This window comes from Pseudomonadota bacterium (assembly GCA_039028935.1).
Classification (GTDB): Bacteria; Pseudomonadota; Gammaproteobacteria; order Steroidobacterales; family SZUA-146; genus SZUA-146.
Map to the genome: position 1 here is coordinate 173,014 of JBCCHD010000001.1, position 57,671 is coordinate 230,684.

Here is a 57,671-nt window from a genome sequence, read left to right on the forward strand (position 1 = left end):
ATGTCGATTTGCGACACTGCGTGCACACCCACACCTTTTGCGTAGGTGGTACCGCGAATGCTCAGTGTTGTGCCATCGCCTGCGGCCGTCTCGCCGTTGCTCATGTCGCGTTCGGCGGGGCCCCATCCGTTAACTTCGTTTTCCCACGCGAGATCCGAGATATAGATCTCATCACCGGTGGGCACATCGGGCGGGCGCTGTACCTGCAAAATGTGGCCGACGGAAGGCGCCCCATTGGCGCCGATCGCGAACATCCAGTAATAGCCCGGCACCACGACATTGGGATTGGGGTTAAGCGAAAGTTCATACGTGCCGGCGCCCGTTGCCGTGAAGTCGATCGGAATAAAACGCTGGTCCGTGTTGATGGCGTGCGTTGTTGCCGACAGGCGCACCATGGAAAATTTCGTGACCCCGTCGCTGGCCGAAACGTTCAATACGTCGCCGGCGCGTGCGGTGGACGCCGCCGCTGTGATTTGTGGTCGGGTCGCGTTCGAGCCGTCTGCGTTAAATAAGTACGGTGGCGAAAAAATTTGTCCGTCAAGATGATTGGCGCTACAGCCACCACAGGCGCCACCACCGGCGGCCAATACGCGACCGTCACGCAGCAGCAGACCAATCGAATGGTAGTTGCGTGGCACGGTCATGCTCGCGAGCACTTCCCATTCATCCAGATCGGGCTTGTAGAGCTCCGCCGCAAACACACTCGCGTCATCATTAAACAGTCGACCGTCGGTGTTGCCGCCCACCACCAATACGTCGCCCGTCGGCAGCATCACCGTGTTGGAGTTGGCGCGGCCCGTGTTGATCGGTGCTGCATTCGTCACGACCGGTGCAGGTCCATTCAAGTCGACCAGATAAACATCGTTTGTCACCGCCGGGTTGGTCGTGCGGTCATAGCCGCCCACTAAGATGACTTTACCGACATCGTACGTGGTGACATTACCGAACATGCGGGTGCGTGTGCCGGTTGGCTGACCCAAATCGGTCACCCCGCCTGAACCATACGGATCAAACTCATGCCATGTGGGCGTCGGGCCCCCATGAAACACATTGCCATTTGGGCCCACGGCCATCTGCGCCCACCATTGCATATTGGCGGCACTGTTGACGACCGGTTCGCCATTGGCGGCGTTTTGCTCGTTGAGTAAGTCGATCATGGTCGCGCCGGGTGTGAGCGTCCAGGTGTTTGAGGCGGGCGAGAACCGTTCCGACGAATCGCCGGCGGTATTGGCGAAGGTGGAGAAAATGGTGTTGTTGGGCAGCGTGAGATTTGTACCGTACCAGCGTGTGCGGTTCATTGTGGGTAAAGGTGTCCATTCGAGTGCCACCGGATCGAACGCGCTCGTGCGTACGTCATTGGGGTTACCGCCGGAGGCGACAAATCGGCCATCTTCCAACGTCGACACGCCTGCGCAAAACATGTCGTGGAAATCACTGTCGACATTGGTGAACGTTTCGGTGGTGGGGTCAAACAACGACGAGTGGGTAAACTCCCGGTTGGCCGGAAACGCGTTCACTTCGGTCGAGGAATAGGACACGATGCGACCGTCGGGCAGGGTGCCCGCGGTAATCGCGATATGCGGCCAGGCGATCGGGCTGCCCCAGGCACCATCGGTCGCATTGCGTAGTTGGGTTTCCTTGTCGCCATCATCAGCGAACGCGGTCATGGACAGAACGCACGCCGCAACGACGGCGCTGGCTAGCACACTTGGCTTGATCATTTTTTAACGCCCGTTTTGTCGCAGAGGCGACATCGCCCGCTGCGGTGATTCTTTTTATTACTGATTAATCAGCATGTTTCGTGCCAACGCGTGCCATCTCAAGGTAATCCATGTGCTTAAGGAGTGCGACCGCTACTCTTTTGAGTCGAGATGTAAAGTCGCTCGACGCAAAGTAGTCACGAGTCAGACACTTACGTTCGATGGCCGCTTGGATTACGTCTAATCGATGCAGTGGACAGGTGGCGGATATGGAACAGTCTCGGCGCGACACGGGGATGAAGTCCAAGGGGTCACGTGCCGGCTTTCTGCGTTCGAGTGTCAGGCCTCAGGCTTCAGGCTTGCTGTTTCGGATTATCGGTGCGCATTGCACGGATTCGGTCGTTTGCGTTCGACGTCAAAAGGCCGCTCGATTGTGGTTTGAGTCGAGACGGTTTTTGTCCCTGGGTATGTTGGTGTGATCGATGTCGGTCTCTAGCGGGCGAGCCGCGGGAAAGGCGTTGTGCGACAACTGCTTGCGCGGTGGCGATATACCGATCGTTAAGCCGGGCGAATTTAGCGTGCCGATGTGTCGTCGCTGAGCACATTGAGAAACGCAACGAGTTCTTTGATCGCGCGCTCGTCGAGCGACTCGATGGGCACGAGTTCGTGCCAGGTTGTGCGTTTGTCGGCGGGATCCGAGTAATACACCAGCACATCGGTCAGTGTGTCGAACCGGCCGTCGTGCATATACGGTGCAGTGGTGCGCAATCCACGCAGGCCTGGCGTTCGAAAGGCGCCGTCGAGTAAGCGCGGTACTTCCGCGGCACGCGCGTCGTCGAGATGTCGACAGACGGCGTCCGCCTCGCCGTATTCACTCGCGCAATTGAATGGGTCGTTCAGCAAGGCCTCGATACCCGCGAGTCGCCCGGTATCGTGCCGCCCGTTTGCGTTGGTGCCGGTACCGATATTATGAAACTGCCCGTTCGTGAATCGTGGACCGTTGTGACAGCTCACACACTGCGTGTCGGCCGAAATGAAGCGTTTGAGTCCGGCGATTTCGGTGTGGGTTAACAGATTGCTGTGCTGGGGCGCGTCGCTGAGTAAGTCGTCCACCCATACATCGAAGCGCGTAGGAGTGAACACAAATCGTCGTTGATGGGCGGCCAGCGCTTTGCCCAGACGCACAAACGTGCGATTCAGGCGGGATTCTTGAGATGGGCTCAACGCGTTGTCGTTGAGGGCGCGGACAAACGTCTCCGGCAGGGGTTCGAATGCGTTTGCATACAGTGTCGCCAGCGCCGAATCGTTGGCCACCAAACGCACCGCATCGTAGCGGTTACCCCCCATCTCGCCCGGCGCTTCGATGGGTTCAAGCGCTTGCGACCAAAGGCTGTCTTTGCGCCCATCCCAATAATAGTGCTGTCGCCAAGCAACCCCCACCAGCCCCGGCGTGTTTCGCGTTAATGGCGCGAGCCCCGTTGCGGTTGCTTGGCCATCAGCCAGTCCAAGAGGTGACTGATGACACGTGGCGCACGCGACCGTTTGGGTGGCGCTCAATCGCGCGTCGTGAAACAGCGCTTGGCCGAGCGCCGCGGCGGCGGCACTGTTAAACACGTCGTTGCCCGGATCGTTGGGTGCCTCGCCTAACGACGTGAGCGACAGTGTTGCTAACAGTGTTTTTTCGGACGCAGTAAACCTGGTTGACGTTGGCGTCGCTGACGGTTGAGCCTGAGGATTGCTGTAAGCGGGCGAACTCAGCGACTCGAGAAAGGCCACAAGGTCCGTGCGCTGGGCGGCCGACAAATTAAGGGTCACCAGCTCGTTGTCGTCAGGTGGCGCAGAGTAGTGGGCGAGCACCGCGTCGAGTGACTCCGCCCGACCATGATGAAAGTAGGGTGCGGTGTGCGCGACGTTTCGCAATGTAGGTGTTTTGAACGCGCCGGCCATGTCGCCGTGCTGGTCGCGTGAGAGAAAGCGCAGTGCCGAACATTCATTCGCATCGGCGTCGCTATGAGGGCCAAGGCAGTTGAACTGGTCAAGCAAGACCGCCTGAACGCCAAACAAACGACCAAAGTCGAGCACCTCACCACGCGCCGACGCCGCGTGTGCGGTGCCTTCAATGGCACCCGTGCCGATGTTGTGAAAGTCACCGTTTGTGAGGAGCGGTCCGCTGTGGCACTGCAGGCAACGCGATGCCTCAAAATCAATAAAGAGCTTGGCACCGCGCCGCGCCGCCTCGCTGAGTAACGGTGCGGCCGCGTCTTCGCCGTCTTGAATGAGCGTATCCACATAGCGGTCAAACGGCGCGGGTCGTGGGGTCAACGTGCGCTCATAGGCTGCGAGGGCTTTGCCCACATTGGCATAGGCTGAATTGACCGCTTGGCGTGTGCGTGCGGGCATGCGGAACCAGGCGTTCTGCCCGGCCTGATCGGCAAATTCGCCAGCGTGCGGGGGTAGCCTTCCCGCGCGCAGAACGGGTGGCAACGGACCAAAAACCGCCGCGTAGGTGTCGATATAGTCCGGATCTTGCGCAATGAGGTTCACAGCTGCGGTGCGACTTCCGCCCATCTCATCGGGTGCTTCGATTGGAATGAGCGCCTGCGACCAGAGCGAGTCGCGTCGGCCGTCCCAATAAAACCAATGCTGCCACGCGCCGCCGATCAACGTTGGTGTATTGCGCGACAAGGTTCTAATGCCCTGGCCGGTCGGTAAACCGTCGGTAAAATACTTTTGCGGTTGATGACAGCTGGCACACGACTGCGTACCGTCGCCGCTGAGGCGCGTATCGAAAAAAAGTGCTTCACCCAATCGAACCGCGTCGGGGTGGTTGGCGACGCGATTTGATGGTGCTTTCGGTGTCGGCAAACTCGCCAGACTCAGCGAGCGCAAGATGGACACTTCCTCTTCTGTCCAAAAGCGTGGTGTCGGCGAACAACTCACGAGCAACGCGAGCCAACCCACGCTGAGACTGATGCGCAGGGTCATTCTGATCGGCAGATTAATGCGGCTCACGTCGAAACGCCCAGTCGATAGCACGGCGCACCTCAGAAAGTCAGATCGATCTCAAAACGCACATCATCGGTGCCCAGTGCTGAACCGATGCGGTAGCTGAGGACCCAGGCACCGGCCATGTTGAAGCGCACGCCCTCAATTCGATAGCGGCCGTCGCCAAGATGGTCGGTGATTTGAGGCTGTGTGGGGAGTCCATGGCCGTGACCGGGCATACCGCCACCCATTTGTATACGCGCCGGGAACACCGCGTCGCCGTCGGTATCCGTCAGTGTTAACACCCACTCGTGATAGTCGCCGATGAGCACATCGCCATCGCGCGGTTCAATGCGCACGTGATAGAGGCCGTTACCGGAGGCCTGTTGCCAACCCATTGCGGCGGGCTCGGATGGCGCATCGGCCCGTTCGCACGCGGTGGTGACAAACAGCACCAACAGCACTGGCAGCAACCGGAACGCACGTCGGCGAGCGGACGGTGAATGGGCGGCATGTTGAAGTTCGATCATCACGCGCAAAATCGTGCCGAAGGAAGCCAAAGCGGTCAACCGATCACGCCACAGTTGACGCGTTCTGTTGGCGGAGTAGATAGAAAAAGGCCATTTTTGCGACGGCGTTACGGTGTCCGATGAGCATATCGGTGAATGTATTTGACTAAGGATTATTCTTAGATTGCAAACAATGATCGCGCCAATCTCCCTACCGTACGGGCGGATCAATTGCCAATACTCGTTAACTATCTGAATTATAGAGGATAAAATATCACTATTCGGATTTAGCACCGACTCGAATTGCGTGGCGGTTGTGCATCGCAACAGGACATTAATCCGGGTTTTGCGATAATGCCCGTCCGGTAACATTTATCAGAAGGAACGACATTAATGAGTCTGTTGAAATCCATCATCGAAGCGCAAAGCGGCAAAGTGTTGCAGCAGGTCGCTGGCAACTTCGGCCTTAACTCAGAGCAGGCAACCAAAGCCATTGGCAGCTTGTTGCCCGCCCTTACACAGAACATGAAAAAGAACGCGCAGAGTGACAACGGCCTCGAGGGTCTGTTGGGCGCGCTCAAAAAGGGGAATCACTCACGCTACCTGGAAGACCCATCTTTGTTTGGACAAGGCGGCAGCCTCAACGAATCCACCATTCGCGACGGGAATGGTATTTTGGGTCACATCTTAGGATCGAAGGAAGTCAGCCGTCAGGTCGCTGCGGATGCGGCACAAAAGACCGGCATTGACGCATCAATCTTGAAAAAACTGTTGCCGATGGTCGCTACCATGGCCATGGGCGGGCTGAGTAAACAGGCACAATCCAAAGACTCCGGTTTGGGCGGGCTGCTCGGCGGCTTGCTGTCAGGTGGCGTCGCGCAGCAGCGTCAATCGAGCGGCATCGACGGTATCTTGGGTAAGCTGCTGGATGCCGACAACGATGGTTCGATGCTCGATGACATGATGGGCATGGCGAAAAAGTTCTTCTGATTGCGTAGCGAAACGCGGCGATCACATCGCATCCACACCGGGCCGCAAACACGCGTTTGTCGGCCCGGTTTCTTTTGAGGGAGCCTGCATGGGGTATTCACGTTCACCGTTTGGCCGGCGACGCGGTTCGGGCCTTGGGAGTCTTCGGGTTGGACCTGGTCGAGGCATCAGTCTGCGCTTGGTTCCCGTCATTTTGTTTGCGCTGTATCTGGCCTATTACTGGATTGCCAATCAAGAACGCGTGCCCGTGACTAATCGCTCTCAGCTGGTCGACATTTCGCAGGAACAAGAGATGGCGCTGGGGCTGCAGTCCTATCGCGACATTCTTGGTAAGAGCGATGTGATCCTAAACGGTGAAGTGGTTGACCAGGTGCGCGAAATTGGCGAGCGGCTGGTCGATGCGGCGCGCGCGGAGGGCTTGGATCCCGGATTCAATTGGGAGTTTAATGTCATACGTTCCAATCAGGCGAATGCGTTTGCGTTGCCCGGGGGAAAAGTGGCGGTGTACACCGGTTTGTTGCCGGTCGCTGAAAACGCGGACGGTCTCAGTGCCATTATGGGGCACGAAATTGCCCACGCGATTGCGCGACACGGAGCGGAACGCATGGCCTATCAAAAGTTGGTGCGCCTTGGCAGTATGGTCGCCGCGGTCGTGGTTGGCGACATGGGGTATAACGCGCAGCGCGCGGTGCAGGGTGCCTTGGGCGTGGGTAGCCAGTACGGCGTGTTATTACCCTTTTCGCGCAAACACGAAACCGAGGCGGATTACATTGGGTTACGGCTGCTGGCGCGTGCGTGTTTTGATCCCACCGAAGCGCCAAGGCTTTGGCAACGCATGGGTGCTAATCGAGGTGGCAAAGGCACGCCGAACGAATTTATGTCGACCCATCCCTCACCGGCGACACGCATTGAACAGTTTAAGGAATGGATGGATGAGGCGGTCTCTATCCGACAGCAAAACTGCCCGGGTTAGTGGTCACTGAGAGCGGCAAGCCATAATAACGACGGCGGCGAGTTAAACCGCCGTCGTTGATTCTGAGTCATTGCGGTTTTTGGGCCGGTCAGTCGCGATGTGTTGCTCGCATTCCGTCGGTGTACGCGCTAAAAGACTTGGGTCCATGCCACGCATCCTCTACACTTTCGTTTTATTTGATGTCTATTCACTATGTCGACAGCGCGTCAGATCTATCATCATGAGACACCGTTTCGGCTTCGCCGTGGCGGCGAGCTGCCGTCGTTTGAACTGGCGTACGAAACGTGGGGGCCCATCGATGCCAAACGAGACCGGGCGATACTGATTTTTACCGGTTTGTCGCCGTCCGCACACGCCGCGTCGTCGGCCGCCGATCCCAATCCCGGCTGGTGGGAAGACATGGTGGGACCGGGCAAGCCGGTTGATACCAATCGCTACTTCGTCGTGTGTTTCAATTCACTTGGGAGCTGTTTTGGCAGCACGGGTGCCGCAAGTATCAATCCTCAGACCGGCGAACGCTATGGTCTCGACTTCCCGGTACTGTCGCTCGAAGACATCGCCCAAAGTGGTGCGCTGTTGCTCGATCACCTGGGCATTGATGCTGTGCACTGCGCGATCGGACCCTCAATGGGTGGTATGACAGCGCTCGCGTTTGGCCTAATGCATCCAACTCGCGTACGTCATCTCATCACCATTTCGTCGTCGTGTCGGGCGTTACCGTTCGCCATTGCGTTGCGCTCGCTACAGCGCGAAATGATCTGTGCTGATTCGAAATGGCAGCAAGGCGAGTACACCGATGATCAACTGCCGGCCACCGGCATGCGGCTGGCACGCAAACTCGGCATGATTACCTATCGTTCGGCGGGTGAATGGGCGCAGCGCTTCGGTCGCGAACGCATCGCGCAGTCCAAGCCCAACACCGATCTGTTCAGTGCGGAGTTTGAGATCGAGTCCTACTTGAGTGCACACGCGGCAAAGTTTGTCGGCAGTTTCGATCCAAACTGCTATCTGTATCTATCAAGAGCGATGGATGTCTACGATGCGGCGGATCATGCCGGTAGTTTGTCGTCCAGTTTTGCGTTGTTGAAACTCGAGTCCGCGCTCGTAATTGGTGTGCATAGCGATATTTTGTTTCCGTCGCATCAGCAGCAGCAGCTTGCCGAGCTCATGAACGACGCGAATATCGATGCGCAACTCACGTTCCTCGACTCGATTCAAGGGCATGATTCGTTTCTTGTTGATATGGATCGTTTTCGTCCGGTGATTGCTGAATTTCTAAGCGCCGCATCACAGGACTGAGCGCATGAAAGCCGATCCCTATGCCTACGCGCTACACACCGTCCAGCTCTTTACGCCCGTCGACGATGAGGTGGTGCCGCTGACCGCGGTTATTCGATATCCGTTTGAGAACTTAGACACCCATTGGCTGTGTGCGGCGAGCATCAGCGGTCTGTTTCATCGCAAGGCGGATTTGGAACGCGACACGCCCAGCGCCGCACTCAAGGCCGCACGCGCTTTTTTGATTGACGAACTTAGTGACTACGAAGCGCGTGGCGGGATGCTGCTCAACGTCAAACAAGAGCCGGTAACGGATCTACGCGCGCTCTTTCCGTCGCAGATGTTTGAGTCGGCCGAGGAGGCGCTGTCGGGGTTAACGCGGTTCGAGTAATAACAGCGGATCGACGAGCACGCCGTTTAGCAACACACCAAGATGCAGGTGGGGTCCTGTGACGCGTCCGGTTTCGCCAACCGTACCGAGGGTCTGGCCGATTTCCAATGTATCGCCGACCTCCACACCAATCTCGTTTAAGTGGCAATACAGGGTGACAAAACCGTGGCCGTGATCGACAAACACCGTGTTGCCATTAAAGAAATAGTTGCCTGTATCGATTACCGTGCCGCGAGCTGGCGCGACAATCGGCGTGCCGGTCGGTGCGGCGATATCGAGTCCACTGTGCGGATTGCGCGGTTGACCATTGTAAATTCGGCGTAAGCCAAAGGTGCTGCTGATGCGTCCTTCAAGCGGCCACGCCATCACAAGATCGGGGAGCGCGTTTCGATTGAACGTGGTTTTGGCTCGCTGAATACGTAGCCAGTCCTGCTCGATACGTTTTTGATCGCTGGGGTTGGGGTTCACTTTGCGCGTGTTTTTGATGGTCAGCGATTGGGTTTCATACTCGGTGCTTTGCACATCAAACACCTGTCGCGTGTCGGCCTTGCCGTGTACTTTCACCAATACGGTGTGCTCGCCGATGTCCGCGTTGAGCGGAATGCCGACGACCGCGTTCCAATAATCGCCTTTGCGCGTGACATAAACCGGCCGGTCGCCAAAATACACATCCGGTCGAGGTTCCGCCGCGCGGTCGAGGGTCAGCAGTGCGATGCCGCCCGGCACGGCGTGATGCGCCGGCACCTGGCGCTCTGGTTTGGCAACGTTAGGTGGTGCCATCGGCTGGCGCATCGCTTGGTCGGTGTTTGCGGGCTGCGAGCGAGGCCGTTGTAGGCGGCTGCGTTTGGCATCGCGTTGCGAGCGTATGCGCGGTGCTGAGTGTGCGCTGGCGGGCGGGACGGCCGTCTGAGTGGCGGCCGGTGCGGTCGGTGGCGCTGTCGACGCGGACGCGTGAGGTGAGGTCTTGTGTGTGGACGGGCGGGTGGTTTCAGATGGGTCGCTGGTCGATGTCGTCATGCACGACGCAGCGACCAGACACAGCACCAGCGTCATACCAATACGCGATGCGTCGATGTTCGATAAACGGTTCATGAAATCAGCCTGACTGTGTGATGAGAAGTCAATCATCCAAGTTGCGTCGTTACGGTGTGGTGGGTTGAACAACATCCGAGGCATTTCGCGTACCAGGGCCGGCGCGCTCGTCGGCGGCGCGCTGATAGAACGCGTCATTTCGATCGCTGTTGGCTTCGGCGATAAGGTAGGCGCGAATGGCTTCGGAGGTCGAATCATCGATGAAGCGTCGAAAACCAGCCATGCCAAGAGGCGCTTTGGCACCCTCAAGCACCACGCTGTCCCAGGCGGCCTGGACCGCGAGAAACGGTGAGTAGCGCAAGTTGGGTATCGACCCATAGGACTGACCGTGATCGCCATGACAGGCGGCACAATACTCGATATACGCTTTGCTGCCCGTCGCCACCACGTCGCGAGAGGCGGTGGCCGGCGGCGGCGCTGGGCGCTCGGATGCGACGACGGGCAATGGCGGTAGTTCGCCATTCGCACCGAGCTTGAACGCCATTACGCGGCCGACTTTTGGTTCGCCACCCGCCGCGGACACGCCGCCCATTACTAGGCCGAACGCGCCGCCCCAACCCGATGCCACGGCGATGTACTGCTCGCCCTCTAGCGCGTAACTTACCGGCGCCGCGACAATGCCCGTTTGACTAAAAAAGCGCCATAGTCGGTCGCCGGTGCGCGCATCAAACGCCGCAAAGTGGGCATCGGCGGTTCCCTGAAACACCAGGTTGCCCGCGGTAGACAAGACACCGCCATTCCAAGGACCCAGGTGTTCATGCGTCCACGCCGCTTTTTGATTGACCGGATCCCAGGCGATGAGCCGGCCTTTCAACAGCGTGCGCACGGCACGAAAAAACGCTTTGTTCGTTGGCAACGACCCCAGCATTTCGTTAACACCGGTATTCCAGGTGCCGTGCTCATACCGAAAATCGGGGTCGTCCGAGTAGGTAAACGGCACTTCTTGCGCGGGAATGTACACCAACTGCGTATCGGGATTGAACGCCATGGGTTGCCAGTTGTGCGCGCCGATGGGCCCGGGTGTTTGCAGGTAGGGACGGCTTCCGGGCCAACGCGCACCGGGCACTTCAACCGGTCGACCACTCTGCGGATCGATATGGGTGGCCCAGTTGACTGGAACAAAATTGTTCGCCGAAATCAGCGCGCCGGTGACGCGATCGATGACGTAGAAAAAGCCATTTTTGGGCGCTTGCATCAACACCTTGCGGGCGTCGCCTTCGATCATCAAATCGGCGAGGATCATGTGCTGCGTGGCGGTGTAGTCCCAGGTTTCACCCGGCGTAGTTTGATAGTGCCAAATGTACTCGCCGGAATCGGGATTGAGCGCCACAATCGAAGACAGAAACAGGTTGTCGCCACCGTCAGGACTGCGCAGACGTTGATTCCAGGGCGAGCCATTGCCGACCCCGATGTAGAGCTGGTTTAGCTCGGCGTCGTAGGCCATCGAGTCCCACACGGTGCCACCCCCGCCGCTGGTCCACCATTGGCCTGTCCAGGTGTCGGCCGCCATGGCCAGCACATCGTGCTCGAAGCCCTCCGTTGGGTTGCCAGGCACCGTATAAAATCGCCACACCATGTCGCCCGAGTCCAGATCGTAGGCCGACACATAGCCCCGCACACCGTACTCGGCGCCGCCGTTACCGATGATCACTTTGTCTTTTACGATGCGCGGTGCGCCGGTGATGGAGTAGGACTTGGACAAATCGATCGTAAGCACGTCCCAGTTGGGCTGACCGGTTCGCTTATCCAACGCGATGAGTCGCCCATCGATTGTGCCGGTGAATACCTGATCGCCATGAAGCGCGACCCCGCGATTAACCGCGTCACAACACAAGAAGGCGCCGCGCGACCGATCGACTTTGGGGTCGTATTGCCAGAGCTGTTCGCCCGTGCGCGCGTCGAGTGCGGTGACGATATTCCAGGTGGCGGTGACATACATGACGCCGTCTTTTACGATCGGTGTCGCCTCAATGCCGCGACTGACCCCCAGATCGAACGACCAGGCCAAACCCAACGCATCGATGTTGTCAGCATGAATCTGATTGAGCGGCGAATGTCGCTGCTCGGAGTAAGTGCGACCATGATGCGGCCAATCGGTGTCGGCGGCTTCGCGTCCATCCGGTTCTGAAGCGAGCGCGTTGGCTAGGCGCGCGGTGGGCCGCGACGAGCTCGATGCCGGTGAGTCAAGCCGCGGTGCCGCGGTGTCCTGGCCCTGTGTCGCCTGGGGCGGGCTGTCTCCACTGCAGGCAATAAGTGTCACAACGAGCCACGCCATAAGGCACGCATTCCACGTCATGCGATCGCGTCGGTTCGTTAAGCGCGTGCGCGCAAATGAGACGTGCGGTGGTAAATCGGTCATGCGGTCAGTCATGCGTTGTTTAGGCGGCGTTCGGTCAGTGATCGGGTGACGATACGATGATGGGTGGTCGCCCGTTGTGGTAACGCGCGTATTGTCACCACTCGTTGAACACGCGCGGTCATCCTCGGTGTCGTGCAATAGACAGAGTATAAAGAAAGGGTAGCCGAAGCGTCATGCAAAACGCGTCAATCGCGCGATTTGCTCGGCCGCACGTCCTCGACGCGCGCATCCAGTTCACCCTCGGCCAGGCGGATCGCGATGCGATCGTTGGCCCGGAGCGAGTCCGCATCACGGACGACACGCTGTTGGTGTCTCACGATGGCGTACCCCCGATCGAGCGTGGCCTGAGGGCCCACACTGGCGAGCGTGGCGGTCGCCAGTTTGAGGCGTGCCTCGGCCTCGGAAAGCTGTTGAGTGAGGGTGGTGCTGAGCCGCTGCGACAGGCGCGCAAGTTCGGCCTGTGACATCGCGAGTGCACGCTGTGGCGTACGGGTCTGAAGTCGCGCCGTCAAATGACCGAGTTGCTGTGCGCGCTCGGCAAGGGCAACGCGAATCAGGCCCTTGAGTCGACCATCGAGGTCGTCAAGTCGCAGCATGTGCTGGGCGATTTGGCGGTCTGGGCGGGCTTGATGATGACGTCCGCTCAGCCAGCGCAGCGTTGCCTGTGCATTGTCCAGGTGGCTATGCAGTCCGCGCTCAAGGCGGCGCCCCAGGCCCTGTAAGCCGACCAACCATTCATGGGCGTCGGGCACCACAAGCTCGGCGGCGGCGGATGGCGTGGGGGCACGCACGTCGGCCACAAAGTCGCTGATCGTGACATCCGTTTCATGGCCGACGCCGCTCACAATCGGCACTGGACAGGCGTGCAGGGCGCGGGCCACGGTTTCTTCATTAAGTGGCCATAAATCCTCAATCGATCCGCCGCCCCGCGCCACAATCAGTACATCGCAGTCGCGCCGTGCGCCGGCGAGCCGCAGGGCGTTGACGATTTGCCCCGCCGCCTGTTCACCCTGCACAGCGACTGGATACAGTCGCACGGGTATGCCCGGAAATCGGCGCTGAAGCACATTAAGTATGTCTTGTACCGCCGCGCCGGTGGGGGAGGTGATGAGCCCAATGCGCCGCGGCAGGCGTGGCAGACGTTGCTTGTGGGACTCGGCAAACAGACCTTCCTTCTCGAGCTGCTTTTTGAGCGCCTCAAACTGACGCTGAAGCGCGCCGACGCCGGCGTCCTGCATATTCTCGGCGATGAGCTGATAGTCGCCGCGCGCTTCGTACAGGCTGATGCGTCCGCGCACCACAACCGCCATCCCGTCGCGCGGTTCAATTTGCGCATATTGATTGCGGTTACGAAACATCGCGCAACGAATTTGCGCGTGCGGGTCTTTGAGCGTGAAATACCAGTGCCCGGAAGCCGGCCGCGCAATGTTGGACAGCTCTCCTTCTACCCAGGTCATAGGAAGGCCGGTTTCCAGTAATCGGCGCGCTTCGCGGTTGAGTTGGGAAACGCTCAGGACTTTGCGCTCGGCAGTGGATTTGAGGCCGTATTTGTCCATCATGGGCATGATACTCCGGCGCTCGGCAAAGGCCAATCGATGGTTTACCTGGCTAGGGGATGTCGGTATAGTCGCTGGCTAATTTTACCCGGCAGCGCGCCGCCTGGACGCCGCAATTTCGCCTATCGGACCGCGGCTTTCGCGCGGGGCCGCCTCTTTCGTCACCGAGCGATTAAACGCTTTGCCGCGATGGCATGGACGAATCCGGAGAGACCGATATGCGATTAAAGGAAGAAGCCTTAACGTTTGATGATGTGCTGCTGCAGCCCGCCTATTCCGATGTGCTGCCACGCGACGTCAATCTCACCACCCGCCTTACCACCGACATCACGCTCAACGTGCCGTTGTTGTCCGCGGCAATGGACACCGTCACCGAAGCTCGCCTTGCGATAGCGTTGGCGCAAGAAGGCGGCATCGGCATCGTGCACAAGAACATGTCGATCGATGGACAAGCTCAGGAAGTATCGCGCGTTAAGAAGTTCGAAAGCGGGGTAATCACCGATCCGATTACCGTTACGCCGGAACACACCGTGCGCGAAGTGCTCGAGCTGACCCGGCGTCACAATATCTCGGGCCTGCCGGTTGTGAGCGGCCGGGAAACGGTGGGCATTGTGACTCGTCGTGATCTACGGTTTGTCACCGAACTCGATGCACCGATCACCAGCGTCATGACCGGTAAGGCCGATCTGATTACCGTGGGTGAAAACGCGCCGAAGGAAGAAGTGCAGGCCTTGCTGCACAAGCACCGCATTGAGAAAGTGCTTGTGGTCAACGGCAACTTTGAACTGCGTGGCATGATCACCGTCAAGGATTTTGAAAAAGCATCGGAATTTCCCAATGCGTGCAAGGACGGTGACGGCAGCTTGCGGGTTGGTGCGGCGGTCGGCACGGGTGCGGATACGCCCGACCGAGTGGCTGCACTGGTCGCCGCGGGCGTCGATGTGGTGGTGGTCGATACAAGTCATGGTCACACGCGTGGTGTGCTGGATACGATTCGTGCCATTCGGAACACCTACACGGACTTGCAAGTTATCGGCGGCAATATTGTTACGGCCGAAGCGGCGCGTGCGCTGGTCGACGCCGGCGCCAACGCAGTGAAAGTGGGCATTGGCCCTGGCTCGATTTGCACGACGCGAATGGTCGCGGGCGTGGGGGTACCGCAAGTCTCTGCGGTGTCGAACGTGGCGGCCGAGCTCGCTGCCAGCGGCGTCCCGCTTATTGCTGACGGCGGCATTCGATACTCCGGCGACATTGCCAAGGCGATCGCCGCGGGTGCGCATTCGGTGATGATGGGGGGTCTGTTTGCCGGTACTGACGAATCGCCTGGACAGGTTGAGCTGTATCAAGGGCGATCCTATAAGTCGTATCGCGGCATGGGGTCGTTAGGCGCGATGGCTGAAACTCACGGTTCGTCAGATCGCTATTTCCAAGATAAAACCGATGAGGTGGAAAAGCTTGTGCCAGAGGGCATCGAGGGCCGCGTGCCGTACAAAGGCTCGCTGCTAGCGATTATTCACCAGTTGTTGGGAGGGGTGCGTTCGGCAATGGGCTACACCGGTAGCCATACGATTGAAGAGATGCGGACGAAGCCTGAGTTTGTGCGCATTACCAACGCGGGCGTGCAGGAAAGCCATGTGCATGACGTGACGATCACCAAAGAGGCCCCTAATTATCGGTCGAGCCGTTAGTCGTTCGCTAGCGCGTGGTGAGCGGCGGTGTGTAAGTAAAAGAGTGTGCGTGGTCGGGTCAATCGAGCACGCTCGCCGCATTGATGTTTAACTTCTTGTCCGGAGTCCGCATGAGCCAGCCTGATATTCACGCTTCCCGTATTCTTATACTGGATTTTGGGGGGCAGTACACGCAGCTAATCGCGCGTCGTGTCAGAGAGGCGGGCGTCTTCTGTGAGATCCATCCTTGGGATATCACGGACGCGGAGGTGGCGGCGTTTGGCGCGGATGGCATTATTTTATCAGGCGGCCCCGAGTCCGCGATTGGTGACGACGCGCCGGTGGCGCCGTCCAGCGTGTTTGAGTCAGGCGTACCGGTGCTCGGCATTTGTTATGGCATGCAGACCATGGAGGCACAGTTAGGCGGTGCGGTTGAAAGTGGCCATGATGCCGAATTCGGTTACGCGATGCTCGACGTGGTGGGCCCGTGCGCGATACTTGACGGCCTGAACGATGCCGACAGTATCGACATGCCGGCGCTGGATGTCTGGATGAGCCATGGTGACCGCGTCACCGCGATCCCTGAGGGATTTGCCACCGTCGGTCGCTCCGATAACGCGCCGATTGCCGCCATGTGTGACGCATCGCGCCGTTTCTTCGGGGTTCAGTTTCACCCGGAAGTCACACACACCAAACAGGGCCAGGTTATTTTGTCGCGCTTCATTCACGATGTGTGCGGGTGTGCGCCGTTGTGGACATCGGCCAATATTATTGACGACAGCATCGCCCAGGTGCGCGAGAGCGTCGGGGATGACCACGTGCTGCTGGGATTATCCGGTGGGGTCGATTCCTCCGTGGTTGCGGCGCTGTTGGCGCGAGCGATTGGCGATCAGCTGACCTGCGTGTTTGTCGATACCGGCTTGCTGCGCCATGAGGAAGGCGATCAAGTCATGGAGACGTTTGCTCGAAACATGGGCATCAACGTTATTCGCGTCAATGCCGGCGATCGCTTTTTCAACGCATTGGCGGGTGAAACGGATCCAGAGGCCAAGCGAAAAATTATTGGGCGACTTTTTATCGAAGTGTTTGATGAGGAGGCGCAAAAAATCCCTGGGGTTAAGTGGTTGGCGCAAGGCACGATTTACCCGGACGTAATCGAGTCAGCGGGGGCTAAAACCGGTAAGGCCAAAGTGATTAAGTCACACCACAACGTGGGCGGATTGCCGGAAAAAATGAATCTTAAGCTCGTCGAGCCGTTGCGTGAATTATTTAAGGATGAAGTGCGTCGCTTGGGAATCGAGTTAGGCTTGCCCGAAGAAATGGTGATGCGTCATCCCTTTCCAGGCCCAGGTCTTGGCGTACGGATTTTGGGCGAGGTCAAAAAAGAGTATGCCGACGTGTTGCGTTTAGCCGATCATATTCTGATCAGCGAGCTTCGCGCCCACGATCTTTACGATGATGTCAGCCAAGCCTTTGCGGTCTTTTTGCCGGTGCGCTCGGTGGGGGTGGTTGGTGATTACCGAAGTTATGATTGGGTCATTTCCCTTCGCAGCGTGAATACCATCGATTTTATGACGGCGCATTGGTCACGCCTGCCCTATGATTTTTTGGATGTAGTGTCGCGCCGAATCATTAATGAAGTCGATGGCGTAAGTCGCGTCACGTACGATATTTCCAGTAAACCACCCGCCACCATCGAATGGGAGTAGGCGCGGCGCGGTGTCACGGCTGTTGTCCCGATCCTCGAACGGCGGCCGGCAAGATAAATCGCTGCATGAATCGGTCTCGGAACTGATTGCGCGTGCGTCCGTCGCTGTAGTTGCCCGCATTGATCATAACGGTGAGTGCGTAGGCGGGGACCACAAAGAGCAGCTGTCCACCATTGCCGCTGGCATAAAACGTCTCGATCGGTTCCTCGTCCACGACAAACGTCTGTCGCCACCATGCGTAGCCATAATCATTGGTTCGGTTTAGCGATGCGTGTGGTTGAAACGATTTTTCCACCCATGCTTTGGACACAATCTGCTGATCGTTAAAGCGTCCCTGATTGAGATAGAGTTGACCGATTTTGAGGAAATCGCGCGGTCGTAGGCGCAGCCCTCCGCCCATGTAGGCGCGGTGATCGGGTGCGAGATTCATTTGGTAGTACGTAATGCCAAGTGGCTGCGCCAACGCGTCATGGAAAAAGCGCGGCAAACGTTGCTGGGTGGCCCGTTCGATGGCGCCACCGATCACGTTTAACGCGCCGGTACAGTAGACGCCCGCGGCGCCCGGATCGCGCACCATCGGTAGCGAGAGGGTGTAGCGTCGCCAATCGGGTTGCTCACGTTGGTTTTGCATCACGTTTTCGTTGCCGACGTTGCTTTCATCGTCATCGTCACAGTCAAAACCCGATGACATGGTGATCAAGTGATGAAGCGTCATGTTTGCTTTGCGTGGGTCGGCGTTCGCAAACTGATCGACGCCCCCAAACAGCGGGTAAACGCGCTCGTATTCGTTGGCAAGATAGCCCTGATGAATAGTCGCCCCCAATAAGACGGACGCAATGGTTTTACCCGCCGAGCGAGAATCATGGGGTGTTTCGCGGTCGTATCCATGGAAATACTCTTCCACCACGAGCTGTCCACGGTGGGCGATCAGCACAGAGTGGATGTAAGGCTGGCGGAGCCCGGTGGGCGTAAATGTGGCGATTTCGTTAATCAGCTCGCCAAGCAAGGTGGCATCGAGGCCTGAGTCGTTAGGCCGAGCGGTGAGCCAGCCATCGTTCAGCTGCGGCGGCTGCGGCAGCGTGTCGAGCGCGAGCGGCAAGCGTCGCGGGTAAAATCCCGGTGCAGTCGGCTGTTCACGCCGCGTAAATTCCAGTGTGTTTCCGGTGCGCCCAAACACGAGGGCAAAGCGCTGTCCGGGTTCGAGCACATCAGCCCGCGCGAGCGTATCGCCATCAGCGTTAAGGAATTCGATGTGTTGGTCGGTGATGGTCGCGGAAGCGATGCGGAAGAACACACCAAAATTGCGCTGTGGATTACGTAAGAAACTGCGGTAGGTCACGCGTTGTTGGGCATCAACACGCCCGTCACGCAACGGAATATTCAGCGACACATCGTGGCGGAACGGCCGGATGTGCCCGGCAAAGGCATAATCGCCAGCCGGTCGGAGCGTGACGGGTGTGGCGATCGGGTAGCTCTCTATCGCACCGGGTGGTTGAATCCAGTGCCCTTGAATGGGGGCCGTAGTGGACGACTGGTGACCGATAAATTGGCCTTGATCGGCAAACGAGAACGACCATTCGATGGGGCCGTCTTCGATGTGGGTTTGCGTCACACGAACAGAATCCCCTTGATGGCGCGCGAACCAGCCGGCGGCAGAACGAACCAACGTGAGCGGGCCTTGTCGGGTGGGGCCAAATTGGCGTTCTGAGACCCAGAGGCCTTCCCATGCGGTGTCGGGCTTAAAGTCGGTTTGCGCGGCGGCAGCTGGCGCTGCGAGCAGGGCAAACAGCAACAGAACGGCGCCGTGTTTTAGGGTCGGTGTGTGACGCTGTGGAGGGTGATTCATCAGTGGTTTCCTACCTGGGTTTGACGCAGCGTGAGCCAGTTGACAATGGCGGGGGCGCCGCCGCGCAGGTTGTTCTCGAGCAGCGTGCAGGCGCTGCCCAGATCGTTGTCACCGAGCGCATGTAAAATTCGCTCGTGTTCGTCGCCCGCCGTAAAGACATTCGTCGTTTCGCGGAATAAGGCGTACTCGTACCGTCGGGTTCGATCAATAAACTGATCGATAAGCGTGAGCAAAACCGTATTCGGGCACGTTTCGATAAGCGTCCGATGCCAGGTATTATCCAAATCAATGGCCTGTGAGGCCGTTGAGGCTCGCTGCATGTCGGTGTTGAGTTGATGCAATGTCGCCAGGCGTGTGGGCGACGGAATACCCGCCAATTTGAGGGCAGGCGGATCGAGCAGAGGCCGAATGTCGTACACGTGCTGAAATTCTGTCAGCGTTAAGGGGGCGACAAAGAAACCCCGTCGTGATTGAGTGGTGACGATGCCCTCCGCCACAAGGCGCCCAAGGCCTTCCCGTAGCGGGGTTCGGCTCACCCCCAGCGTTTGGGCAAGACGGACTTCGTTGATGCGTTCGCCATCGGCGAGTAGTCCCTCAACGATCATGTTCCGAACGGCACTCGCGGCTTGATCGCTAATATTCTGTGGGTTTAATTGCATACTGTATACAGTTTAGCAAAAAAACGTGTCATTGGCGATCCCGAGCGGTCGGGCAAGATCGCCTGTGGGCTGATCCTTTTTGAGTAGAAAACGACTCAATAGTTGCTTTTTCAAAATATAATGAGTAGTAATATGCGCAATAAGGTATTATCGTATAAATCGTTATTGAGACGAATTTAGCGCAATCAAGCAAATGCAACTACAATGAGAATGATATGGCTCAATATGAAGAATTGACTACTGCGTCCCCAGAGGCCGTGGAGCGCGTCTTAGGGCGGCGTCTCGAGCAGTTGCGGCTGGCGAAGAACATCAATCAAACCACCCTGGCAAACGAAGCCGGTGTGTCACGACGAACGATAACGCGCCTCGAGAACGGGCAGGGTACATCGTTGGACACATTGATACGCGTGATGAAAGCACTCGGCGTTGTGCATCGATTCGACACGCTTTTGCCCGACCCGTCGGTTCGCCCGATCGATCGCGTGCGACGAAAAGGTAAAGAACGTCAACGAGCACGTGAAGTGACGGCCTCGCGGTCAACCGCGTCGTGGCAGTGGCAGGATGAGGGTTCTGAGTCGTGACCGACGCGCGCGTGCGCCTATGGGGGCGCGATATCGGCGCGGTGTCGTGGCTGCCCGAGCGGGAGGTGGGCGTGTTTCAATACGCGCCGGAGTTCATTGGTAGCGGTATTGAAGTCGCGCCCGTTACGATGCCGCTGCGGGCCATGCCTTACGAATTCACGACGTTACCCCGAGAGACGTTTCGAGGTTTGCCAGGGCTGTTGGCCGACGCCCTGCCCGATAAATACGGTAATGCGATGATCGATGCATGGCTGGCCCGGCAGGGGCGCCTGCCCGAGAGCTTTAATCCCGTTGAGCGGCTGTGCTACATCGGTGTACGCGGTATGGGCGCATTGGAATTCGAACCCGCCTTGTCGGGTTCGAAGAGCAAGAGTCACACACTAGAAGTGGCCGCCTTAGTGGACCTTGCCAATGCGGTGCTCAGCGAGCGCGCAATGCTTGCCGGCGCGCTGTCTGGTGACGATGACGCGGCGGTGATCGAAGACATTATTCGAGTGGGCACCTCCGCGGGCGGCGCGCGCGCCAAGGCGGTATTGGCGTTTAATGAGCAGACCGGTGAATTTCGCTCGGGTCAGGTGCCGCAAGACGCGGGATTTGGCTATTGGCTCATGAAGTTTGATGGCGTAACCGGCAATCGTGACAAAGAGCTTGTCGACCCGCAGGGTTTTGGATTGATTGAATACGCGTATTCGTTGATGGCCAAGTCGGCGGGTATCGACATGACAGCGTGCCGCGTACACCGGGAGGGTGGACGCGCGCACTTTATGACTCGTCGATTCGATCGGTCCGATACGGGCGAAAAACGCCATATGCAGTCGCTGTGCGCGATACGCCATTTTGATTTTAATCAACCGGATGCGTGGTCGTACGAGCAAGCGATACAAACCATGTTGCTTCTCCATTTACCGATGGGGGATGTGGAACAACAGTTTCGCCGCGCCGTGTTTAACGTGCTCGCGCGCAATCACGACGATCACGTAAAAAACATTGCTTACTTGATGGATAAAGTCGGCGACTGGCGGCTTTCGCCAGCGTTTGATGTGACGTATTCATGGAATCCGTCTGGTGCGTGGACCAGTCGACATCAGATGAGCATTAACGGTAAGCGCGATCACTTTGTGAAGGACGACCTGATTGAACTTGCCCGTCTCGGTGGCATCAAAGCCGCACGCGCAAAACACATCATCGGGCAGGTAAACCAATCGGTTGCTGAGTGGCCCGCGTTTGCCGAAGCCGGTGGCGTTGCGCCCGACGACATTCGGCGTATTCAACAGGCACATCGGCAACTTAGCTCGACGGAGATTCGGCATGGACCGTAGCGATGATCAACGATTTATGCGGGAAGCCTTACGCCTGGCCGAACACGCGGCGCGCGAGGGTGAAATACCGGTTGGCGCGGTTCTGGTCATGGACAATACCATCGTGGGTCGCGGCGCGAATCAGACGATTGCGCTCAACGATTGCACGGCGCACGCCGAAATCATGGCGCTTCGAGATGCAGGCGCGCGGTTGAATCAACATCGGTTTGCCGATGCGACGCTGTACTGCACCCTCGAACCGTGTGCGATGTGTGCGGGCGCGATGTTGCATGCTCGAATTGCGCGATTGGTGATTGCCGCAGACGACCCCAAAGCCGGCGCGGCGGGTAGTGTGCTCGACGTGCTGGATTTACCCGCGCTCAATCACCGTGTGTTGTTGTCTTCCGGGCTTATGGAAGAGGAGGCCAGCGCGTTGCTCACGACCTTTTTCGCGCGGCGCCGCGACTGTTCGCGCGGCTAGGGCAGTGCGCTCACCTCACCCGCATCACCGTTTTCCTCTTGCTTAACCGGCTCGGGCGTTAAGAATCGTGCACTGGGGTTCAAATCCGACATCGCCCACTCGAGGATGCTGTAATAGCTCTTGATGTTGTCGACATAGATCACCGGCTCCCATCCGCGTGCATAGCCGCGCTTGGTCTGGGTGTACCACTTTTTTTGCGCCAGCAACGGTAGAAATTTGCGTACGTCCTCCCATAAGTCGGGGTTGAGCCCGCCCTTTTGGGTCAGAATGCGTGCGTCTTCCAGATGTAGGAAGCCCACGTTGTAGGCCGCCAGCGCGAAGTAGGTGCGATCCGGTTCGGTAATGCGCTCGGGGAACTTTTTCTTAAGCCGCACGAGATAGCGCGCGCCGCCCAGTATGGACTCGCGCGGATCTGTGCGATCCGCGACGCCCATTTGTTTAGCGGTGGCGCGGGTTAACATCATGAGTCCGCGCACGCCAGTGGGCGACACGGCGTCCGGGTTCCAGTGCGATTCTTGATAACTTTGTGCCGCGAGTAACTGCCAGTCTACTTCGTTGTTCACGCCTGCCTCTTCGAACACCGATCTGTATTTGAGGAGGCGGCCGCGAATGTCGCGAATAAATTTGCGCGTGCCCACATAGTCGAGTGAATGATCGCGGTCGAAATAGCGCGCTTTGAGTTCATCGAGTCGACCCGACTCAGACAGGGTCGCGAGGTAGTCATTCGCCGCATCGCGTAGGCCGGTATCGGGCAGTGTGCGGAAGGCCCAGCCCAGTGGCTCTTCGCTCGACAGGGCGAATCCGGTGCGTAACGAGGGGAAATAGTTGAGATTGATGTCCAGGTCGGTGCTGTCGACAACGGTATATTGCAGTTCTTTATTCGCGACCTGCTGCAGAAGTTCCTCGACCGACGAGGCCTCGGGCATTTCGGTCCACTGCAAAGTCGGATGAAGCAGCTGTAGAGCCAAGAGTGTTTCGACAAAACTGCTGCCGCCGGTAACGGCAATCTGCCCGGTGAGAATGTCGTCGACTGTGCGTGGTTTCCGCTGGCCCATGCGGTAAACCAACACCTGATCCACCGTTTGATAGGGATCGCTGAACGCGAACTGGGCGGCGCGTGACGGTGTGATCGTTAACCCCGCAGCGGCCATATCGGCGTCCCATGACGCGACATCACCCAAAATGTCCGTAAACTCTTGCGCGTTGTAGAGCGCCAGGTCGACACCGAGGTAGTCGGCAAACCCTTGAGCCAGATCGAATTCGAGCCCGGTTGGGCCGGCCGTGCCGAAATAGTGTGTCGTGGCCGCGTTTCGCGTGACGACGGTGAGGACCCCGGCTTGCTGAACTCGCTCGAGTGAAGACGGCACATCGCTGCACGTGCTCAAAAAGGCACAGGCGTTCATCATCAGCAATGTGAGCGCAAATCGCACGATGGCTTAGCCTCGTTGACGCCATGTGAAAAAAACAGCAAATAGAGTCGTGTCCGGCCTTTCCTATCCACCCCTCATTGCATATCATACCCGCTTCGGGCGGCAAGGACTCCCGACACGGTCACGGAGAGGTACCGAAGCGGTCATAACGGCACCGATTCGAAATCGGTTGGGGGCATAACCGCCCCACGTGGGTTCGAATCCCACCCTCTCCGCCATTGACCTCCGATTAGGACAATGTCAGGCAAATCAAAAAAATAGGCAGTCTATTTCCATGCGGACACGCGACAGCAGCCCCGAAGAAAGGCCTGGAGCAGCAGGGTCCGGCGATTCGTCGCTCCCTCGCGCTCTGGCCGCCGCTCGGTCCGCGCCGGCCACCCGGTCCATCGGGTTCCGCGTATGATCGTTGAGTCCTTTGAATGGCGTTCCGCGGCCATGACCAATCCTGGGTTAGTGCGCAAAGTAAACGAAGACGCGTTTCTCGATGCGCCGCATAAGGGGCTTTGGGTTGTGGCGGATGGTATGGGCGGTCACCAAGCCGGGGACTATGCCAGCCGTCTCATCGTCGAACAGTTGGGTGAAGTCGAAAACAATGCCGAACCCGATGTGTTTCTGGCGACGGTTGAAGAACGACTTCAGCACGTCAACACGGCGCTTTACGAGAAAGCGCAAAACGCGGCAAGCACCATCGGTAGCACAGTCGTGGCCCTATTGGCGTTTAATCGCTACTGCTTGTGCCTATGGGCGGGCGACAGTCGTGTCTATCGTTTGCGCGACGGGCAAGTCGAGCAGATCACTCGCGACCACAGTCAAGTTGAGGAGCTCATTGCGCTTGGCGAAATTGCGCGTGAGGACGCTGAGAAACACCCGATGTCCAATGTGATTACCCGCGCCGTGGGAGGCTCCAGCACGCTCAATCTCGATGCAAATTTGCAGCCGCTTCGCAATCGCGACCGCATCATGTTGTGCAGCGATGGCCTGTACAAGGACATTAGCCGAGAAGAAATTCTGGATGGCCTCAATCAAAGCGATCCTGAGCGCGCCTGCAAACGACTTGTGGAATTGGCGCTGCGCGGCGGTGGCGGCGACAACATTTCGGTTGCCGTGATCGATTTCTTGTCGACGCATTCAGGCTGACGGATGGCAGACAAACACCTGTATCGAGTGACCTTCGCTTCGCAGGGCAAAACATACGAGGTGTATGCCCGCAATGTCGAGCACGGCACATTATTTGGGTTTGTCATGATCGAGGAGCTTGTGTTTGGCGAGCGCACCCAGCTTGTCGTTGATCCCGCCGAAGAAAAAATCAAAGCCGAGTTTGAAAACGTCAAGCGCAGCTATATCCCGATGCATGCGGTGGTGCGCATCGACGAAGTGAATAAGCGCGGCGTCAGTAAAATCACTAATAATGGCGGTGACAATGTGTCGCAGCTACCCGTTCCACTTTACACGCCGGGCGACAAAAGCGAGTGATGCACTACAACGAAACGGGCCGATGCGTTTCGCCTACCTAGGAAGCGGCAGCAAGGGTAACGCGTGTGTTATCGAGGCCGGGCGCACACGAGTATTGCTCGACTGTGGTTTTTCGATTAAAGAAACCGTACGACGCTTGGCCCGCCTTGCGCTTGAGCCGCGCGATCTCACTGCGATTATGGTGACGCACGAACACTCCGACCATATCGCCGGCGTGGGAGGACTTGCGCGACGCTACGATCTGCCGGTTTATATGACGCCGGGCACGCATGCCTCAAATAAAGCCGGTGAGCTACCTGTGCTCCATCTGGTGAACAGTCATAGCCGTTTCGAACTCGGCGAGTTGGCGGTGCAGCCGGTGCCAGTGCCACATGATGCGAAGGAGCCGTGTCAGTACGTGTTCTCACATCAAGGACTAAGACTCGGCATACTCACTGATGTGGGTCACATTACACCGTTCATTGAGCGCCATTATGCGCGTTGCGACGCGCTTGTCGTGGAATGCAATCACGATCGCGAGATGCTGCACACCGGCCCGTACCCGCCGCGACTCAAGCAGCGCGTAGGTGGACAGTATGGGCATCTCAATAATGAACAGGCCGCCACGCTGTTGCGGACCGTGGATTTTCGCCGACTTAAAATGGTGATGGCCGTTCACATCAGCGAAAAGAACAACTGTGTCCACCGCGTGCGCCGCGCGCTTGAGTCCGTTTTGCCCCAGCCGGCGCCGCATGTCGAGCTGGCGGATCAAAACGACGGCACTCCCTGGTGGTGTCTGCGCACGCTTGCACAATCGCCGCCTAATTCTATTGAACTCGCGTCACCACAGGTAGAGCACTCATGCTGACCATCCACGGAGCGCCAGGTGTATCTGGCTTTCGTCTACAGAAACTGAATCAAACGCTGACACACTTGGCGCCCGATGCACGTATCGAGTCGTCTCGCTTTGTGCATTTTGTCGATATCGACGAGGCGCTTACGACCTCCGAAACTGCCCTGCTAACGCGATTGCTGACCTATGGCGATGCGTCGTCGAACGCGGATGCGACCGCCACACTCACCGTCTTGCCTCGCCTTGGAACCGTATCGCCATGGTCGAGTAAAGCCACTGATATCGCCAACAATTGTGGTCTAAGTAAGGTCAAGCGCATGGAGCGCGGTGTCGAGTACGTGATTCACGGCTTGACGCCCGAAGCCCCTTCGTTCGAAGCGATTACCGCCGTGCTCCACGATCGCATGACGGAGACGGTGATCGTGGGTGATGTGGTCGCTGAACAGCTCTTTGCGCACAGCGATCCGGCGCCGTTGGTGACGGTGCCTTTGGTCACAGAAGGTGTGGACGCTCTGGTCAGAGCCAATCGTGATATGGGTTTGGCGCTGTCTGATGACGAGATCGACTATCTTGATCATCACTATCAGCGTATGCAGCGCGATCCGACCGATGTTGAGCTCATGATGTTTGCGCAAGCCAACTCCGAGCATTGCCGGCACAAAATTTTTAACGCGGATTGGACCATCGACGGGGTCGCGCAGGACAAGACGCTATTTCAAATGATTCGCAACACTCATGAGCAATCGCCTGATCGCGTGTTATCGGCGTATTCAGACAATGCCGCAGTGATGAAGGGTAGCGTGGGTAAGCGTTTTTTTGCGCAGGCAACCACGGGGCAATACGCGGCGATCAACGAAAACATCGATATCCTCATGAAGGTTGAGACACACAACCATCCAACCGCCATTTCGCCGCACCCGGGCGCGGCAACCGGCAATGGCGGAGAAATTCGTGATGAGGGTGCGACCGGGCGTGGCGCCAAACCCAAAGCCGGACTCACCGGGTTTTCGGTGTCCCATCTGCGCATTCCGGGCCTTGAGCAGCCCTGGGAGGGACCGGAAAACAAATCGTCGCGAATCGCCTCGCCTTTGCAAATCATGCTGGAGGGGCCGATCGGCGGTGCGGCGTTCAACAATGAATTTGGTCGGCCTAATTTAACGGGCTACTTTCGTACGCAAGAACAGGTCGATGGCCAAAATACGGTGCGTGGTTATCACAAACCCATCATGATCGCCGGCGGCTTGGGGAACATTCGTCGTGATCATGTGCACAAGTGCGATATTCCAGCGGGTTCGCATGTGGTCATTATCGGCGGCCCGGCCATGCTGATCGGCTTGGGTGGCGGCGCCGCGTCATCAATGAGTTCGGGCCAGAGCGAGGAGGACCTCGATTTTGCTTCCGTTCAGCGTGATAACCCGGAAATGGAACGTCGAGCCCAAGAGGTGATCGATCGCTGCTGGGCGATGGGCGAGGACAATCCCATCCTGCTGATCCACGATGTGGGTGCGGGTGGATTGTCTAACGCGGTGCCTGAAAGCATCGACCATAGCGGTTTGGGTGGCACGCTCGACCTGCGTGAGGTGCCGAACCTTGATCCGGGTATGTCCCCGATGGAAATCTGGTGCAACGAAGCGCAAGAGCGTTACGTACTGATCATTGCACCAGACAGTCAGTCACGCTTTGATCAACTGTGCCATCGTGAGCGTTGCCCAGCCGTGCGACTTGGCATTACGACCGAGGCGCGCCAGCTCGTGCTCAACGACTCAGAGTTTGATGCAACGCCCGTCGACATGCCGATGGACGTGTTACTCGGCAAGACCCCGCGCATGTCGCGTGTCGCGACCCATCACGCAAAACACAGCGATGAGCTTGATCTGTCTGGTCTGGATTTGTCGGATGCCATTGAACGGGTGTTGTCACTGCCTGCCGTGGCCGATAAGTCGTTTCTCATCACGATTGGCGACCGATCGGTCGGCGGACTGTGCAGTCGCGACCAAATGGTCGGGCCTTGGCAGGTGCCGGTGGCTGATGTTGCCGTGACGCTGGCCGATTTCGAGGGGTACGCCGGCGAGGCCATGGCAATGGGAGAGCGCACACCGATTGCGGCGATCAACGCGGCCGCATCGGGGCGGATGGCGGTGCTCGAGACCATAACCAACTTAATGGCTGCCGACATCGACACGCTGGGCGATATTTGTCTGTCCGCGAATTGGATGGCGGCGGCAGGACATGCGCACGACGATGCGGATCTTTACGCCACCGTGCGCGCGGTGGGCGAGGAGTTATGCCCTCAGCTGGGCATTGCCATTCCGGTGGGCAAAGACTCCCTGTCGATGAAAAGCACCTGGACGGATACGCGCGCGCAGTCACACGAAGTGGTCGCGCCAATTTCACTCATTGTGTCCGGATTTGCGCGGGTAGACGATGTACGCAATACCCTGACGCCCCAGCTTGTTGATCGTGCCGATACGGAGATTGTCATGCTCGATTTCGGTGCTGGCCGTCAACGCCTTGGTGGCTCGGCGCTGGCGCAGGTGTACGGTGGTCTGGGTGGTGAGACGCCCGATGCGCCCCAGCCGGATCTGATCAAAGCGATCTTCGCAACCCTACGCGAATTGCGGGCGCAACGTCTTATTCTCGCCTATCACGATCGCTCGGATGGCGGACTGCTGGCGGCGCTCGCCGAGATGTCGTTCGCCTCGCGTCTCGGTTTGGATGTTCCAGTGCCGGATGATCACGACGCGATGCTGCGCCATCTTTTCAATGAAGAAGCGGGTTGTCTTATCCAGATCGATACGGCTTTGATCGACCGGGTGGTTGGCGTGTGCGCCAAACACGATGTGGCACACGTGCTGCACCGGGTTGCGGTGTGCCGTCAGGACCATATGGTGCGGTTGGTAACGAAGCAACAAGTCGCTTTGTTTGAGCGTTCGTTGCTTGATTTGCAGCGCACCTGGTCAGCGACCAGCTATCATCTTCAGGCGCTTCGCGACAACCCCGATTGTGCTGCGCAGGAGCACGCCCGTTTTGATCATTATGATCCTGGACTTCAAGCTGCGTTGACGTTCGATCCCGATGAAGATGTGGCGGCACCGTTGATTGCCACTGGCGCACGCCCAAGGCTCGCCGTGCTGCGAGAGCAGGGTGTCAATGGCCAGGTTGAGATGGCCGCCGCCTTTAGCCGTGCTGGTTTCGACTGTGTCGACGTGCATATGAGCGATTTGGCTGACGGCGCGACGCTGGACGGGTTTTCGGGTTTGGCCGCTTGCGGCGGTTTTTCCTACGGTGATGTGCTGGGCGCCGGGGAAGGCTGGGCCAAGACCGTGTTGTATAACGCCACGGTTCGCGACGCATTCGAACGATTTTTTGCGGCCCCCAACACCTTTGCGCTCGGCGTTTGTAATGGGTGTCAGATGATGGCGACTCTACGCGATATTGTGCCCGGCGCTGCACATTGGCCGCGATTTTTGCGCAATCGCTCCGAACAATACGAAGCGCGCGTCGTGAATCTTAAAGTGACCTCCAGTCCGTCTATCCTCCTCCATGGCATGGAAGGGTCGGTGATCCCCGTCGTGGTGTCACACGGGGAAGGGCGTGCGGCGTTTATTGATGCCGATCAGCGTGCGAAGGCACAGGGACATATCGTGGCGCAATACGTCGACAATGCCCGGCAAACGACATCGCGCTTTCCCGCTAATCCGAATGGATCGGAATTAGCGGCCGCCGGTTTTTGCAGCGAGGACGGTCGAGTCACGATCATGATGCCCCATCCCGAGCGCGTGTTTCGCACCGTGCAAAACTCCTGGCATCCGGCTGCTTGGAATGAAGACGGGCCCTGGACTCGGCTATTTCGTAACGCGCGCCATTGGCTCGGCTAATGCGTCTCGATCGCGCTCGATGTTTCGGCGCGCAGAGACGGCTGTGGTGGGTGCGATCTGTGCGTTGAAGGGTCGTTTGGCGCGTGGTTTAGTCGCCGAATACTTGACGCCGCAACCATTCGAAAAAATTCATGGGTCGCTCTTCCTCAACGTCCAGATCCAGTTGCACCAGCTCCTCGGCGTCGTATAACAGCGACGCGGACTGCATGGCCACTTCGGGGGAAGCATTGGGTGCAGCGACATGATAAAACTCGCCGCGGCTTACCGACGTTTTACCGGAATTGTTATTGAGGGCGATCACGCCGTTGAGCACCCCCACATAAAGCCCGGGATCGAGCGGGCGACCGTCGCGTATAACGCGACAGGACTGGCGAGCGCAAACACGCGCGGAAAATGAGGCGTCCTCCAGGGCAAGCGTGGCAACCGCCGTATTCACCGACAGACGTCGAGTCACTGGATCGCCTGGATCGGCGCCCACATAACGAAACCCACCCTTGATGAGCGTGAGAATAAAGTGCCGGTCTGACCCACCCGCATCCGGTGCCTGTTCAATGTGCAATCGACTGTTCGGTATAAGCGTGAGTAGTGCGCCATCGGTGAGAGCGAACACTGCCGTGGCGTCGGCATCGGTTGCAATCGCGTCCCCTTCGAATACCGGTTCATCCACCGCAAGCGGGCGGCTGGTCTCGTGTGAGTCGGCGGCCACGACCCGCTGTGTGACTTGGCGCACCGTGCCAGCCACCGCATTGGGTGCGTTTTGGGGCGCCGGCTCGGTTGATTGCGTATCCGACGTCGGCGCCGTTGCGTCGCGCGATGGGGTGGCCGCGGAGACCGGGTTAGACGCGGCGTTCTGAGGTGCTGGGTTGGTCGCTGTCGCCGTCGCGCCGTCGCGCCCGGTTGGGTTGGACGCGGGCTCAGAGGCGGTCGCCGGGGCGGACGCCGGCGGCGCCACGGACACGGGTGCTGGCGCGTCGGGATAAACCACCAGCGACAGCTCATCGCCTAACCGCATGACGGTGTCCAGGCCGCGTGGAAAGGCATCGGGATTCAATGCGACGATATCCGCCGCGACATCCGTCCAGCGTGCCATTTTGTCTGGGTAGTAGATGGCCACCACGCCATAGAGCGTGTCGCCAGCGCCCACCACGTGGGTGGGTGCTGCCGCGCTGCTCTCGTTGGTCTCGCCTTCGCGTGGGGGCGTAGGGTCAACAGCTTGGGCGCTGGCCAACGTTGCCACGAGCGCCAATGCGACGGCGAGCACAGCGGTTCGTTGCGTCGCCGATGCACGCGGAAGGAGCCGGGCAGGGTGAACCAATGGCGAGCGCATGGGCGAGGTCTAACTCAGGCGTTTGTACTTGATGCGCGTGGGGCCTTCAGCCTCTTTGCCCTTACGCCGTTTGAGGTCATCGGTGTAGTCGGCATAGTTGCCTTCAAACCACTCCACGTGACTGTCTCCTTCAAACGCGAGTATGTGCGTCGCAATACGATCAAGAAACCAGCGATCGTGAGAAATCACCACTGCACACCCGGGGAAGACCAGCAACGCCTCTTCCAGTGCGCGTAGTGTTTCGACGTCGAGGTCGTTAGTCGGCTCATCGAGCAGCAAGACGTTGCCCCCTGATTTGAGTAGCTTGGCCAAGTGAACGCGGTTGCGTTCCCCGCCGGATAACGTGCTGATCTTCTGCTGCTGACCAGTGCCCTTAAAATTGAAACGACCACAGTACGCGCGCGACGGTGTCTGATAATTGCCGACCGTAATGATGTCTTGACCGTCGGAGATCTCTTCGAACACGGTCTTGTTGTCATCCAGTGCATCGCGACTTTGATCGACATAGGCAAGCTGAACACTGTCGCCGATGCGAATGCTGCCCGACGAGGGTGCCTCGACTCCCATCATCATTTTGAACAGCGTACTTTTACCTGCCCCGTTTGGACCAATGACACCAACAATGCCGCCGGGGGGTAACGTAAAATTCATGTCCTCGACAAGCACGCGGTCGTCGAAGGCCTTGCTCACGCCTTCGGCGACAACCACCATGTCGCCCAAACGTGGGCCCGGTGGGATGTAAATTTCTTGCGTCTCGTTGCGTTCTTGAAATTCTCGAGACGACATTTCGGCAAACTGTTTGAGGCGCGCTTTGGACTTGGACTGTCGACCGCGCGCATTTGATCGCACCCACTCGAGTTCAGCCTGCATGGCTTTGCGTCGTGCGTCCTGCTGTTTCTCTTCATTTTTGAGCCGATTTTCTTTCTGCTCAAGCCATGACGAGTAGTTGCCTTCCCAGGGGATTCCGTGGCCGCGATCGAGCTCAAGGATCCAGCCCGCCACATTGTCCAAAAAGTAGCGGTCGTGCGTGACCGCAATCACCGTGCCTGGGTACTCTTCTAAAAAGCGCTCAAGCCACGCGACCGATTGCGCATCGAGGTGGTTGGTAGGCTCGTCCAGCAAGAGCATGTCGGGTTCGGACAAGAGCAAACGACATAACGCGACACGGCGTTTTTCGCCGCCCGACAGGCGGCTCACGTCCGCGTCCCAGGGTGGCAAACGCAGCGCGTCGGCGGCCACGTCCAATTTGCGCTCGAGTTCCCAGCCGTTGCACGCATCGATGGCGTCCTGAAGTTTTCCCTGCTCCGCCATCAGGTCGTCCATTTCGCTGTCGGTCAGAGATTCGCCGAATCGCATGCTTACTTCTTCAAACTTTTTCAACAAGTTAGCGGTCTCTGCCACGCCTTCTTCGACATTGCCACGGACGTCCTTGTTTTCGTCGAGACCGGGTTCTTGCTGCAAAAAACCGATTTTAATCCCCGGTTGCGGGCGCGCTTCGCCGTCGAACTCCTTGTCGAGGCCCGCCATGATTTTGAGTAGTGAAGACTTGCCGGCCCCATTGAGGCCCAGCACGCCAATTTTGGCGCCCGGGAAAAAACTCAGTGAGATGTCGCGAAGAATCGTGCGTTTGGGCGGCACGATCTTCGAAACACGGTTCATGGTATAGATAAATTGCGCCATTATGTTGCCTGTTGAAGAGATGGATGTGTGGCATTATTCGCTTTCTTGCGGGCGATGCCAATAGCCTTGCCTACAACAGATACACAGCGGCTCAATTGATATGCCCGTTTGGGAAGTTTAGGGCCGAAAACACGAGGTGCAACACACGCCATGCTGAGCAAAACAAACAACGTACGCGACTTCGATCCGGAACTCATCGTCGCGATTGATGCCGAACGGGCACGCCAGGAAGCCCATATCGAACTCATTGCTTCTGAAAACTACGCAAGCCCTCGAGTCATGGAACTGCAAGGTTCGGTGCTAACCAACAAATATGCCGAAGGGTACCCCGCTAAACGCTACTATGGCGGATGCGAGCATGTCGATGTGGCGGAGCGTCTGGCCATTGAGCGCGCATGCGCCCTGTTCGGTGCACGCTATGCAAATGTACAGCCGCACAGTGGCTCGCAGGCGAATGCCGCGGTGTTTTTTGCCTTACTCGAACCCGGTGACACCGTGCTGGGCATGAGCCTGGCGCATGGCGGTCACTTAACGCATGGCGCGAGCGTGAACTTTTCGGGAAAATTATTTAATGCGGTTCAGTACGGCGTGCGAGATGAAGACGGATTGATCGATTATGACCAAATCGAAGCACTCGCCAAGGAGCATCAACCCAAGCTCATTGTCGCCGGATTTTCCGCGTACTCCCGAACCATGGACTGGGCGCGCTTTCGCGCCATCGCCGATGAAGTCGGGGCCTATCTTCTGGTTGACATGGCGCATGTCGCCGGCCTGATTGCCGCCGGGCTTTACCCCAATCCGTTGCCGCACGCCCATGTTTGCACGACGACTACGCATAAGACTCTGCGTGGTCCACGTGGTGGCCTGATTTTGTCCAACGCCGATGAGTCCATAACCAAGAAGTTTAACTCGCTGGTGTTTCCAGGCACGCAAGGTGGCCCGCTAATGCATGTGATTGCGGCCAAAGCGGTCGCATTCAAAGAAGCGCAAGATCCGCTGTTTGTAGACTATCAAAAACAGGTGGTGGCCAATGCCAGCGCCATGGCGTCTCGATTGCAGTCTCGGGGCTATAAAATCGTATCGGGCGGCACCGACAACCATCTATTTTTGGTCGACCTGATTGGCATGGAAGTGACCGGTAAAGATGCGAGTAACGCTTTGGGTGAGGCGAACATTACGGTGAACATGAACACCGTTCCGAATGATCCGCGCTCACCGTTCGTGACCAGTGGATTGCGCATCGGCACGCCGGCCATCACCACGCGCGGTTTCAAGGTTCCAGAAGCCGAACAAATCGGTGACTGGATTGCCGATGTGGTTGATGCGCTTAATAGCGGCGATGCGTCGAACGAAATTTCGCGCGTGAAATCGGAAGTGGGTGAGCTGTGCGGTCGCTATCCGGTCTATGCGTCGGGTTAGACGCATTGCTGGATCGGCTGTACTGGTGCATCAGCCGGTGAGGGTGGGTCATGCCCGCTGCGCTAACTCGGCCAGTCACAGGTACTAAACCATGCACTGTCCTTTTTGCGGGAACCTCGAAACGAAAGTGAACGATTCGCGGCTTGCTGCCGAAGGCAATCAAGTGCGCCGGCGGCGTGAGTGTTTAGCGTGCGCAGAACGGTTTACTACGTTTGAGTCGGCTGAACTGGTGATGCCCTATCTGGTCAAAAGCGATGGTCGACGTGAGCCGTTTAATGAACAAAAGTTGCGTTCGGGTATTGTCAAAGCGTTGGAGAAACGACCCGTTGCCGCGTCGGATATCGAAGTGGCTGTCAACCACATCACACATCAGTTGCGCACGGCAGGCGAGCGTGAGCTGCCGTCGCGACGTGTGGGCGAGCTGGTGATGCAGGAGCTGCGCCAACTTGATGATGTGGCCTATGTTCGATTTGCGTCGGTGTACCGACGCTTTCAAGATGCCGCGGAATTTGCTGAAGAAGTCGAGCGACTGCAAGAGAGCAGTAGCGCGACAGATGAACAGCTTCCGCTGTTACCCAACAAGTAGTCTGTCATGACCCTACGACGCTTTCCGGTTCGCCCTACGCGCGTTCATTCAGCCACGCCGCGCTTGCCGTCTGTTTATAAGACGCGCGTTTCCCGGTCCTCATCGCCGCGTAAACGGTCATGACAACCGGATCCACAGAGATTGATCGTAAGCGCGATGCGTTCAGCCCGACGGACGAGGCTTTTATGCGCCGCGCCCTCGCGCTGGCGAGATTGGCGGCGTACTCGGTGTCGCCCAATCCCAGCGTTGGGTGCGTGCTGACTCGAGCTGACGCGATTGTCGGCGAAGGTTGGACCCAGCCGCCTGGTGGCGCACATGCCGAAATCAAAGCGCTTTCGACATGCACCGATCCGCGAGGCACTACCGCGTATGTCACGCTGGAGCCGTGCGCCCATACGGGCCGAACGGGACCTTGCTGCGAGGCGCTTATCGAAGCGGGCGTCGCGCGCGTGGTGGCCGCCATTGAAGATCCATTTGAGGCGGTACGTGGCCGAGGGCTGGCGCGACTGCGGGAAGCGGGTGTGGATGTTCAGCTTGGCTTATTGGCCGATGAGGCTCGTCGACATCACGCTGGGTTTCTAACCCGTGTCGCGACCGGGCGACCATTTGTGCGAGTGAAAATCGCGGCGAGTCTGGACGGCGCCACCGCGCTGTCTAACGGTGAGAGCAAATGGATAACCGGGGAAGCCGCTCGGCGTGATGTGCACTGGCTGCGCGCTGCGAGCGATGCAGTGGTGACCGGAGTGGGGACGGTGATAGCCGATAACCCGATGCTGACCGCGCGACTCGATCAGTCGCACACCGAGCCGTTGCGGGTAACTCAACCTCGCGCCGTGCTGTTGGATAGCGACTTTAGTTCACCACCGCAGTCGAATCTCCTCCAGCGCGATTCGTTGGTGTTCACGGCACCCGACACTGACGTGCCGGCGGGCGCGTTCGAACAGGCCGCATTACCACGCGCTGGTCGTGGCCTGGATCTTGGTGCATTGCTGGATGAGTTGGGACGTCGACAGCACAACGAGGTGTTAGTCGAAGCGGGACCGAGGTTAACCGGTGCGTTTATCGAGGCGCGCTTGTTGGATGAACTCATTGTGTACCAGGCACCGCGTCTGATGGGCGCGGGTGCGCGTACTATGGCGAATATTGGACCGTTTAGTTCGATGGACGACGTGATTCAATTGACGCCGGTGGCGTCGGAGCGGGTCGGGGACTGCACTAAGATGACGTTTACTCGATCGGACTGAAGATAAACAAAGAGGCGCTATGTTTACCGGCATTATTCAAGATTGTGGAAAAATCTCGGGGCTTGTGGAGCGCGGCGGTGACGTGCGTCTCACGATCGCTACGGACCAGCTCGATATGCGTCGCGTGGGTGTGGGCGACAGTGTGGCGGTGAATGGTGCATGCCTGACCGCGCTGGATCCTGACGACAATGGGTTTAGCGCTGACGTATCGCGCGAAACGTTGGCCGTCACGTCACTGCGTCAGGCGCGTGTGGGCATGTCGGTAAATTTGGAAGCCTCTTTACGTCTCGGCGATGGCTTGGACGGGCACCTGGTGTCGGGTCACGTCGACGCGGTGGCCAAAGTCAAAGGCTTGCGCAACGATGGGCGTTCTTGGCGTGTCCGTATCGAGTTGCCCAAGGCACTCGCACGATTTGTGGCGCCCAAAGGCAGTATTACGGTCGATGGCGTGAGTCTTACGGTGAATGACGTGACCGCGTCGGATTTTGGTGTCAATATCATCCCCCACACGTTTACCCGCACATTGTTTCAGCACTATCGCGTGGGCACTCTGGTGAACTTAGAGGTTGATCTAGTCGCTCGCTACACTGCGCGTTTGCTCGGAAAATAAGGTTCGCCAGCCACTCGGCGAGCCGCCATTGATACGCACTGTTCCTATGACAATACAATTTGATTCCATTGACGCCATTCTCGACGATCTGAAGCAAGGTCGGATGGTCATTATCCTTGATGACGAAGATCGCGAGAATGAAGGCGATCTCATTATGGCCGCGGACCACGTTGAGGCCGAGGACATTAATTTCATGGCGCGCTTCGGTCGTGGTCTGATTTGCCTCACGCTCACACGCGAGCGGTGCCAGCAGCTGCGTCTACCGCTTATGGTCACCGCCACCGATGTGGATGGTTCGACGAACTTCACCGTTTCCATTGAAGCCTCGCAAGGTGTCACCACCGGCATATCAGCGCACGATCGGGCGCAAACGGTAAAGATGGCTGTGGCGCCGGATGCTGTACCCGAAGATCTTTGTCAGCCGGGGCATGTCTTTCCCATCATGGCTCAGCCAGGGGGTGTGCTAACCCGAGCGGGCCACACGGAAGCTGGATGCGATCTGGCGCGATTGGCCGGCTGTGAGCCGGCCGCAGTTATTGTGGAGATACTCAATGATGACGGCACAATGGCGCGCCGCGAGCAGCTGTTCGAATTTGCCAAAACCCACAACCTGCGCATCGGCACTATCGCCGATCTCATCAGCTATCGACTGTCGAAAGAGGAGTCGGTCGAGCGCATCGATGACACGACGATACCGACTGAGTTCGGTGACTTTCGCCTGTTGAGCTATGAAGATCACGTCAATAAATCGGTGCATCTGGCGCTCATCAAAGGCCAGGTGAATGCAGACTTACCCGTTTTGGTGCGCGTGCACGTGCAAGATACGTTGAGTGACGTGCTCGGCGTAACCTGGTCCAGTTTGGGGTGGCCGCTGCGTGATGCGATGAAGCGGATACACGATGAAGGCAGCGGTATCATCATCGTATTACGCGGTCATGAGGGGCCGCGGGACCTTCTCGCGTCGATCCATGCCGGCGAGGCGGGCGTAGGCGGACCCACCAAGGCCAGTGAAGAAGAGATTGCCGATTTGCGCACGTACGGCATCGGCGCTCAAATTTTGCGTGATCTTGATGTGCGTCAAATGCGTGTGCTGAGTGCACCCAAAAATATGGCGGCAATTTCAGGCTTTGGTCTCGAAGTGGTCGAGTATGTGGGATAATCGAATTTTTAGAGGCGCTGCGAGGACAACACAGTGAAAGTGATTGAAGGAGATTTGGTCGCACGAGACGTACCGATTGTGATAATTGCGGGACGCTTCAACGAAGTTATTGTCAATGCGCTTGTCGATGGCGCCAAAGACGCGTTCTTGCGTCACGGCATGAGTATTAGCAACATCGATTTAATCAAAGTGCCAGGCGCTTTTGAAATTCCGTTGGCCGCCAAAGCGGCACTCAGCGATGACCGATATGCTGCTGCGGTGTGTCTTGGTGCGGTGATTCGCGGCGCGACGCCGCATTTTGACTATGTGGCAGGGCAATGCGCTAACGGTCTTCAAAAAGTGCAGCTCGATACCGGCAAGCCCGCCGTGATGGGTGTGTTGACAACCGACACAGTCGATCAAGCGGTTGAGCGGGCGGGCGGTAAAGCGGGCAACAAGGGCGCCGAAGCGGCGCTAGTCGCGCTTGAAATGCTCAACATGCTGGATCAACTCAAAGACTGATGAGTGCCCGCCACGCACAGCAGACGGCGATTCGCCGCCGCAGCCGCGCGCGTCGTCTGGCAATGCAGGCGCTTTACCAGTGGCACATTAACCCGTCGAGCGTCACCGACCTAAAACGTCAGTACACGGAAAAAAAAGAGTATGCCGATGCCGATGCGGACTACTTTGACGAGCTATTGCGGCAAGCGTTGCACGATGTAGAAACCAATTCCGACGCCATTGCGTCCCATGCCGATCGGGAATTAAGTGCGCTTGATCCGCTTGAAATGGCGATCATGATGGTGGCGCTGACCGAGCTGCGACATCATATCGACGTGCCGTATAAAGTGGTGATCAACGAAGCAATCGAGCTGTCACGGCGGTTTGGTGCAACCGACGGTCATAAGTATGTCAATGCGATTCTCGATCGCGCGGCGGCCCAATTACGCGCGGTCGAAAAACGTTAGCAACGACGCGATCAATGATCGTTGCGTGGGTGTTGCTCGAACACGCGATGTGTTCGCACTCGCGCACTTGATCCATACGCGTGCCGCAGTAAACGTGTGCGAGACACGCCCTGTCGAGTCGTTTTCGTCAGACCGCACAGTGTAGGCAGCGATCAGAACAGCGGCATTGGGATTTAGATTACTACGATGAGGTGTTGGCAGCATGGGTGAATTCGATTTGATCCGTGATTTTTTTAGCGACTTAGGCGTCGCGCGCGACGATGTCCTCATCGGTGTTGGTGATGACGGCGCGCTGCTTGAGCCACCGACGGGCAAACAGCTCGTGAGCGTCATGGACACGCTCGTAGAGTCCATTCACTTTCCTCGTAATGCCCCGGCTCGTTCTGTTGGTCATCGTTGTCTGGCAGTCAACTTGAGCGATCTTGCCGCCATGGGCGCCGAGCCGGCTTGGGCGAGCCTGAGTTTGTCCGTGCCGAGCATTGATAGCGATTGGTTGGCCGATTTCACCGCGGGTTTCGCTGAGTGCGCCAAACAACACTCGGTCTCGTTGGTCGGTGGGGATACGGTCAGCGGGCCGCTGGTGGTCACGGTGCAGGTCACCGGTCACGTCGCGCGCGAACGCTGTGTATTGCGCTCCGGCGCTAAACCCGGCGACCAGCTGTATGTTACCGGCACACTCGGGGACGCGGCGGCCGGACTGCGCGCCATGACGCGTGGCAAAGGACACAGCTTTTTAATGGACCGCTTTTTGTATCCCAATGCGCGCGTTGCGTTGGGCAAACGCCTGGGTAGTGTGGCGTCGGCGGCGATCGATATTTCCGATGGATTCGGTCAAGATTTGGGTCATCTGCTCAACGCGTCGGGTGTTGGGGCGGAGGTAGCCTTAGAAGAACTGCCGCTGTCCACTGTGATGAAGAGCGAGTTCTCTGTCGAAGAGGCGCGATATCTAGCGATCAGTGGCGGCGACGATTACGAGTTGTGTATTGCTGTACCGCTTGAACGCATGTCCGAATTTGAAGAGCACTGTGTGTCCGCATTGGTGCCCAGTCAGCGCGTGGGTGAAGTGGTGGCCACGCCAGGACTTCGTTTCACGCTCAACGGTCAACCGCACGCTGTGAATGTCGAAGGACACGAGCACTTTCAGGCGGAGCGCTAGGGTGAGCGGCTCCGACCGCGCCGTGTCGCCGCGCGATGTATTGACCGATCCGGTGATGCTACTGGCTTTCGGATTCGGTTCAGGGCTTTCCCCTAAAGCGCCCGGTACGGTCGGTACCGTGGTCGGCATTCCGTTTGCACTTATGTTAAGCCAGTTGCCACTTTGGGCGGAATGGGCTGCCATTTTACTTATGTCAATTGTCGGCGTGTTTATCTGCGGGTACGCCACAAAAAAGCTGGGTGTACACGATCATGGCGGCATTGTGTGGGACGAAATTGTGGGCTACGTCATCGCCGTTGCGTTCGTTCCAGACGGCGCTTTTTGGTTGGTTGCAGGCTTCGGGTTTTTCCGGGTGTTCGACATCATCAAGCCGTGGCCAATCCGCGAATTGGATCACAGTATCCACGGCGGCCTCGGCATTATGCTTGACGACATTGTCGCGGCTGCTTTTGCCGCGCTGTGTTTGGCGGCCCTCGCGTGGGGGTTACCCCTGATGTAAACCTGCACACCGAGAGCGCTATGTTAGACAAAATTGGCAAGTACATGATCATCAAAGAAGTGGGTCGTGGAAGCACCGGAAATGTCTATCTGTCACACGATCCGTTCTACGGTCGTGATGTCGCCATCAAGGTGTACAACAATACCGCGCAAAGCGAAGAAGACGCCGCTGTGTCGCGCAAAATGTTTTTCAACGAAGCCAATATCGTTGGCATGTTGCAGCACCCCAACATTCTCCCGATTTACGACGCCGGTGAAGAGAACGGCAACTACTACGTGGTTATGGAGCATATCCATGGCGCGCGTACGCTCTCCGCCTATTGCAAACCGGATAATCTTCTGCGCATCAATGATGTGGTACAGATCATTTTTAAATGCGCCAAGGCGCTTCACTATTCGGCCAACCGCGGCGTCGTGCACCGAGACATTAAGCCCAGCAATATCATGCTCACCACCAACAGTGATGTGCGCATTATCGACTTTGGTATTGCCATTGTGAAAAACGCTGAGCATTCACAGATTCGCGGTATCGCCGGGTCTCCCAGCTACATGTCACCCGAGCAAGTGCAGTCTGCCGAGATCACGCAGGTGTCTGACGTCTATTCACTCGGCGCAGTGATGTACGAGCTGCTTACGGGTGTGCGGCCCTTCCGGGCCTCGAATCTGACGAAGTTGCTTCACCAGATTGTCTACGCCAGTGCGCAACCTATGCACACGATTCGCCCTGAGATTCCGGAGATTCTTGAGGAGATCGTGGCAAAAGCGATGTACAAAGACCCGGCCAAACGTTTTCAAAGTGGCAAGGAATTTGCCGCGGCACTGACCCGGGCGTTTCAAGAGCTGAAGGACGACGAAGACCACATTGACAAGCAAGAGCGGTTTGAGCAGCTTCGTCAACTGTCGTTCTTCCATGATTTCTCACACGCTGAAATATGGGAAGTACTGCGCGCCAGCGATTGGCGTACCTATGGTCGAAGCCAGGAAATCGTGCGAGAGGGAGAGCTCGACGACCGCTTTTACATCATCGTTGACGGCCAGGTGGATGTGAAGCAAGCCGGCAACGTGGTCGGTTCGCTGCACAAAGGCGATTGCTTTGGTGAAACCAGTTACGTGACGGCGGCACGTCGAACGGCGACGATCAGTGCGCACAACAAAGTAACGCTTTTGAGAGTCAGCTCAACGTTGCTTGAGCAGGTGTCGACGGCCTGCCAGCTGCATTTTACGAAGACGTTTTTGCGTGCGCTGATCGAACGATTGCAACGTGCGGCCCAGCAGGAAGCGACTCAAACGCGGCTTGAGCGGGAGCGCGCGGCGTTGGCTAAAGAAGCGGCGTCCGCCACAAACTAAATCACGTTCAGCCGGTCGTCTCCGGTTGAGCCTGTTTCACCCCATCAAGCACTCGTGTCGGTGATGACGCCCGCTCGGGCGATGCCGTTAGGCGTTATCGCTAGTCACTCTGAATCAGCGCGTAGGCGGAATGGTTGTGAATAGACTCGAAATTCTCTGCTTCGATGCGGTAAGCCGTAATGCGTGAGTCGTTTTGTAGTTCAACGGCGACGTCTCGTACGAGGTCTTCAACGAACTTGGGGTTGTCGTAGGCTCTCTCGGTGACGAATTTCTCGTCCGGGCGTTTGAGCACGCCGTACACTTCACTGGACGCTTGACGCTCGGCTACGTCGATGAGTTCCTCAAGCCACACAGGCGCGTTGGTGCGGGCGGCGATGGTTAAATGCGTGCGCTGATTGTGCGCGCCGTATTCGGAAATGTCTTTGGAACAGGGGCAGAGGCTGGTGACCGGCACTTGCACTTCCAATGTGATATCGGTGTTGTCTTCGTCGCATTCGCCAGACAGTGTGACACGGTAGTTCATTAGACTTTCGACGCCGGATGCGGGTGCGGTTTTTTTCACAAAATAAGAAAAGCGCGCCTCGATGAATCCACGTGGCGCGTTGAGGCGCTCGCGCATGGCGTGCAGCAGTTCGCCAAACGAATCGGCCGATACGGTGCCGTGTTGTTCCAGCAGCTCAATAAATCGCGACATGTGTGTGCCTTTGACGTCGGGCGGCAGCGACACGTACATGTTGAAGCGTGCGGTCGTTGTCTGATCACCGCTGCGGTCAGCGACACGAACCGGGTACTCAATGTCTTTGATACCGACTTTGTTGATCGGCACGTTGCGAGAGTCCGCGCGGTTTTGCACGTCCTCAATATCGTTCGAATGGGCACTCATCGTGTTTTCGTATCAATCAGAATCGAAGGGTCGGGTGTCGCCGCTTTCATTGAGCAGCACATCCACTTTGGCCTGGGTTTTGGCCAGTATTTTTTCGCATGAATCCCGAAGTTTCATGCCTTCTTCCCACTGTTTCACCGCTTTTTCCAGCGACAAATCGCCGCTTTCCAATTGCTCGACAATGCTCTCTAACTTCTTAAGCGATTGTTCAAAATCGGGTTTTTTGCTGGTTTTTTTGGTGGCCACGCATGCAACTCCGGGTCGGTGGGCGACTAAAGTACACACCCGCGAAACGGGGGTCAATGTGGCGCCGTGAGCGGGCCCATAGCCCCGACGCGGCCAAGACGCCACCCACGGTCCGATGGCAGCGGAAAACAGTGTCTTAGCATTGACTGTACCCGGCAAGAGTGTGACCCATTTGGCGTCGTTTAGTGCCTCGTAAATCGCCAGTGAGTTCGCTACACTTCCGGCGGTATTTCTTTGACCATAAGAGCTCATGGCAAAAACCTACGACGCGTCTAAGATTGAGGTCCTACAAGGCCTTGACCCCGTGCGCCACCGCCCGGGCATGTACACCGACACCGCCCGGCCCAACCACCTCGCACAGGAAGTGATCGATAACAGCGTTGATGAGGCGCTCGAAGGCCACTGCAATAAGATTGCGGTGACGCTGCTCAAAGACGGCGGACTCGAAGTGGCGGATAACGGTCGCGGCATGCCGGTCGATAAGCACCCTAAAATGAAAATACCGGGCGTTGAGTTGATTCTCACGCGTCTGCACGCGGGCGGTAAATTTACAGGGGATAACTACCAATACTCTGGCGGCCTACATGGCGTGGGGGTGTCGGTAGTCAATGCGCTATCCAAACACCTGGAAGTCTGGGTCAGGCGTTCAGGCAAAGAACACAACATGGCGTTTAAAAATGGCAATAAGGCGTCGCCGCTTGAGGTTGTGGGTAAGGTTGGGCAGCGCAACACCGGCACCACTTTGCGCTTTTGGCCCGATCCCAAGTATTTCGATTCGGCCAAGTTTTCGGTAGCCCGACTTAAGCACCTGTTGCGGGCCAAAGCGGTGCTGTGTCCAGGGCTGGAAGTGTCATTCAAGGATGAAAAAAGCGGTGATGCCGAGACGTGGAAGTATGCGCACGGTCTCGACGATTACCTGGATAAGGCGCTCGACACCAAAAAGCGCGTGCCCGTCGATCTGTATTCTGGCGATGTCAGTAAAGAGGGTGAACAGGCCGAGTGGGTGCTTTGTTGGCTGGAAGATCAGGGCGATGCCGTGATGGAGAGTTACGTGAATCTCATCCCCACCAATCAGGGTGGCACGCACGTCAACGGCATGCGGACCGGCCTCACCGAAGCCATTCGCGATTACGCTGAACTGCGTTCGTTGGTACCACGGGGTGTGCGCATTTCGCCCGAAGACGTATGGGATCGGCTGAGCTTTGTGTTGTCGGTGAAAGTTCGAGAGCCGCAATTTACCGGGCAAACCAAAGACCGACTTTCGTCGCGAGAGGTAGCCCCGTTTGTCGCCAACGTGATCAAAGACGATTTCGCTACTTGGCTCAATCAACACGTCGAAACCGGCGACGCGTTGGCGACGATGGTCATTACCAAGGCGCAGCGACGCATCCAAGCCAGCAAGAAAGTTGTGCGCAAAAAAGTTACGACCGGACCGGCGCTACCTGGCAAGCTCGCCGACTGCACGAGTCAGGCGCCTGAGTTATCGGAGCTGTTTTTGGTGGAAGGCGATTCGGCTGGCGGCTCCGCCAAGCAGGCCCGTGACCGTGAAACACAAGCGATCATGCCGCTGCGCGGAAAGATTCTGAATACGTGGGAAGTGTCGCCCAACCAGGTACTCGGTTCGCAGGAAGTTCATGACATCAGCGTGGCGATTGGCGTTGAGCCAGGATCGACCGATATGAGTGGCCTGCGCTACCACAAAATCTGCATTCTCGCCGATGCTGATTCGGATGGGCTGCATATTGCCGCCTTATTGTGTGCGCTGTTTCTGAGGCATTTCAGACCGCTCGTTGAAAACGGGCACATCTTTGTTGCGATGCCCCCGCTGTTTCGCGTCGATGTGGGTAAGCAAGTTTTCTATGCCCTCGACGATGCCGAACGCGAGCACATTTTGGCGCGTGTTGAGCAGGAAAAAATGAAGGGTAAAGTGTCGGTAACGCGCTTTAAAGGCCTCGGCGAGATGAATCCAAAACAACTGCGCGAAACCGCGATGCATGCCGATACCCGACGTTTAGTAAGACTCACGCTCGACTCCCGTGACGGCGCGGACAAAACTTTCGACATGCTGCTGTCTAAAAAACGGGCGGCCGACAGGAAGAAATGGCTGCAGAAAAAAGGCGACCTTGCCGACATCTTTTAATCCTTTCAGGCTGCTGACATGAAAAACCAGGAATTCGATTTTCAGGCGCTCGAGAACCGCCCGATCAAGGAGTTCACCGAACAGGCGTATTTGGACTACTCCATGTACGTTGTGCTCGATCGCGCATTACCGCATGTGTGCGATGGACTGAAGCCGGTACAGCGGCGCATCGTTTATGCAATGAGCGAACTGGGGCTGTCAGCGAGCTCCAAACACAAAAAATCGGCGCGTACCGTGGGCGACGTGATTGGTAAGTTTCACCCGCATGGTGATTCGGCCTGCTACGAGGCCATGGTGCATATGGCCCAGCCATTCTCCTACCGCTATCCGATCGTTGATGGGCAGGGGAACTGGGGGTCACCAGACGATCCCAAATCGTTTGCCGCTATGCGTTATACCGAATCAAAGCTCACGCCCTATGCGGCCACGCTGCTCAGCGAACTGGGGCAAGGCACGACGGACTGGCAGCCCAACTTTGACGGTACGCTGAAAGAGCCGCTGTTGTTACCGGCCCGATTACCAAACGTATTGCTCAATGGTGCGACGGGTATCGCCGTAGGCATGTCGACAGACATTGCGCCTCACAATATGCGTGAAGTCGTCAGCGCGTGCATCAAGCTGCTTGATGCGCCACGCACGCCGGTCGAAGCGTTGAGTAAGCTGGTACTCGCTCCGGATTATCCAAGCGGCGGCGAAATCGTTAATACCGCCGAGGAGCTACTGGAGCTGTACGCTACCGGTACCGGTACTGTGCGTATGCGTGGTACTTACAAAATCGAAGATGGCAATATCGTAATCGAAGAGCTGCCCTATCAAGTGTCACCAGGGAAAATCCAAGAGCAGATCGCTGCGCAAATGAGAGCGAAGAAGCTGCCGATGGTGGACGATTTGCGCGACGAATCCGATCACGAGAGCGCGATTCGCATTGTGATTATTCCGCGTTCTAATCGTGTCAACAAAGACGATCTGATGTCGCACCTTTTTGCGACGACGGATCTTGAGAAAACCGCGCGCGTCAACTTCAACGTGATCGGGCTGGACGGTAAGCCTCGCGTGATGGACCTCAAATCGCTGCTCACCGCCTGGCTCAAGTTCCGCACAGATACTGTTACCCGGCGCCTGCAGTTCCGTCTGGATAAAGTGGAACAACGCTTACATCAACTGGAAGGTTTGCTCATCGCGTTTTTAAATATCGATGAGGTCATCGCGATTATTCGCGAAAACGACGAGCCTAAGCCGGTGCTCATGAAGCGATTTTCGCTCAGCGACCGTCAGGCCGAGGCAATTCTTGAGCTCAAGTTGCGGCATCTGGCGCGACTTGAAGAAATGAAGATCAAGAGCGAACAAAAAGAGCTCGCCAAGGAACAAAAGTCGCTATCCGCCACACTCAATAGCAAAGCCAAACTGCGCAAGCTCATTCGCGAGGAACTCACAGCGGACGCCGAGAAATACGGTGACGAACGACGAACGCAAATTGTTGATCGGCCCGTTGCCAAAGCGATCGACGAGACTCAGCTGGTGCCGAGCGAACCGGTTACCGTCGTGCTCAGTGAGCGCGGCTTTGCTCGTGCGGCCAAAGGTCACGAAGTGGATGCAGCGCAATTGTCGTACAAATCGGGCGATCGCTTCTTGGCCGCCGCTCAAGGCAAGAGCAATCAAAACGCGGTGTTTTTGGATAGTCGCGGTAAAGCCTATTCGTCCATGGCGCACACTTTGCCCTCGGCGCGCGGTCAGGGTGAGCCACTGGCCGGGCGATTCAAGCCGGCTGATGGTGCTCAATTTCGGTCCGTGATGACAGGCGATGCCACGCAACGTTATGTGCTAGCAAGCAGCGCCGGTTACGGCTTTGTTGGACGACTCGACGATTTTTACTCGCGCAATCGTGCGGGTAAGTCGGTACTGACGGTGCCAAAAGGCGCGACTGTGGTGCCGGCTTGCGCGGTGGAAGAAGGCGAGGAGTGCTGGTTGGCGGCGGTAAGTAACGAGGGGCGGTTGTTGATTTTCCCACTCGACGAATTACCGGCGTTGGCGCGCGGTAAAGGGAATAAAATTTTATCGATCCCGCCAAAACGTGTGGCGGCCGGTGAAGAGTTCATGGTGAGCATGGTTATTCTTGTCGGTGAAGACGTGCTGCGCGTGCACTGTGGCGAACGGGTCATGTCGTTGAAGCCCGCCGATCAGGAGAAGTACATGGGTCAACGGGGGCGTCGTGGCGCGTTGTTGTCTAAAAACTATCGCAAAGTGACGCGTTTGAGTGTGCTCGTAAAAGAGTGAGTGCGTAGCGGTTTATGCGCCTACCGCGACGCGCGCGTGGCGGCCTCTGCTCGATCTCTTCGGTGTGGTTAAGCGTATAAGCGCGCGGTAATCTGGCGTCGCGCGAAGATGGCCCCCAGCGCGACACAGTGTCTCACCGTTTTGTCGTGTTACCGAACTTACTCTTCGCCGGAGTTATCGTCGGTTCCAGTGCGGATATTGCGTTGTCGAAAGCGCAGGATATTGGTTTCGTCGTCGGCGTCTTTTTCGAAGTTGAGCTCCCCAACATTCATGATGCTGGACGCTTCGAGGTGATAGAACTCTTCCCCATCCAACTGCGAGGTATGGGTGAGCTCTTCGTTATCCACCAGGTTCTCGATAATTAGCTCATCGAGCTCTGCCTCCAGTGCGGCCGCGTCTTTCAGGGCGGTGGTGGCCTCGGGGTCAAAATCAGAATGCTCACGCTCTTTGTCTTCTTCGCGCAGTTTTTGAAGATGTGCGTCGATCGTCGCACCGGCTTCCTCAAGGTCCAGGCCCAAGGGTTCGGTTGGGCTCGTGTCTTCGTCTACGTCGCTACTGCCGATGTCAAAGTCGACTTTGGAGTCAGACTGAGCGGTAAATTCGATGGTCTCCTGGCCGATGGGTTCACCGTCTTTCGCCACTAAACCCTCGACCGGCGGTGCACCGCGACCGGCATTGGCAATGTCTTCGAGATTGGTATTGGTTTCGGTTTGAGCAGCGTAGTCGCGCTCCAGCAGCTCCAGATCGATATCAGCCAGTTCGTGCTCGCTCGTCGTGTCGAGGCCCAGAGCGTCAGGATCGATAAGCGGTCCGTCGCTGATGAGGAACTGATCGGTAGGGTAGGTTTCTTGGACGAGCGTGTTGCGCTCTTCTTCCTTAACCACCGACCCGATGACTTCATCGATGTCTTCTTCAGTGATTTTAATGACCGGTGCAGCCGGAGTTGGGTTGGTCACTTCGGCGGCGGGTTCAACTTCATCGACGGTCTCGTCTTGCGGCGCCTCGGATACGTGAATCGTGGGTCCGCTGATCGATTCGCGGATCGCGGCCTGACGGTTGGTGCGCACGCGGGCGCGATACCGCTCATGATTCAGGCGAGCCTCAATTTCGTCCGCCATGGTGGCGTCGGCTCGTCGTCGGGACAGCCACCACCCGGCGAAAAACGCGCTGAGCAGCATCAATAGGCCACCGGCTACGCCCAAGATCGAAAAGCGACGTTCGCTGCTCGCAACCACCACAGCGGATTCATTGGCGGCGGCGGGAACCTGACGTTCTTCAGGCTCTGGTGCCGGTTCGGGCACGTCGGTATTGGCAACTTGCGCACGACGATCGTCGTCCACGAAACTCGGAAGATTGGCGGGCGCTTGTTCGACGCGGCCCACTTTGCGCAACAGAATGCGTTCGCGCGAGACACTCGAAAACGACGTCGCCATAACCATCACTGGCTTGATCGCACCAATATTGCCGGTCGCCCCGCTCTGGATGGGCGCAGAGGATGTGTCGAACGCTAGCGGTTCTAGTGGTGTGTCCATTACAGAGTCTGACTTGGGCGAGTTTGAGCTGCCTTCGTCGGATGGCGTCGAGCGGGTTTCATCATATTGAGATAAGCGCTCGGCATAGCGCGTTGAGGGGGTCGCGTCGTCTGACGTTGCCGCAGACGAGTCGCTCGGCACCGGCGACGCCGGCACGGTCAGTCCGGCAGTACCTGGCGCGAGGCGCTCGGGGATATACAGTTCGCTACCAGCGATGAGTTCGTTCGGATTACCGTTGATGAACGCATGAGGATTGGCCGCCTCGATCGTGGCTGACCAACTCCACACCGTGCCGTACTCGCGTCCTTCAATGCGCGCGGCGATGGTGGACAGTGCATCCCCGTTTACGACCACATAACGTTCGCCGGGGCGAATGTTTTCGCCACGGTACACCACGACTTGCCGACTGCGAACGGACACACGCGCGTTTTCAGAGCGGATGACCGGCGCCACGGCAGGCACGGTTGTCGCGGTGTCAATGACCGCGGGTGTGGCGCGTGATTCAATCACATTGCGCGGGTCGAGCATAATTAGGAAGCTGCGTTTGACCGCTGGTGCGCCTGGGCACTCGACGTGCACCACCAATTCGCTCATCGGTTCGTTAATCGGGCGCGATGTCGTCAGGCGCAGCGTGCCCGGCGAAATCTGGCGGCTCAACGACAACCGTACGCCACGGATGGCCGGCATGGCGGAACCGACCTCCGCACCGGTGCGGATGCACGAGGCGGCGAGCGTTTCACCTGGCGCCGCGTTGATCTGTACGACGGCGTCAAGCGGCTCGCCCAGCGCGCTATTGACACGAATCTCATCAATCGACAGCGCGTAGCTTTGCGAAAACACCAGTATCGAGCCAAAAGCGAGCGTCCAGGCGGCCGAACGCAGCGCTCCCTGCCAGCCTTTCTGCAGGCGCACAAGACGGGTAACTCCCCGTAAATCTTGCGTTTTATTGTGAGACTCGACCTTGGTTGTCGGGTGCATGTCCATGCTCCGTAATTTTAAAACGTGCGGACCGCAGCACTTAACTAGGTCCAGGAGCATGCTGAAATTTTATTATATTCAGACACTTGGCCGAAATTGTGAGTCGTTTGGTTACTCGATCACAATCTCTTCGGGTCCCTGGACATAGAAGCCTTGGATGTACTGCAGGCCTATTTGCCATAGTACAGCCATAGTATTCGCATCCTCGACACGCTCCGCGACGGTGCTCACATTTTTCGAAATTGCTCCCTCAACAAAATCCTTCACTTTTCGCTGTAAATTCTTGTCGGTTGTGATGCCTTCCATGAGCGAGCCGTCAATTTTGATGAAATGGATGGGCAGATGCTCAAGTAGCTGCATGGGTTGGCTACCGAGTCCGAAATGCTCTACTGCAAAGCAACATTGGATCTGAGAGAGGTTGGTCGCGAGTGCCTTGATCGGCTTGATGTTATTTTCGGCGTCCGCCTCGGTGACCTCGAAGATCAAGGACGAGGGGTCGATACCAGCGCCTTGGACTTGCTGTTTGATCCATTCGAACAGGGTGTCATCCAGCAGAGATTCGACCGACAGTCTGACGAAGATGCGGCAGGTGTTTTGTTGCTTAAGAAAATGGATGGCCGAGGCAATGACCCAGCGATCGACGTTTTTCATCAGACCGTGCCGTGAGGCCACGGGCAAAAATACGTTGGGCATGATCTCCCGGCCATCCTCATCCAACATACGCACGAGCGCGTCGAAAATATGCTCGGTTTGGTCGTTGAGGCTCGCCACAGGCTGATACACAAGACGAAAATTATTGCGCATCAAGGCGGCTTTGATCTGCTGCACTTGAGCGGTATCCCCGCTTTTGTCCTCTGACTCTTCCTTAGGCGCATTGACCCTGTTGCCACCGGCTTTGACGCCGGCCTGGTAGGCCTTCTGCGCGCTCAAAACAAGATCCGCAACGTCCTCGGTCGATCGGTCATGTTTGGCCAGACCCACGGTGCAGCTTACCGAAATCGATTTGTCGCCCACCTCAAAGAGACGGGCATTGACGGCGGCATTGAGATTCTCGGCCCACGCGATCGCGTCGCGCATGGTTCCGCGCGGCATAAGCACCATAAATAGATCGCCGCCGAACTGTCCGTAGAGGTCATCCTTGCGGGCATGTTCTTGAATAATTTTGGCGAATTCCAATAGCAAGTCATCGCTCGAGATCGGACCAATTTGTTCACGCACCTTGTGAATATTGTCCGGCTTCAGATACGCCAACACCCGCAGTCCTCCTTTGGACGGCTGCGCGAGACGCTCCTCGATTTCGGTCAAAAAACGCTGGCGGCGATAAAACCCGGTGAGCGGATGATGTTCACTGCCGCTTACAATCTGCTGCGGCGTCTCGGGCGCTTTGGACTGATCGATTTCGACGTGGATACGAACGCACGGTTCATCGTCAAATACACCACGCTCAAGATTGATGTTTGTTGCCACACGTTCGCCGTGCGCATCACGCATTTTCAGATCGAGTGTGTGACCGTTCCAGTTGCCGAGTGCGCAGGCGGCGAGCGCGCCCTTTACGGTGAGGTGCTCGGCGTCGTCAAATACATCCAGTGCGGGTGTACCGACCATGTCCGTCGCGTCCGTGTAGCCCATCAGTTCCAGCCAAGCGGGGTTCGCGTCGGTAATGATGCCCTCCTGCACATGCAGCAAGGCGTCGGGCGAGTCCTTGACGAGCGACTCGAGTTGACGCTCGAGCGCTTCGGCTGACTCTTGCATCTCCCGCAATTCTCGCGCCTGTCGACAGCGTTCGATTTCGCGCAGCGCTACGGATTGTAGACGCAACGGATTGCTCAGCGACACCAGGTCGCTCGCCCCGCATTCCATTGCGGCTGCAATGCTCTCCTCGGTGACGCGCGGCTGAACAACGACAACGGGTAAGTCGGGTTGGTGCTCGGAGCGGGCCTGCATAGACTGCGTAAAGCGGTCGGCGGCCAGATCATTGGAAAAGATAAACAGCAAGACCGGTGCCAGTTCTTCCATGGCGATCACCAGCTCTTTGGTGTCGGTCATGCTGTGACACTGTGCCATGGACCCGGCATTTCGCAATGCTTGTTTGATGGCCTCGGCGTCGTCCGGGCGGCTACTGACTACGATGATCGGATCGGCTTGATGGTCGGCCACGGTCTAACCTCTGTTTGGGGCGCCCAGTGTACCTATTGTCAGTCCCAATTTCATACTTTATGTCATAGCCTTACAGACGAAACTTGGCGCGCGGGATTACCCGGAGATACGCTGGTGTCGCAGCGTCTGCGTTGCATGTATCATGTCCGCTCCTTCTAGGCATCACCCGAGCAAACACCATGGCCACGTTTAGTACGAACGAATTCAAATCCGGACTCAAGATTATCCAGGATGGCGATCCCTGCACCATCGTTGAGAATGAGTTTGTGAAACCTGGCAAAGGCCAGGCGTTCAATCGCGTCAAAATTCGTAATCTCAAAACGGGACGTGTGGTGGACAAGACCTTTAAATCCGGCGAATCGGTGGAGGCGGCCGACGTCATGGAAACCGAGATGCAGTATCTGTACACCGACGGTGAGTTCTACCATTTCATGGAGCCCAACACGTTTGAGCAGCACGCCGCTGACCAAACGGCGATCGGCGATGCGGCCAAATGGCTCAAAGAAGAAGATCTTTGTGTGGTCACCCTTTGGAACAATTCCCCCCTGCTGGTGGCGCCACCGAACTTTGTCGAACTGACCATCACGCAAACCGACCCCGGGCTCAAAGGGGACACAGCACAGGGCGGTGTGAAACCCGCTACGCTTGAAACGGGCGCGGTGGTGCGAGTGCCACTGTTTGTCGAAGAGGGCGAAGTCATCAAAGTGGATACGCGTTCAGCCGAGTACGTGTCTCGAGTCAAAGACTAGTCTGGCCTGGTGGCACCGCGAGGTGGCCGCGCTCTGGATATGAAAAATCGCCTGCTTCGGCGCGCACGATTAGCGACGCGAATCCGTGAGTTTATGGCCGCTAACGGCGTGCTGGAGGTGGTCACGCCCGTGCTCAGCGCCGCGGCCGTAACCGATCCGCAAATCGAGAGTTTCGCTTCGCAGTCGCCATGGGGTACGCGCTATTTGCGGACGTCCCCCGAGTTCGCGCACAAACGGTTGTTAAGCCAGGGCGCGCCGGATCTGTTTGAAATGGGCCCTGTCTTCCGACAGGCGGAGTGTGGAAACCGACACAACCCCGAGTTTACGCTGCTGGAATGGTATCGGTTGGGTTATTCCATGCAGCAACTCATCGACGAAGTGATCGAGCTGCTCCGCCGAGTTGACTGTGTGTCGGAACAAGCGCCGGTTGAGCAGCTGCGCTATTTCGATGCCTTTGAGCGTGTCCTGGGTTTCTCGGTGACCAGTCTGTCTACGCAGGAGCTGAGCGATGTGGCTCGGCAAGTGGATGGGCCGGTCGGTGAACTCGATCGGGATCAATGGTTAGACTTTCTGTTTGCGACACGCGTGCAGCCGACGCTTACCGATCGAACCGTTGTGATCACGCATTATCCGGCGAGCCAAGCGGCGCTCGCGAAGCTGGACGCGATGGCGCCAGACACCGCGCTACGCTTTGAGGTGTTCGTGCGCGGTTTGGAGCTCGCTAATGGGTTTGAAGAACTCACTTGCGCAGTCGAGCAGCGGGCCAGGTTTGACAACGACAATGCGCTCCGCGTCAAGCGCGGCCAATCGGCGCTACCGATCGACGAGCGTTTTTTGACGAGTCTCGATACACTGCCGCCGTGTGCCGGCGTGGCGCTGGGCATTGACCGACTGCTTATGCTGTTGGACGACTGCACCACGATCGATGAGGTGCTGACCTTTGGCTGGCATCACATCTGAGTTGAAAAGGGCGGCATGGATCCTCTGCGCAGACTCAAACCGCTCGCCGCCGCGATGGTGTGTGACTGAATGGGCAAAAACCATAGCGATTTCAATCTCGGCGATGTGTCTCGACATGGCGCTTGAACGACACGAAGGAACTGGACGATGAGTGAAACGGCACAACAATACGACGTGCTCCTGCAACAGGCGACCGCGCTGTTCGATGGCGAACGTCATTTTGTGGCGAATTGCGCGAATCTGTGTGCGCTGCTGTTCATGACGCTCGAGGATGTGAATTGGGCGGGTGTCTACCTGATGGATGGCGACGAACTGATCGTCGGGCCGTTTCAGGGATTGCCGGCCTGCACACGCATCGGCATGGGCAAAGGCGTATGCGGGACCGCCGCACAATCGCGACAAATACAGCGGGTCGACAACGTCCACGAGTTTGACGGACATATTGCGTGCGACAGCGCATCGAACTCAGAAATTGTGCTGCCGATCGTGCGAGGCGATACGCTGCTCGGCGTGTTGGATATCGACAGCCCAATCTATGCGCGTTTTAGTCAGCACGATGAGGCGGGACTGTCTCGTATCGTCGATGTGCTGGTGGCATCGAGCGACTCGGCCGGCGCGCGCAGCTAGTGGCTTAGGCGCTAGCGGAGCACCGTCGTTGGGCAAACAGGTGGGTAACGCGTTAGTGCGTTGATTCCAGCAAATCGGCGAGCGGCATGCCCATGCGCACGGCGTTACCGGCATGCAGCGCGGGGTGCCATTCGAGCATGCCGGGGGCGGCGAGCAAAATGACGGTGGAGCCCAGATTAAATCGACCGAATTCATCCCCTTTGTCGAACGAGTGCCGCGTTTCTTTCGGATAGTCCCAGTGCGTAATGCGATTGAGCGCGCTAGGTGCCACCACGCCATGGTGCACGGTTTCAATACTGCCGACATTGAGCGCGCCCACCAACACCATCGCATACGGACCGTGCGGCGAATCAAAGTGCGCAATTACGCGTTCGTTACGCGCGAACACACGATCGATGTGTTCGGCCGTTTGTGCGTTGACGCTAAACAGACGCCCAGGCACATAGGTCATCGCGCGTAGCGTGCCGGCGATGGGCATGTGAATACGATGGTAGTTGTTAGGCGCTAAATACAACGTCGCAAATTGGCCTGTGCGGTAACGCTCGGCACGCGTCTCGTCGCCAATCAGCGCGGCAGCGGAATAGTATTTGCCTTTCGCTTGTAACATCACATCATCGTTGATCGCGCCAAGCTGGCTAATCGCGCCATCGACTGGGCACGCGAAGCCGTGTGCACGCTCATCAATGGGGCGGGCGTCGGGTTTGAGCGCACGGGTAAAAAACGCATTGAAGCTTTCGAACGACTCTGGATTATCGATCTCATAATCGTCGAGCTCAATTGAGTAGTGGCGCATCACTCGCTGGATCAACAGGTTTTTCAATGGGCGCCAACGACTGTTGGCCGCCAGCCCAACGGCACGCGAGATCAGATGCTGCGGGAGGTACGGCTGAATGAACGGAAAGAACGGTTTCATATTGGCCTCAACGACGCTCCACAGGGAAGGTTTGCGTAATGCGTTCACCGGAATCGAGATAAAACGTCATTTCGACGTCAGAGCCCTCTGGCGTTGGAGCCAGTCGCTGCATCAGCATCAGATGATAGCCACCGGGTTCCAATGTCAATGTGTCACCGGCCTTTAACGTGGCGTCCACCTCGCGCATCGTGGCGCGCCCATCCACCTCTTCGGTAATGTGCAACGACACGTCGCCAAACTGCGGGCTGCTGAAGCGACTGAATCTCAGTGTTTCGCCGCTCGTGTTGATCAAACGACCATAAGCGGCGGTCATCCCCGAACTCGGGGGTGTTGCCCGAACCCAGCCCTCGTCAATAACAAGTGGCGTGTCTGAGGGCCCGGAGCAGGCGATCAGCAAGGTGAGCGCGACGCCAACACAATAGTGTTTAAACATGGTGAACCTATTCCTGACGGTTATCGTTCGGCGATGGCCAGCAGATCATTGGCGAGCACATCCGGTACATGGGGGGATGACGAAATGGCCTGCAGGGCGCCTTCGGGATTAATCACAAAGAGTGCCGATGTGTGATCGACTGTGTACGCCTGCTCGCCGGTCGGTACTCGGCGGTAAGCGACGCCCATATCGGCGGCGAGAGACTGAATTTGCGCGGTTGTGCCGGTGACGCCCAGAAAGTCGGGATCAAAGAACGGCACGTACTGTTCGAGCACCTCGGGTCGATCGCGTTCGGGATCGACACTGATCATGATCACTTCAAAGGTGCGGTCTGGATCGAGCGTACGCATGCGCTCGCGTGCTTTGGCCAACACGCTCATTGTCGTCGGACACACATCGGGGCAATGCGTGAATCCGAAAAACAGCACGGTCCAGGCTCGTTCAAGACGCGCGTTATCAAATGGCTCGTTGCGATGGTCGATCAGATCCAGCGTCGGAAGCGCGCGCGGAAAATCGAGTACGGTGGCGTTTTGCACGACGTATCGTGGCTGTTGCTGCCAATGCGCGAGCCACGCGCCGCCGCCAATGGCGAGCAGGCTCACTAAGGCGAGCAGTGTCTTGTTGGTCAACAGATTCATATCGAGCGTAATCGGGACAGAAAGTGCGATTGGCAGCGGCCCAAAGCCGGGGCGCAGACGGCATAACATTGATGGTCGAGGTCAGTTATTATCCCCGTCCTGATGGCGAATGAGAAGACCCGCGAGGAGCTGGCGATGGGCGAAGACGCTCAACTTGATCGAGAGGCGCTCGAACACCTTCACACGGTGGGCGACTGGGTGCGTTGGGGGTCCAGCCAGTTTGGGGCGCGCGAGGTGTTTTTCGGACATGGTACCGACAATCCGGCCGACGAGGCGCGAGCGCTGGTGTTTGCCGCGCTCGCATTGGATCACGCGGTGCCCGACTATTTTAACGCAACGCGACTCACGCCCACCGAGCGTCGCCGTATCTTCGACCTGTTTGAGCGTCGACTGCTCGAACGTGTGCCGGTACCGTATCTGACGGGTGAGGCGTGGTTCGCCGGTTTGCGGTTTGCGGTGGACGAGCGGGTACTGATTCCGCGCTCGCCGATCGCGGAGCTGATTCAACATGGTTTTGAGCCTTGGCTGCCTTGGCCGGAGCCGCGCAGCGTGCTGGATTTGTGCACCGGCAGTGGCTGCATCGCGATCGCGTGTGCCTACGCCTTTCCTGATGCGACGATTGTGGCCAGTGATATCGATCGAGATGCGCTTGAGGTCGCCACGGAGAACGTGGCGCGTCACGGGCTCGAACATCAGGTGACAGTGCTACACTCGGATCTGTTTGAATCGTTGCGCGATCAGCGTTTCGATTTAATTGTGAGCAATCCGCCGTATGTGCCGGATTCGTCGATGGCGCAGCTGCCACGCGAGTATCAACATGAGCCGGCTCAGGCACTGAGAGCTGACGAGAATGGTTTAGCGCTGGTGCTGGATATTGTTTACGGTGCCGCCGACAGGCTGACGGATGACGGGGTGTTAGTGGTCGAGGTCGGTGAGAGCCGCGACGCGGCGGCAGAGGCCATGCATTATTTGGCATTGAATTGGGTTGAGTTCGAGCAGGGCGGTGACGGTGTGTTTGTGCTGTCGGCTGATGATCTGACTCAACTCCCGCCCCGATCATGACGCGTCCTATGGCGCACGACCGCAACTCAACGACAGGATAAGCACGTGTCAGGCAGTACGTTTGGAAAACTATTTAGTGTCAGTGGGTTCGGTGAAAGCCACGGTGCGGCGGTGGGGATGACTGTCGATGGCTGCCCCCCCGGACTGGAGCTGACTGAAGCGGATTTGATGGACGATATCGAGCGGCGTCGGACGGGCCAAAGTCGGCACACAAGTCAGCGTCGCGAGCCAGATCAGGTGCGTATTTTGTCGGGCGTGTTTGAAGGGCGAACAACGGGCGCGCCGATCGGGTTGCTCGTCGACAACATGGATCAGCGACCAAAAGACTACACGAAAATCAAAGATCAGTTTCGACCTGGGCATGCGGATTACACCTACCACATGAAGTACGGCTTTCGCGATTATCGCGGTGGTGGTCG

48 protein-coding genes and 1 tRNA gene (2 of these 49 only partly in view) are annotated in these 57,671 nt (G+C 57.6%); 31 read left to right on the top strand and 18 right to left on the bottom strand.

Going from position 1 to position 57,671, the window contains the following annotated elements:
* The 3 genes from AAF465_00720 to AAF465_00730 all read right to left on the bottom strand — a co-directional run.
* On the bottom strand, window positions 1–1,721 hold the beginning of the coding sequence (locus AAF465_00720; GenBank protein ID MEM7081249.1) for an NPCBM/NEW2 domain-containing protein. The gene continues 3,685 nt to the left of window position 1, outside the view; the window shows 1,721 of its 5,406 coding nt (coding positions 1–1,721); the start codon lies at window positions 1,719–1,721; the stop codon falls past the left edge of the window.
* 552 nt (window positions 1,722–2,273) lie between these two features.
* On the bottom strand, window positions 2,274–4,712 hold the full coding sequence (locus AAF465_00725; protein ID MEM7081250.1) for a cytochrome c peroxidase: 2,439 nt from the start codon (window positions 4,710–4,712) through the stop codon (window positions 2,274–2,276).
* Window positions 4,713–4,744: 32 nt separating this feature from the next.
* Complete coding sequence (locus tag AAF465_00730; GenBank protein ID MEM7081251.1) at window positions 4,745–5,215, bottom strand: FixH family protein; 471 nt, start codon at window positions 5,213–5,215, stop codon at window positions 4,745–4,747.
* Window positions 5,216–5,587: 372 nt separating this feature from the next.
* Between AAF465_00730 and AAF465_00735 the strand changes: the two genes are divergently transcribed.
* The 4 genes from AAF465_00735 (at window position 5,588) to AAF465_00750 (ending at window position 8,826) form a co-directional block, all read left to right on the top strand.
* Window positions 5,588–6,184, top strand: coding sequence for a DUF937 domain-containing protein (locus AAF465_00735; GenBank protein ID MEM7081252.1), 597 nt, complete (start codon window positions 5,588–5,590; stop codon window positions 6,182–6,184).
* A gap of 88 nt (window positions 6,185–6,272) precedes the next feature.
* Window positions 6,273–7,157 carry a M48 family metallopeptidase gene (locus AAF465_00740; protein MEM7081253.1) on the top strand — a complete coding sequence of 295 codons (885 nt, stop codon included), beginning with the start codon at window positions 6,273–6,275 and terminating at the stop codon, window positions 7,155–7,157.
* Window positions 7,158–7,349: 192 nt separating this feature from the next.
* The gene (locus AAF465_00745; protein ID MEM7081254.1) at window positions 7,350–8,456 is read left to right on the top strand and encodes a homoserine O-acetyltransferase; all 1,107 of its coding nucleotides are present in this window, start codon (window positions 7,350–7,352) and stop codon (window positions 8,454–8,456) included.
* Window positions 8,457–8,460: 4 nt separating this feature from the next.
* On the top strand, window positions 8,461–8,826 hold the full coding sequence (locus AAF465_00750) for a hypothetical protein (protein MEM7081255.1): 366 nt from the start codon (window positions 8,461–8,463) through the stop codon (window positions 8,824–8,826).
* Here the strand turns inward: AAF465_00750 and AAF465_00755 are convergent.
* The 3 genes from AAF465_00755 to xseA all read right to left on the bottom strand — a co-directional run bounded on the left by AAF465_00755 (window position 8,809) and on the right by xseA (window position 13,836).
* Entirely contained in the window at window positions 8,809–9,918 is a 1,110-nt protein-coding gene (locus AAF465_00755) for a peptidoglycan DD-metalloendopeptidase family protein (protein MEM7081256.1), read from the bottom strand. The genes AAF465_00750 and AAF465_00755 overlap by 18 nt on opposite strands.
* A gap of 49 nt (window positions 9,919–9,967) precedes the next feature.
* Window positions 9,968–12,277: a PQQ-dependent dehydrogenase, methanol/ethanol family gene (locus AAF465_00760; GenBank protein ID MEM7081257.1), complete on the bottom strand. Its 2,310-nt coding sequence runs from the start codon at window positions 12,275–12,277 to the stop codon at window positions 9,968–9,970.
* A 185-nt stretch (window positions 12,278–12,462) separates the two neighbouring features.
* The gene (xseA, locus tag AAF465_00765; GenBank protein ID MEM7081258.1) at window positions 12,463–13,836 is read right to left on the bottom strand and encodes an exodeoxyribonuclease VII large subunit; all 1,374 of its coding nucleotides are present in this window, start codon (window positions 13,834–13,836) and stop codon (window positions 12,463–12,465) included.
* A gap of 215 nt (window positions 13,837–14,051) precedes the next feature.
* On the opposite strand from xseA, the gene guaB reads away from it, so the two are divergent.
* Window positions 14,052–15,521: an IMP dehydrogenase gene (gene guaB / locus AAF465_00770; protein MEM7081259.1), complete on the top strand. Its 1,470-nt coding sequence runs from the start codon at window positions 14,052–14,054 to the stop codon at window positions 15,519–15,521.
* Window positions 15,522–15,631: 110 nt separating this feature from the next.
* Window positions 15,632–17,209: a glutamine-hydrolyzing GMP synthase gene (guaA, locus tag AAF465_00775; GenBank protein MEM7081260.1), complete on the top strand. Its 1,578-nt coding sequence runs from the start codon at window positions 15,632–15,634 to the stop codon at window positions 17,207–17,209.
* A 13-nt stretch (window positions 17,210–17,222) separates the two neighbouring features.
* On the opposite strand, the gene AAF465_00780 is transcribed toward guaA, so the two are convergent.
* Both AAF465_00780 and AAF465_00785 read right to left on the bottom strand, forming a co-directional pair.
* Window positions 17,223–19,055 carry a serine hydrolase gene (locus AAF465_00780; GenBank protein ID MEM7081261.1) on the bottom strand — a complete coding sequence of 611 codons (1,833 nt, stop codon included), beginning with the start codon at window positions 19,053–19,055 and terminating at the stop codon, window positions 17,223–17,225.
* Entirely contained in the window at window positions 19,055–19,714 is a 660-nt protein-coding gene (locus AAF465_00785; protein MEM7081262.1) for a GntR family transcriptional regulator, read from the bottom strand. The genes AAF465_00780 and AAF465_00785 overlap by 1 nt, the downstream gene beginning before the upstream one ends.
* Window positions 19,715–19,929: 215 nt before the next feature.
* Between AAF465_00785 and AAF465_00790 the strand changes: the two genes are divergently transcribed.
* The 3 genes from AAF465_00790 to tadA are packed head-to-tail and all read left to right on the top strand — an operon-like array spanning window position 19,930 to window position 22,074.
* Window positions 19,930–20,295, top strand: a complete 366-nt coding sequence (locus tag AAF465_00790) for a helix-turn-helix transcriptional regulator (protein MEM7081263.1) — start codon at window positions 19,930–19,932, stop codon at window positions 20,293–20,295.
* Window positions 20,292–21,614: a type II toxin-antitoxin system HipA family toxin gene (locus AAF465_00795; GenBank protein ID MEM7081264.1), complete on the top strand. Its 1,323-nt coding sequence runs from the start codon at window positions 20,292–20,294 to the stop codon at window positions 21,612–21,614. Before AAF465_00790 ends, AAF465_00795 begins: the two co-directional genes overlap by 4 nt.
* The gene (tadA, locus tag AAF465_00800) at window positions 21,604–22,074 is read left to right on the top strand and encodes a tRNA adenosine(34) deaminase TadA (protein ID MEM7081265.1); all 471 of its coding nucleotides are present in this window, start codon (window positions 21,604–21,606) and stop codon (window positions 22,072–22,074) included. The genes AAF465_00795 and tadA overlap by 11 nt, the downstream gene beginning before the upstream one ends.
* Here the strand turns inward: tadA and mltF are convergent.
* Window positions 22,071–23,504 (bottom strand): membrane-bound lytic murein transglycosylase MltF, encoded by a 1,434-nt coding sequence (gene mltF, locus AAF465_00805; GenBank protein MEM7081266.1) that lies wholly within the window; start codon window positions 23,502–23,504, stop codon window positions 22,071–22,073. The genes tadA and mltF overlap by 4 nt on opposite strands.
* A 125-nt stretch (window positions 23,505–23,629) precedes the next feature.
* On the opposite strand from mltF, the gene AAF465_00810 reads away from it, so the two are divergent.
* The 5 genes from AAF465_00810 to purL all read left to right on the top strand — a co-directional run bounded on the left by AAF465_00810 (window position 23,630) and on the right by purL (window position 29,687).
* A tRNA-Ser gene (locus tag AAF465_00810) sits at window positions 23,630–23,722 on the top strand.
* Window positions 23,723–23,903: 181 nt separating this feature from the next.
* Entirely contained in the window at window positions 23,904–24,641 is a 738-nt protein-coding gene (locus AAF465_00815) for a protein phosphatase 2C domain-containing protein (GenBank protein MEM7081267.1), read from the top strand.
* Window positions 24,642–24,644: 3 nt separating this feature from the next.
* Window positions 24,645–24,977, top strand: coding sequence for a DUF1820 family protein (locus AAF465_00820; protein ID MEM7081268.1), 333 nt, complete (start codon window positions 24,645–24,647; stop codon window positions 24,975–24,977).
* Between the two features lie 22 nt (window positions 24,978–24,999).
* Window positions 25,000–25,824 carry an MBL fold metallo-hydrolase gene (locus AAF465_00825; protein ID MEM7081269.1) on the top strand — a complete coding sequence of 275 codons (825 nt, stop codon included), beginning with the start codon at window positions 25,000–25,002 and terminating at the stop codon, window positions 25,822–25,824.
* Window positions 25,818–29,687, top strand: a complete 3,870-nt coding sequence (gene purL, locus AAF465_00830; GenBank protein MEM7081270.1) for a phosphoribosylformylglycinamidine synthase — start codon at window positions 25,818–25,820, stop codon at window positions 29,685–29,687. Before AAF465_00825 ends, purL begins: the two co-directional genes overlap by 7 nt.
* A gap of 88 nt (window positions 29,688–29,775) precedes the next feature.
* Here the strand turns inward: purL and AAF465_00835 are convergent, their stop codons facing one another.
* Window positions 29,776–30,948 (bottom strand): FecR domain-containing protein, encoded by a 1,173-nt coding sequence (locus AAF465_00835; protein ID MEM7081271.1) that lies wholly within the window; start codon window positions 30,946–30,948, stop codon window positions 29,776–29,778.
* Between the two features lie 75 nt (window positions 30,949–31,023).
* Window positions 31,024–32,694 (bottom strand): energy-dependent translational throttle protein EttA, encoded by a 1,671-nt coding sequence (gene ettA, locus AAF465_00840; GenBank protein MEM7081272.1) that lies wholly within the window; start codon window positions 32,692–32,694, stop codon window positions 31,024–31,026.
* A 150-nt stretch (window positions 32,695–32,844) separates the two neighbouring features.
* Here ettA and glyA point away from each other — a divergent pair, with 150 nt between their 5' ends.
* The 10 genes from glyA to AAF465_00890 all read left to right on the top strand — a co-directional run bounded on the left by glyA (window position 32,845) and on the right by AAF465_00890 (window position 41,660).
* The gene (gene glyA, locus AAF465_00845; GenBank protein MEM7081273.1) at window positions 32,845–34,113 is read left to right on the top strand and encodes a serine hydroxymethyltransferase; all 1,269 of its coding nucleotides are present in this window, start codon (window positions 32,845–32,847) and stop codon (window positions 34,111–34,113) included.
* A gap of 91 nt (window positions 34,114–34,204) precedes the next feature.
* Entirely contained in the window at window positions 34,205–34,699 is a 495-nt protein-coding gene (gene nrdR, locus AAF465_00850; protein MEM7081274.1) for a transcriptional regulator NrdR, read from the top strand.
* 119 nt (window positions 34,700–34,818) lie between these two features.
* On the top strand, window positions 34,819–35,943 hold the full coding sequence (ribD, locus tag AAF465_00855; protein MEM7081275.1) for a bifunctional diaminohydroxyphosphoribosylaminopyrimidine deaminase/5-amino-6-(5-phosphoribosylamino)uracil reductase RibD: 1,125 nt from the start codon (window positions 34,819–34,821) through the stop codon (window positions 35,941–35,943).
* A gap of 19 nt (window positions 35,944–35,962) precedes the next feature.
* Window positions 35,963–36,553: a riboflavin synthase gene (locus AAF465_00860; protein ID MEM7081276.1), complete on the top strand. Its 591-nt coding sequence runs from the start codon at window positions 35,963–35,965 to the stop codon at window positions 36,551–36,553.
* Between the two features lie 46 nt (window positions 36,554–36,599).
* Entirely contained in the window at window positions 36,600–37,712 is a 1,113-nt protein-coding gene (gene ribBA / locus AAF465_00865) for a bifunctional 3,4-dihydroxy-2-butanone-4-phosphate synthase/GTP cyclohydrolase II (protein ID MEM7081277.1), read from the top strand.
* Between the two features lie 33 nt (window positions 37,713–37,745).
* On the top strand, window positions 37,746–38,213 hold the full coding sequence (gene ribH / locus AAF465_00870; GenBank protein MEM7081278.1) for a 6,7-dimethyl-8-ribityllumazine synthase: 468 nt from the start codon (window positions 37,746–37,748) through the stop codon (window positions 38,211–38,213).
* A complete protein-coding gene (gene nusB / locus AAF465_00875) occupies window positions 38,213–38,659 on the top strand; it encodes a transcription antitermination factor NusB (GenBank protein ID MEM7081279.1) in 447 nt (148 codons plus the stop codon). Before ribH ends, nusB begins: the two co-directional genes overlap by 1 nt.
* 202 nt (window positions 38,660–38,861) lie before the next feature.
* Window positions 38,862–39,815, top strand: coding sequence for a thiamine-phosphate kinase (thiL, locus tag AAF465_00880; GenBank protein MEM7081280.1), 954 nt, complete (start codon window positions 38,862–38,864; stop codon window positions 39,813–39,815).
* Window positions 39,816–39,855: 40 nt separating this feature from the next.
* Window positions 39,856–40,314, top strand: a complete 459-nt coding sequence (locus AAF465_00885; GenBank protein ID MEM7081281.1) for a phosphatidylglycerophosphatase A — start codon at window positions 39,856–39,858, stop codon at window positions 40,312–40,314.
* A gap of 20 nt (window positions 40,315–40,334) precedes the next feature.
* On the top strand, window positions 40,335–41,660 hold the full coding sequence (locus AAF465_00890; GenBank protein MEM7081282.1) for a serine/threonine-protein kinase: 1,326 nt from the start codon (window positions 40,335–40,337) through the stop codon (window positions 41,658–41,660).
* 100 nt (window positions 41,661–41,760) lie between these two features.
* On the opposite strand, the gene folE2 is transcribed toward AAF465_00890, so the two are convergent.
* Both folE2 and AAF465_00900 read right to left on the bottom strand, forming a co-directional pair.
* On the bottom strand, window positions 41,761–42,543 hold the full coding sequence (folE2, locus tag AAF465_00895; GenBank protein ID MEM7081283.1) for a GTP cyclohydrolase FolE2: 783 nt from the start codon (window positions 42,541–42,543) through the stop codon (window positions 41,761–41,763).
* A 12-nt stretch (window positions 42,544–42,555) separates the two neighbouring features.
* Window positions 42,556–42,789, bottom strand: coding sequence for an exodeoxyribonuclease VII small subunit (locus AAF465_00900; GenBank protein MEM7081284.1), 234 nt, complete (start codon window positions 42,787–42,789; stop codon window positions 42,556–42,558).
* Window positions 42,790–43,039: 250 nt separating this feature from the next.
* Here AAF465_00900 and parE point away from each other — a divergent pair, with 250 nt between their 5' ends.
* Entirely contained in the window at window positions 43,040–44,929 is a 1,890-nt protein-coding gene (parE, locus tag AAF465_00905; GenBank protein MEM7081285.1) for a DNA topoisomerase IV subunit B, read from the top strand.
* A gap of 18 nt (window positions 44,930–44,947) precedes the next feature.
* Complete coding sequence (gene parC, locus AAF465_00910; protein ID MEM7081286.1) at window positions 44,948–47,203, top strand: DNA topoisomerase IV subunit A; 2,256 nt, start codon at window positions 44,948–44,950, stop codon at window positions 47,201–47,203.
* A 158-nt stretch (window positions 47,204–47,361) separates the two neighbouring features.
* On the opposite strand, the gene AAF465_00915 is transcribed toward parC, so the two are convergent.
* Together AAF465_00915 and AAF465_00920 are read right to left on the bottom strand one after the other, a co-directional pair.
* A complete protein-coding gene (locus tag AAF465_00915; GenBank protein MEM7081287.1) occupies window positions 47,362–49,713 on the bottom strand; it encodes a hypothetical protein in 2,352 nt (783 codons plus the stop codon).
* Between the two features lie 111 nt (window positions 49,714–49,824).
* Entirely contained in the window at window positions 49,825–51,870 is a 2,046-nt protein-coding gene (locus tag AAF465_00920; protein MEM7081288.1) for an EAL domain-containing protein, read from the bottom strand.
* A 179-nt stretch (window positions 51,871–52,049) separates the two neighbouring features.
* On the opposite strand from AAF465_00920, the gene efp reads away from it, so the two are divergent.
* The 3 genes from efp (at window position 52,050) to AAF465_00935 (ending at window position 54,206) form a co-directional block, all read left to right on the top strand.
* Window positions 52,050–52,619: an elongation factor P gene (gene efp / locus AAF465_00925; GenBank protein ID MEM7081289.1), complete on the top strand. Its 570-nt coding sequence runs from the start codon at window positions 52,050–52,052 to the stop codon at window positions 52,617–52,619.
* Between the two features lie 39 nt (window positions 52,620–52,658).
* Complete coding sequence (epmA, locus tag AAF465_00930) at window positions 52,659–53,579, top strand: EF-P lysine aminoacylase EpmA (GenBank protein ID MEM7081290.1); 921 nt, start codon at window positions 52,659–52,661, stop codon at window positions 53,577–53,579.
* 147 nt (window positions 53,580–53,726) lie between these two features.
* Window positions 53,727–54,206: a GAF domain-containing protein gene (locus tag AAF465_00935; GenBank protein ID MEM7081291.1), complete on the top strand. Its 480-nt coding sequence runs from the start codon at window positions 53,727–53,729 to the stop codon at window positions 54,204–54,206.
* Between the two features lie 52 nt (window positions 54,207–54,258).
* On the opposite strand, the gene asd is transcribed toward AAF465_00935, so the two are convergent.
* The 3 genes from asd to AAF465_00950 are packed head-to-tail and all read right to left on the bottom strand — an operon-like array spanning window position 54,259 to window position 56,190.
* Window positions 54,259–55,119: an archaetidylserine decarboxylase gene (gene asd / locus AAF465_00940; protein MEM7081292.1), complete on the bottom strand. Its 861-nt coding sequence runs from the start codon at window positions 55,117–55,119 to the stop codon at window positions 54,259–54,261.
* Window positions 55,120–55,126: 7 nt separating this feature from the next.
* Window positions 55,127–55,552, bottom strand: a complete 426-nt coding sequence (locus AAF465_00945) for a copper chaperone PCu(A)C (protein MEM7081293.1) — start codon at window positions 55,550–55,552, stop codon at window positions 55,127–55,129.
* Window positions 55,553–55,572: 20 nt separating this feature from the next.
* A complete protein-coding gene (locus AAF465_00950) occupies window positions 55,573–56,190 on the bottom strand; it encodes an SCO family protein (protein ID MEM7081294.1) in 618 nt (205 codons plus the stop codon).
* 135 nt (window positions 56,191–56,325) lie between these two features.
* Here AAF465_00950 and prmB point away from each other — a divergent pair, with 135 nt between their 5' ends.
* On the top strand, window positions 56,326–57,252 hold the full coding sequence (gene prmB / locus AAF465_00955) for a 50S ribosomal protein L3 N(5)-glutamine methyltransferase (protein MEM7081295.1): 927 nt from the start codon (window positions 56,326–56,328) through the stop codon (window positions 57,250–57,252).
* Window positions 57,253–57,297: 45 nt separating this feature from the next.
* A protein-coding gene (gene aroC / locus AAF465_00960) for a chorismate synthase (GenBank protein MEM7081296.1) crosses the window boundary here: on the top strand, window positions 57,298–57,671 show its beginning. Its footprint extends 712 nt past the window's final position; the window shows 374 of its 1,086 coding nt (coding positions 1–374); the start codon lies at window positions 57,298–57,300; its stop codon lies off the right edge, out of view.

Bases quoted from the DNA above. Each gene is read 5' to 3' on its own strand.
- xseA (MEM7081258.1), bottom strand. From the start codon at position 13,836: ATGATGGACAAATACGGCCTCAAATCCACTGCCGAGCGCAAAGTCCTG.
- AAF465_00750 (MEM7081255.1), top strand. From the start codon at position 8,461: ATGAAAGCCGATCCCTATGCCTACGCGCTACACACCGTCCAGCTCTTT.
- parC (MEM7081286.1), top strand. From the start codon at position 44,948: ATGAAAAACCAGGAATTCGATTTTCAGGCGCTCGAGAACCGCCCGATC.
- guaA (MEM7081260.1), top strand. From the start codon at position 15,632: ATGAGCCAGCCTGATATTCACGCTTCCCGTATTCTTATACTGGATTTT.
- AAF465_00950 (MEM7081294.1), bottom strand. From the start codon at position 56,190: ATGAATCTGTTGACCAACAAGACACTGCTCGCCTTAGTGAGCCTGCTC.
- AAF465_00915 (MEM7081287.1), bottom strand. From the start codon at position 49,713: ATGCACCCGACAACCAAGGTCGAGTCTCACAATAAAACGCAAGATTTA.
- AAF465_00780 (MEM7081261.1), bottom strand. From the start codon at position 19,055: ATGAATCACCCTCCACAGCGTCACACACCGACCCTAAAACACGGCGCC.
- nrdR (MEM7081274.1), top strand. From the start codon at position 34,205: ATGCACTGTCCTTTTTGCGGGAACCTCGAAACGAAAGTGAACGATTCG.
- folE2 (MEM7081283.1), bottom strand. From the start codon at position 42,543: ATGAGTGCCCATTCGAACGATATTGAGGACGTGCAAAACCGCGCGGAC.
- guaB (MEM7081259.1), top strand. From the start codon at position 14,052: ATGCGATTAAAGGAAGAAGCCTTAACGTTTGATGATGTGCTGCTGCAG.
- efp (MEM7081289.1), top strand. From the start codon at position 52,050: ATGGCCACGTTTAGTACGAACGAATTCAAATCCGGACTCAAGATTATC.
- AAF465_00755 (MEM7081256.1), bottom strand. From the start codon at position 9,918: ATGAACCGTTTATCGAACATCGACGCATCGCGTATTGGTATGACGCTG.
- tadA (MEM7081265.1), top strand. From the start codon at position 21,604: ATGGACCGTAGCGATGATCAACGATTTATGCGGGAAGCCTTACGCCTG.
- glyA (MEM7081273.1), top strand. From the start codon at position 32,845: ATGCTGAGCAAAACAAACAACGTACGCGACTTCGATCCGGAACTCATC.
- AAF465_00760 (MEM7081257.1), bottom strand. From the start codon at position 12,277: ATGACCGATTTACCACCGCACGTCTCATTTGCGCGCACGCGCTTAACG.
- AAF465_00735 (MEM7081252.1), top strand. From the start codon at position 5,588: ATGAGTCTGTTGAAATCCATCATCGAAGCGCAAAGCGGCAAAGTGTTG.
- ribD (MEM7081275.1), top strand. From the start codon at position 34,819: ATGACAACCGGATCCACAGAGATTGATCGTAAGCGCGATGCGTTCAGC.
- prmB (MEM7081295.1), top strand. From the start codon at position 56,326: ATGGGCGAAGACGCTCAACTTGATCGAGAGGCGCTCGAACACCTTCAC.
- ribBA (MEM7081277.1), top strand. From the start codon at position 36,600: ATGACAATACAATTTGATTCCATTGACGCCATTCTCGACGATCTGAAG.
- AAF465_00815 (MEM7081267.1), top strand. From the start codon at position 23,904: ATGATCGTTGAGTCCTTTGAATGGCGTTCCGCGGCCATGACCAATCCT.
- AAF465_00825 (MEM7081269.1), top strand. From the start codon at position 25,000: ATGCGTTTCGCCTACCTAGGAAGCGGCAGCAAGGGTAACGCGTGTGTT.
- AAF465_00730 (MEM7081251.1), bottom strand. From the start codon at position 5,215: ATGATCGAACTTCAACATGCCGCCCATTCACCGTCCGCTCGCCGACGT.
- asd (MEM7081292.1), bottom strand. From the start codon at position 55,119: ATGAAACCGTTCTTTCCGTTCATTCAGCCGTACCTCCCGCAGCATCTG.
- AAF465_00945 (MEM7081293.1), bottom strand. From the start codon at position 55,552: ATGTTTAAACACTATTGTGTTGGCGTCGCGCTCACCTTGCTGATCGCC.
- epmA (MEM7081290.1), top strand. From the start codon at position 52,659: ATGAAAAATCGCCTGCTTCGGCGCGCACGATTAGCGACGCGAATCCGT.
- AAF465_00820 (MEM7081268.1), top strand. From the start codon at position 24,645: ATGGCAGACAAACACCTGTATCGAGTGACCTTCGCTTCGCAGGGCAAA.
- AAF465_00785 (MEM7081262.1), bottom strand. From the start codon at position 19,714: ATGCAATTAAACCCACAGAATATTAGCGATCAAGCCGCGAGTGCCGTT.
- AAF465_00860 (MEM7081276.1), top strand. From the start codon at position 35,963: ATGTTTACCGGCATTATTCAAGATTGTGGAAAAATCTCGGGGCTTGTG.
- AAF465_00890 (MEM7081282.1), top strand. From the start codon at position 40,335: ATGTTAGACAAAATTGGCAAGTACATGATCATCAAAGAAGTGGGTCGT.
- nusB (MEM7081279.1), top strand. From the start codon at position 38,213: ATGAGTGCCCGCCACGCACAGCAGACGGCGATTCGCCGCCGCAGCCGC.
- parE (MEM7081285.1), top strand. From the start codon at position 43,040: ATGGCAAAAACCTACGACGCGTCTAAGATTGAGGTCCTACAAGGCCTT.
- thiL (MEM7081280.1), top strand. From the start codon at position 38,862: ATGGGTGAATTCGATTTGATCCGTGATTTTTTTAGCGACTTAGGCGTC.
- purL (MEM7081270.1), top strand. From the start codon at position 25,818: ATGCTGACCATCCACGGAGCGCCAGGTGTATCTGGCTTTCGTCTACAG.
- AAF465_00935 (MEM7081291.1), top strand. From the start codon at position 53,727: ATGAGTGAAACGGCACAACAATACGACGTGCTCCTGCAACAGGCGACC.
- AAF465_00740 (MEM7081253.1), top strand. From the start codon at position 6,273: ATGGGGTATTCACGTTCACCGTTTGGCCGGCGACGCGGTTCGGGCCTT.
- AAF465_00790 (MEM7081263.1), top strand. From the start codon at position 19,930: ATGGCTCAATATGAAGAATTGACTACTGCGTCCCCAGAGGCCGTGGAG.
- ettA (MEM7081272.1), bottom strand. From the start codon at position 32,694: ATGGCGCAATTTATCTATACCATGAACCGTGTTTCGAAGATCGTGCCG.
- AAF465_00745 (MEM7081254.1), top strand. From the start codon at position 7,350: ATGTCGACAGCGCGTCAGATCTATCATCATGAGACACCGTTTCGGCTT.